48 protein-coding genes, 1 tRNA gene and 1 pseudogene are annotated in these 51868 nt (G+C 56.5%); 26 read left to right on the plus strand and 24 right to left on the minus strand.

Annotated elements, in window-relative coordinates:
* The 5 genes and pseudogenes from V6944_RS21695 to V6944_RS21715 all read right to left on the minus strand — a co-directional run.
* Nucleotides 1-664: retention module-containing protein (locus V6944_RS21695; RefSeq protein ID WP_333500485.1), on the minus strand; the 664-nt coding region annotated here is incomplete at its 3' end.
* 329 nt (nt 665-993) lie between these two features.
* Nucleotides 994-1335, minus strand: a complete 342-nt coding sequence (locus V6944_RS21700; RefSeq protein WP_333500486.1) for a tryptophan synthase subunit beta — start codon at nt 1333-1335, stop codon at nt 994-996.
* 17 nt (nt 1336-1352) lie between these two features.
* Nucleotides 1353-3293: a cyclic di-GMP receptor LapD gene (lapD, locus tag V6944_RS21705; protein WP_333500487.1), complete on the minus strand. Its 1941-nt coding sequence runs from the start codon at nt 3291-3293 to the stop codon at nt 1353-1355.
* Nucleotides 3294-3302: 9 nt separating this feature from the next.
* Complete coding sequence (gene lapG / locus V6944_RS21710) at nt 3303-3989, minus strand: cysteine protease LapG (protein WP_333500488.1); 687 nt, start codon at nt 3987-3989, stop codon at nt 3303-3305.
* 58 nt (nt 3990-4047) lie between these two features.
* A pseudogene (locus V6944_RS21715) lies at nt 4048-5679 on the minus strand (Mur ligase); the annotation flags it as partial.
* Between the two features lie 207 nt (nt 5680-5886).
* Between V6944_RS21715 and V6944_RS21720 the strand changes: the two are divergent.
* On the plus strand, nt 5887-6678 hold the full coding sequence (locus V6944_RS21720) for an alpha/beta hydrolase family protein (protein ID WP_333500490.1): 792 nt from the start codon (nt 5887-5889) through the stop codon (nt 6676-6678).
* A gap of 44 nt (nt 6679-6722) precedes the next feature.
* Nucleotides 6723-10028 carry a CapA family protein gene (locus tag V6944_RS21725; protein WP_333500491.1) on the plus strand — a complete coding sequence of 1102 codons (3306 nt, stop codon included), beginning with the start codon at nt 6723-6725 and terminating at the stop codon, nt 10026-10028.
* 29 nt (nt 10029-10057) lie between these two features.
* Here the strand turns inward: V6944_RS21725 and V6944_RS21730 are convergent, their stop codons facing one another.
* Nucleotides 10058-10987, minus strand: coding sequence for a LysR substrate-binding domain-containing protein (locus V6944_RS21730; protein ID WP_333500492.1), 930 nt, complete (start codon nt 10985-10987; stop codon nt 10058-10060).
* 106 nt (nt 10988-11093) lie between these two features.
* Complete coding sequence (locus tag V6944_RS21735) at nt 11094-11588, minus strand: DUF1097 domain-containing protein (RefSeq protein WP_185669271.1); 495 nt, start codon at nt 11586-11588, stop codon at nt 11094-11096.
* A 243-nt stretch (nt 11589-11831) separates the two neighbouring features.
* Here V6944_RS21735 and V6944_RS21740 point away from each other — a divergent pair, with 243 nt between their 5' ends.
* The 10 genes from V6944_RS21740 to V6944_RS21785 all read left to right on the plus strand — a co-directional run bounded on the left by V6944_RS21740 (nt 11832) and on the right by V6944_RS21785 (nt 21899).
* Complete coding sequence (locus tag V6944_RS21740) at nt 11832-12437, plus strand: ankyrin repeat domain-containing protein (protein WP_333500493.1); 606 nt, start codon at nt 11832-11834, stop codon at nt 12435-12437.
* Between the two features lie 39 nt (nt 12438-12476).
* The gene (locus V6944_RS21745; protein ID WP_333500494.1) at nt 12477-13352 is read left to right on the plus strand and encodes a DUF2877 domain-containing protein; all 876 of its coding nucleotides are present in this window, start codon (nt 12477-12479) and stop codon (nt 13350-13352) included.
* Nucleotides 13330-14877, plus strand: coding sequence for an acyl-CoA synthetase FdrA (gene fdrA / locus V6944_RS21750; RefSeq protein WP_333500495.1), 1548 nt, complete (start codon nt 13330-13332; stop codon nt 14875-14877). The genes V6944_RS21745 and fdrA overlap by 23 nt, the downstream gene beginning before the upstream one ends.
* Nucleotides 14877-16295, plus strand: coding sequence for a DUF1116 domain-containing protein (locus V6944_RS21755; protein ID WP_333500496.1), 1419 nt, complete (start codon nt 14877-14879; stop codon nt 16293-16295). The genes fdrA and V6944_RS21755 overlap by 1 nt, the downstream gene beginning before the upstream one ends.
* A 125-nt stretch (nt 16296-16420) precedes the next feature.
* Nucleotides 16421-17368: a carbamate kinase family protein gene (locus V6944_RS21760; RefSeq protein WP_333500497.1), complete on the plus strand. Its 948-nt coding sequence runs from the start codon at nt 16421-16423 to the stop codon at nt 17366-17368.
* Nucleotides 17369-17380: 12 nt separating this feature from the next.
* Entirely contained in the window at nt 17381-18760 is a 1380-nt protein-coding gene (locus tag V6944_RS21765) for an amidohydrolase family protein (RefSeq protein ID WP_333500498.1), read from the plus strand.
* 140 nt (nt 18761-18900) lie between these two features.
* Complete coding sequence (locus V6944_RS21770) at nt 18901-19452, plus strand: peroxiredoxin (RefSeq protein WP_223883256.1); 552 nt, start codon at nt 18901-18903, stop codon at nt 19450-19452.
* A 20-nt stretch (nt 19453-19472) separates the two neighbouring features.
* Nucleotides 19473-20705 carry a protein-disulfide reductase DsbD family protein gene (locus V6944_RS21775; protein ID WP_333500499.1) on the plus strand — a complete coding sequence of 411 codons (1233 nt, stop codon included), beginning with the start codon at nt 19473-19475 and terminating at the stop codon, nt 20703-20705.
* Between the two features lie 20 nt (nt 20706-20725).
* A complete protein-coding gene (locus tag V6944_RS21780; RefSeq protein WP_333500500.1) occupies nt 20726-21283 on the plus strand; it encodes a sigma-70 family RNA polymerase sigma factor in 558 nt (185 codons plus the stop codon).
* Nucleotides 21270-21899, plus strand: coding sequence for a DUF1109 domain-containing protein (locus V6944_RS21785; protein WP_333500501.1), 630 nt, complete (start codon nt 21270-21272; stop codon nt 21897-21899). The genes V6944_RS21780 and V6944_RS21785 overlap by 14 nt, the downstream gene beginning before the upstream one ends.
* A 78-nt stretch (nt 21900-21977) precedes the next feature.
* Here V6944_RS21785 and V6944_RS21790 read toward each other — a convergent pair whose 3' ends face one another.
* Complete coding sequence (locus tag V6944_RS21790; protein WP_333500502.1) at nt 21978-22481, minus strand: DUF523 domain-containing protein; 504 nt, start codon at nt 22479-22481, stop codon at nt 21978-21980.
* Nucleotides 22482-22831: 350 nt separating this feature from the next.
* Between V6944_RS21790 and V6944_RS21795 the strand changes: the two genes are divergently transcribed.
* Both V6944_RS21795 and V6944_RS21800 read left to right on the plus strand, forming a co-directional pair.
* Entirely contained in the window at nt 22832-22966 is a 135-nt protein-coding gene (locus V6944_RS21795) for an ash family protein (protein WP_223883257.1), read from the plus strand.
* Nucleotides 22967-23017: 51 nt separating this feature from the next.
* Nucleotides 23018-23317, plus strand: a complete 300-nt coding sequence (locus V6944_RS21800) for a SymE family type I addiction module toxin (protein WP_333500503.1) — start codon at nt 23018-23020, stop codon at nt 23315-23317.
* Between the two features lie 48 nt (nt 23318-23365).
* Here the strand turns inward: V6944_RS21800 and V6944_RS21805 are convergent.
* Nucleotides 23366-23441, minus strand: a tRNA-Phe gene (locus tag V6944_RS21805).
* Between the two features lie 169 nt (nt 23442-23610).
* Here V6944_RS21805 and V6944_RS21810 point away from each other — a divergent pair.
* Nucleotides 23611-24459 (plus strand): AraC family transcriptional regulator, encoded by an 849-nt coding sequence (locus V6944_RS21810; RefSeq protein WP_220439661.1) that lies wholly within the window; start codon nt 23611-23613, stop codon nt 24457-24459.
* A gap of 36 nt (nt 24460-24495) precedes the next feature.
* Nucleotides 24496-25086 carry a LysE family translocator gene (locus V6944_RS21815; RefSeq protein ID WP_333500504.1) on the plus strand — a complete coding sequence of 197 codons (591 nt, stop codon included), beginning with the start codon at nt 24496-24498 and terminating at the stop codon, nt 25084-25086.
* Here V6944_RS21815 and V6944_RS21820 read toward each other — a convergent pair.
* From V6944_RS21820 to aspA, 5 genes are all read right to left on the minus strand, one after another.
* The gene (locus tag V6944_RS21820; RefSeq protein WP_185669286.1) at nt 25083-25658 is read right to left on the minus strand and encodes a transcriptional regulator; all 576 of its coding nucleotides are present in this window, start codon (nt 25656-25658) and stop codon (nt 25083-25085) included. The genes V6944_RS21815 and V6944_RS21820 overlap by 4 nt on opposite strands.
* 42 nt (nt 25659-25700) lie before the next feature.
* Nucleotides 25701-27395 carry a protein-disulfide reductase DsbD gene (locus tag V6944_RS21825; RefSeq protein WP_333500505.1) on the minus strand — a complete coding sequence of 565 codons (1695 nt, stop codon included), beginning with the start codon at nt 27393-27395 and terminating at the stop codon, nt 25701-25703.
* A complete protein-coding gene (gene cutA / locus V6944_RS21830) occupies nt 27371-27694 on the minus strand; it encodes a divalent cation tolerance protein CutA (protein WP_185669288.1) in 324 nt (107 codons plus the stop codon). The genes V6944_RS21825 and cutA overlap by 25 nt, the downstream gene beginning before the upstream one ends.
* Before the next feature lie 113 nt (nt 27695-27807).
* The gene (locus V6944_RS21835) at nt 27808-29109 is read right to left on the minus strand and encodes an anaerobic C4-dicarboxylate transporter (protein WP_333500506.1); all 1302 of its coding nucleotides are present in this window, start codon (nt 29107-29109) and stop codon (nt 27808-27810) included.
* Nucleotides 29110-29219: 110 nt separating this feature from the next.
* On the minus strand, nt 29220-30656 hold the full coding sequence (gene aspA, locus V6944_RS21840) for an aspartate ammonia-lyase (protein ID WP_035894237.1): 1437 nt from the start codon (nt 30654-30656) through the stop codon (nt 29220-29222).
* Nucleotides 30657-30993: 337 nt separating this feature from the next.
* Here aspA and V6944_RS21845 point away from each other — a divergent pair, with 337 nt between their 5' ends.
* Nucleotides 30994-31470, plus strand: a complete 477-nt coding sequence (locus tag V6944_RS21845; protein ID WP_185669291.1) for an FxsA family protein — start codon at nt 30994-30996, stop codon at nt 31468-31470.
* A gap of 139 nt (nt 31471-31609) precedes the next feature.
* Here the strand turns inward: V6944_RS21845 and yjeH are convergent, their stop codons facing one another.
* Nucleotides 31610-32845: an L-methionine/branched-chain amino acid transporter gene (gene yjeH, locus V6944_RS21850; protein ID WP_333500507.1), complete on the minus strand. Its 1236-nt coding sequence runs from the start codon at nt 32843-32845 to the stop codon at nt 31610-31612.
* Between the two features lie 254 nt (nt 32846-33099).
* Between yjeH and V6944_RS21855 the strand changes: the two genes are divergently transcribed.
* The 3 genes from V6944_RS21855 to V6944_RS21865 all read left to right on the plus strand — a co-directional run bounded on the left by V6944_RS21855 (nt 33100) and on the right by V6944_RS21865 (nt 35560).
* Nucleotides 33100-33393 carry a co-chaperone GroES gene (locus tag V6944_RS21855; protein WP_003855929.1) on the plus strand — a complete coding sequence of 98 codons (294 nt, stop codon included), beginning with the start codon at nt 33100-33102 and terminating at the stop codon, nt 33391-33393.
* 33 nt (nt 33394-33426) lie between these two features.
* On the plus strand, nt 33427-35073 hold the full coding sequence (gene groL / locus V6944_RS21860) for a chaperonin GroEL (RefSeq protein WP_333500508.1): 1647 nt from the start codon (nt 33427-33429) through the stop codon (nt 35071-35073).
* Between the two features lie 133 nt (nt 35074-35206).
* Complete coding sequence (locus V6944_RS21865; RefSeq protein ID WP_333500509.1) at nt 35207-35560, plus strand: DUF4156 domain-containing protein; 354 nt, start codon at nt 35207-35209, stop codon at nt 35558-35560.
* A gap of 43 nt (nt 35561-35603) precedes the next feature.
* Here V6944_RS21865 and yjeJ read toward each other — a convergent pair whose 3' ends face one another.
* Together yjeJ and epmB are read right to left on the minus strand one after the other, a co-directional pair.
* Nucleotides 35604-36467 (minus strand): YjeJ family protein, encoded by an 864-nt coding sequence (yjeJ, locus tag V6944_RS21870; protein WP_333500510.1) that lies wholly within the window; start codon nt 36465-36467, stop codon nt 35604-35606.
* Nucleotides 36468-36617: 150 nt separating this feature from the next.
* The gene (gene epmB, locus V6944_RS21875; RefSeq protein ID WP_333500511.1) at nt 36618-37646 is read right to left on the minus strand and encodes an EF-P beta-lysylation protein EpmB; all 1029 of its coding nucleotides are present in this window, start codon (nt 37644-37646) and stop codon (nt 36618-36620) included.
* 40 nt (nt 37647-37686) lie between these two features.
* Between epmB and efp the strand changes: the two genes are divergently transcribed.
* The 3 genes from efp (at nt 37687) to sugE (ending at nt 39040) form a co-directional block, all read left to right on the plus strand.
* Nucleotides 37687-38253 (plus strand): elongation factor P, encoded by a 567-nt coding sequence (gene efp, locus V6944_RS21880; protein ID WP_185669299.1) that lies wholly within the window; start codon nt 37687-37689, stop codon nt 38251-38253.
* 182 nt (nt 38254-38435) lie between these two features.
* The gene (gene ecnB / locus V6944_RS21885) at nt 38436-38582 is read left to right on the plus strand and encodes a lipoprotein toxin entericidin B (RefSeq protein ID WP_185669300.1); all 147 of its coding nucleotides are present in this window, start codon (nt 38436-38438) and stop codon (nt 38580-38582) included.
* 140 nt (nt 38583-38722) lie between these two features.
* Nucleotides 38723-39040, plus strand: a complete 318-nt coding sequence (gene sugE, locus V6944_RS21890; protein ID WP_185669301.1) for a quaternary ammonium compound efflux SMR transporter SugE — start codon at nt 38723-38725, stop codon at nt 39038-39040.
* A 70-nt stretch (nt 39041-39110) separates the two neighbouring features.
* Here sugE and frdD read toward each other — a convergent pair whose 3' ends face one another.
* Genes frdD through frdA form a run of 4 tightly spaced genes read right to left on the minus strand, consistent with a single transcriptional unit; the run spans nt 39111 to nt 42404 of the window.
* Nucleotides 39111-39470: a fumarate reductase subunit FrdD gene (gene frdD / locus V6944_RS21895; RefSeq protein ID WP_035894225.1), complete on the minus strand. Its 360-nt coding sequence runs from the start codon at nt 39468-39470 to the stop codon at nt 39111-39113.
* A gap of 10 nt (nt 39471-39480) precedes the next feature.
* Nucleotides 39481-39876: a fumarate reductase subunit FrdC gene (gene frdC / locus V6944_RS21900; protein ID WP_333012446.1), complete on the minus strand. Its 396-nt coding sequence runs from the start codon at nt 39874-39876 to the stop codon at nt 39481-39483.
* 10 nt (nt 39877-39886) lie between these two features.
* Nucleotides 39887-40621 carry a fumarate reductase iron-sulfur protein gene (gene frdB / locus V6944_RS21905; RefSeq protein WP_333500512.1) on the minus strand — a complete coding sequence of 245 codons (735 nt, stop codon included), beginning with the start codon at nt 40619-40621 and terminating at the stop codon, nt 39887-39889.
* Entirely contained in the window at nt 40614-42404 is a 1791-nt protein-coding gene (gene frdA / locus V6944_RS21910; RefSeq protein ID WP_333500513.1) for a fumarate reductase (quinol) flavoprotein subunit, read from the minus strand. Before frdA ends, frdB begins: the two co-directional genes overlap by 8 nt.
* Nucleotides 42405-42714: 310 nt before the next feature.
* Here frdA and epmA point away from each other — a divergent pair, with 310 nt between their 5' ends.
* Together epmA and yjeM are read left to right on the plus strand one after the other, a co-directional pair.
* Complete coding sequence (gene epmA / locus V6944_RS21915) at nt 42715-43692, plus strand: elongation factor P--(R)-beta-lysine ligase (RefSeq protein WP_185669303.1); 978 nt, start codon at nt 42715-42717, stop codon at nt 43690-43692.
* A gap of 213 nt (nt 43693-43905) precedes the next feature.
* Complete coding sequence (yjeM, locus tag V6944_RS21920; RefSeq protein WP_333500514.1) at nt 43906-45408, plus strand: glutamate/gamma-aminobutyrate family transporter YjeM; 1503 nt, start codon at nt 43906-43908, stop codon at nt 45406-45408.
* A gap of 54 nt (nt 45409-45462) precedes the next feature.
* Here the strand turns inward: yjeM and mscM are convergent, their stop codons facing one another.
* The 3 genes from mscM to rsgA form a co-directional block, all read right to left on the minus strand.
* On the minus strand, nt 45463-48780 hold the full coding sequence (gene mscM, locus V6944_RS21925; protein WP_333500515.1) for a miniconductance mechanosensitive channel MscM: 3318 nt from the start codon (nt 48778-48780) through the stop codon (nt 45463-45465).
* Between the two features lie 20 nt (nt 48781-48800).
* On the minus strand, nt 48801-49805 hold the full coding sequence (gene asd, locus V6944_RS21930) for an archaetidylserine decarboxylase (RefSeq protein WP_333500516.1): 1005 nt from the start codon (nt 49803-49805) through the stop codon (nt 48801-48803).
* A 120-nt stretch (nt 49806-49925) separates the two neighbouring features.
* Nucleotides 49926-50981, minus strand: coding sequence for a small ribosomal subunit biogenesis GTPase RsgA (gene rsgA, locus V6944_RS21935; RefSeq protein WP_185669306.1), 1056 nt, complete (start codon nt 50979-50981; stop codon nt 49926-49928).
* A gap of 107 nt (nt 50982-51088) precedes the next feature.
* Between rsgA and orn the strand changes: the two genes are divergently transcribed.
* The gene (gene orn / locus V6944_RS21940) at nt 51089-51634 is read left to right on the plus strand and encodes an oligoribonuclease (RefSeq protein ID WP_185669307.1); all 546 of its coding nucleotides are present in this window, start codon (nt 51089-51091) and stop codon (nt 51632-51634) included.
* Nucleotides 51635-51868: the final 234 nt, after the last annotated feature.

Below are 51868 nucleotides of genomic sequence, written 5' to 3' on the forward strand. Positions count from 1 at the left end.
CATCAGCGTCCGCATCGGAATCTGCATCGGCATCAGCATCGGCATCAGCATCGGCGTCTGCATCGGCATCTGCATCCGCATCGGCGTCAGAATCGGCATCAGCGTCCGCATCGGAATCTGCATCGGCATCAGCATCAGCATCAGCATCGGCATCAGAATCAGTGTCCCCACCTACCTCATCAGATCGATCAAGAACCGTGAGTTCTTCTTCTATTGGCGTATGGGGGAAGTCGATACCCTCGGTGGGGTATCCGGCAGTGGGGTCGATTCTTTCTCCAGTCAGATCGAGAATGACGTGCGTGTGCGCGCCGCCGGCACCGGGTTCACCGCTACCGGAAGGGGATTGCGGGCCAGCAGCAGTGGCTTCAAGTATTTGCGTGGGGTCCTGGCCGTCAGCAATGGCTTGCTGGATGGCGGCGATGTCTGTTTGATCGGTCGCTTCCGGGGATAAACTATTCTGTGTGCTGTCCCAGTGGCTATCGCGACCGAGATCGAGGTTTTTTCCATTTGGGAGAGCAATGGTAACGGCACCGGTTGCGCCAGTTTCTATTTGCTCGCCAGCCAGGATTCGATCGCCTTCAGTCAGCAGTCGTCTGCTGCCATCTGGCGAAATAGCGAAAACCTGACCAATGATTGTTTTGATGGTTCCGGCTAGACCGTTCATCCACGCTCTCCTTCATTCCTACGGGTAATCCATTGACCACGCAAATATTGATTGAATACGGACAACTCGCCTTTACGCGCTACGCCGTTTGGCTTATATAATTAATATTGCTTATCTTTCATCGTTGTAATAACAACATTACGGATAGTTCGCGTTATTCTTATTTGAGAATAAAGTTGGCGGAAAGAATATTCTTTGATTTTAATGTTGTTTCAATGGAAATGTCTTGTAAAGAATTGGTAGGTGTAGACAAGGTTTGTGATGGTTTGAAGGCTAATTATATTTCAGGCACAAAATCATGTGCCTGAAATAGTGAGAATAAATGAGCGTTAAATCAATCTTTCATCGTCATCGCCGATGAGGCCTTCCAGTCCGCTCAGCGTTTGACGTGCCTGAGCACGGTTAAGCAGTTTGCTCTGCGCGGCAGGCGGCAGGTCGGTAATGCTGATGATTCCCTTGCTCATCAGCACTTCGATAAGGTCTTCCAGCACGCGGATCATGTTGAGGTCGCTCTGCTGCAACTGCTGTATTGTTGCTGCTCGAATGCTTTCCACTTTACGCCATTCGCTGATTTCCGCGGTGGTCTCTTCGCTCTGTTCGGTCATTTCGGCGAAGGCAACGGTCTCAACACGAACGATCCGTCCTTCACCATCACGTTCAATAAAGTGCATGGCTTCTCTCCTGAGAGTTAATGTAATGTGCTGGCATCGCTAAAGTAGCGGCCCATTGCGCCGTAGAGGCCGATTTTCTCCAGCACCGCCAGCTCACCTTCCGTTTCGACACGCTCGGCGATGAGCGGCAGATTAATCTGCCGCGTTGCCCAATAAATGGCCTCAATAAACAGTTTCTTATCTTCTTCTTCGTTGATGTGATGGATGTAGCCACCATCAACCTTGATCCAGGCAAGCCCCCATTGTGGCAGGTTGCCAATCAGATGGAAGCGGCCGCCAAAGTGCTGGATGCCCAGACCGCAGCCGAGATCCTGCAATTTTTTCACCAGAATGCTGACGCGATCTGGCTCTGGCAGTTCGTTTTCATCCAGCTCCAGCGTGAGCCGTGGTGCCAGGTGACGCGCGGTTTTCAACGGCTGGAGTAGCGCGTTCAGACTGGCGTCGTCTGCCACGCTCTCTCCGCTGATGCTGAGGGCAAACGCATCGGTGCTGTTTTCCATCGCGCGTAAGGTCTGTTTGAGCATCACGACGTCCATTCGACGGCCCAGGGCCAGGCGACGAACCCAGGGAATAAAGCGGCCCGCGGGGATAATCTCACCTTCTTCATCTTTGATACGTGCAAGTATTTTTCTATGTAGAACAATGTGTTGATTGTTGCATTGATATACCGGCTGTGAATAAAGTTCGAAAGCTTCTTTATCCAGAATAGCGCTCAGGCGTTTGTGCCAGTCGTGGTGATTTTCATCCGGCTCTTGTTGTGCCGCGAGATCTGGGTCGGCAAACGTGCGCATATCCGCTTCTGCCGCAACCAGAATCTGATCGGCCTGGCGCAGCAGCGTTTGTGGGGAATCACCGTAGTGGAAGGCCACTGCAGCGAAGTGGGCTACCGGGTTGACGTCGCTCAGTCCGGTGTCATACAGCGCTTTGAGCTGGGTATTGAGTGAGCTGGCGAAGCTATCCATCTCTTTGGGCAGAACCGGTGCGGTGATAAGGGCGAATTCACCGCCGCGTACGCGGGCGACAAAGCCTTCGCTGTGGAAAAAGCGCTGCTGAAGCGTGTCGAGGATCCCGGCGACGGCCTGCAGTAGTTTATCGGTATTGGCTCCGCCGAGGCGCTGGTTCAAGCCCATTAGATCCTGAACGCGCAGCACAATCAGATTGCCGTCGGCGCGTTCTTCATCGCTCAGGCGCGTCTGGAATTTAATATCAAACGACCGGCGGTTGTTCAGGCCGGTCAGGCTGTCGTTGTAGGCTTCCTGGCGTAGGGCTTCCGTGCGTTGCGCCTGCTCGCTGAACAGGGCTTTAAGTTGGGTGACCATCATGTTAGTGGCTTCTACCACCCGGCGCAGCTCCGGCGTTTTGGGCAGCGCAGGCAGGCTCAGGAATTCGCGACGGCTGATGGCCATCGCCTGTTCGACGATGTAGTTCAGTGGACGCAGGCGGTTACGTAGCAGGAACATCGCGCCGAGAATGCACAGCACGCTACAGCCCGTCAGCCATAGGAAACTCGCGACCAGCGTGCCCCACAGGCGTGCCAGGGCAAACATGGGGTGACTGATGACTTCAACGCGTGCGGCCTGCGTCCAGCCGCGCATGACCACGGCTTCGCCCTGACCTGGATTCAGGTGCACCAGACGAACAAACCAGCCCGGTACATTGGCGCTGGGTGGGATATTCTGGCGTTCAATAATCGGTTTGCCGGTTTTGATATCCACGACCTGGATGCGGTAGAAGTAACCGCTATCAAAAATCGAGTTCACCATCAGTTCTGTCATGACTGGGTCGTCGATATGCGCGGTCAACGAGAGGCCCAGCGCCGTGGCGGCATCCTGAGCATGTGCGCTTAACTGGTTGTGGTATTGCTCGCGCGAGCTTTCCAGTGTGGCGAAAAAGTTGCCGCAGAAGATCGTCAACGTAAACAAGCAGATGCCAATCAGTAGCTGTTTATAGAGGGACATGACCGCTTCCTATTCATTAATTACAAACCCTTCTGCACGCATCCTGGTGAGAAGATCCTGCCAACGAGAGAGCTTTGTACTGTCGCCGACGCGCTTGCTGCCGCTTGCCTGTGGGATCCACAAACCCTCACCGTTAAATGAATATACGGGGAGCAGGTCGCTACGGGCGGAGGCGGGCAATATGGCGGGCTTGAGGTTATCGAGAACCAGCGGAATTGCATCCGGGGTCGAATACCAGGTGACGACCATATGTGCCTGATTTAATTGTAATGCTTTAACGTAGGTAATTCTTAATTGACTGGCGGGAACGCCTAATTCACGTAGGGTGAAATATTTCGCCAGCGCGTAGTCTTCACAATCTCCCGCGCCTTTACGCAGGGCTTCTACCGGCGTTGCCCAATAATCTTCCTGGCCCCATACCGTCATATCATCAACAAAGCGGATCCGCGAATTAAAAAACTGGTTTACGCGGTTCAGTGTTGCATGAATATCGCCGGAAGGCGGTTGCTTTAATAACACTTCCCAGGCGTCGATATTACGCTGCGCGGTGGGCGTTGCCGGGCCGTAAAGCTGCCGGGTGCGGGAATTAATGGTATTAAAGTCCCAACCCGCACCGAGCTGCAGCGGAACGAACAACAGCAGCGTCAGGCATAACGATAGCCATCGCTTCCAGCAGAATACGCCAGGAAGCCTCATTTAAGGGATGCTCAGCTTCACGACGTTACGCCTTAATGCCGTGCTGACTACGCCAGCGCTTGCGGTAAGCAACATAGCCGGAAAGGTAATGCTCGACGTCATCGATACGCACCCGGAAGCTGTGGTGGCGAATAAAAAAGCTCCCCGCGATACGGGATGGGTTTTTGAAGAACATCGCCAGTTCGGGCCAGAAGAAGCCGTTTGCGAGATAGCGCGCTCGCGTCTCCAGCGCCAGATTAAATTTCTCCATATCGAACCCCTCCAGTAATTGGCGGTGCTCTGACTCGGCCAGGCGCGCCAGCATACGCGAGGCCGCCATCATCAATTCCAGCAGTGTGGGGTAGGTGGTGACTCGCTGAAGCACGAAATCCAGGTAATCACGAACGTTGTCCAGACCGAACTGATAGTAGCGCGCAAGCGGGCGGTACAGTGTGAGTTCGTTTACACAGTAGCTTAGCCAGTGGTCGTGGGCCTGCCAGTGTTTCTGTTCGATAAAGTGATCCATGGCGCGCTCAACGATGGCCAGCCAGCGGGGGGCTTTTGTCAGGCCATACAGACGCATTAATGCGAAAGTGGCTTCGCCATCGTAATAGATGATGCGGTGCTCGGCCTTCAGCGACAGGTCGGCGGCGTGCAAAACGTGGTTAAAACCACCGGTATCCGGCTTCTGCATAAAGCCGATACCATTAGCCAGGCGCTGCATCTGCGGGAGGTAACGCTCATCGCCGGTTAGCTCGGTGTACTTGACCATCGCCAGAATACAGACCGCATTACCACCCAGCTTAATCTCGCCGCCCGTGTCAATCAGGAAGTCAGCCTCGCTGCCGTCCGGGAGCGTGCGGGTGGCGATAAGCTCGGCCGACAGATCATGCAGCGCGCGTTCAATGGCCGCAAACTGGGTTTTATCCTGCGTGACTTCCCAGCCTTCGAGCAGCGCGTAGGTTGAGCTGGCATGGCGCAGGGCGTTATAGGTTGGGATCGCGCGGTCGAAGCACGGGAACCAGCCGTAATGGTAGCGGCCCGATTTTTTTACCTGGCGCGCCAGATAGTCGGTGGCGGAGAAAATCATCGGCTCCAGCGCCTCTTCCTGCCAGTGCGGCAGTTGGCGATAGCCGGAATTACGGCCGTTAGATTCGATGGGATAGACCTTTTCGCCATCACAGAACACGCTGCGGGTGTTGAAGCGCCAGATAAGCTGTTCCGGTTTATCCGGCCAGCGCAGCGCGTGACCGAAACGCCAGCGTGCGTAGTGCGCCAGATTGGCTGCATTAGGCGTCGCCACCCCTTCGCTACCGTGATACAGCAGCGCGTTGGCGTTAATTTCTTGCTCAAGAATGGGCTGCGTAAAATCAGGTGTGAAGCTCAGGCCAAAGCGGAAGTAGTTACGTTTGGTCTTACTGAGTTTATCCTGCAGTTCATCCCATCGCAGGGTCTGAATTTTATTGACCAGATCGGCACGCAGCCAGATCAATGGCCGCGACTGTTCGCTCTCCCAACGCTGTAAATCGTCTACCGCGCGCAGCCAGGCTTCCTCCAGCGAATGACCGCAGGCATAAGCAGTGTAGGCGCGTTCCTCGCCATTGCTGGCGCTGAGAAAGAGGATGTAGCCGGGGAATGGCGATGGTTGTACGGCAATATCCAGTTTGTCGACCAGAGGCCGGGTTTGCGCAAGTAAATAGCCGAGTGACATTTATTCTCCTTGTTGCCCTCGTCAGTCCCTGTACATAATTCTTTGGCGTCAGAATAACATTATGTTAGACAATTTGTGTATTCTGACAAAAATGTTTATTTGTTACTTGAGGGGGGGATAAAAGTGCGCAGATGGGGAGCCTGGTTTGTATTATTTCTCAGTATCTCCTTACCCATATGGGCATCGACTCCACTTTTCTGGAATCAATTGGCGGTAGAGCGTAATTGTCCGCTGAATCAACAAGCCGTGTGGGTCAATTACGATGGTGGGCATGATTGTATTCGCTACTTTCCAGCAGGGGATCTGCAGGGGGCTGCCAACGTGCTGGTGGTGCTTTATGGCGACCGTGACTCTCTTATGCGGCGTGACCCGGCCACGATTGCTGATAACACGTTAGAAGCGCAAAACCAAAAAGCACAGCAACTGTCGAAAAGAGTCCGGCTGCCGGTGATTATTCTGGCGCGGCCTGGTACCTATGGTTCCAGCGGTAATCATGCCCAGAGACGCCAGCGCGCCGAATTTTTGGCAATTGATGCGGCGCTCACGCGGTTACGTGAACAGTATGGCATTCAAAAATTTATTTTGTCAGGTCATAGCGGCGGCGCGACTGCTGCTGCCGCGGTCATGACGTTGGGCCGCCAGGATATCAGCTGTGCAATTCTTAGCTCCGGGGCTTATGGGTTATTGGAACGAGCGGCACGTTTACGTGCATTGCGTGGTGAACCTGGTCAGCCGAATAAAGATCTTACCGGGTTCGCAAATCCATATGACCCTCTCGATTATATTATGAATATCACCAAAGACGCTAAGCGTCATATATTAGTGATAGGTAATTTGCAGGATCACGTTACACCATTTGATTTACAGGTTAAATTTGCTGCTGCTTTACGTACCCAAGGTCATTGGGTGTCCTTAATAGAATGGCCTGCTATCGCCCCCCAATTTCATAACCTTAAATCAAATATGTTGCTGCATAATTTACAGCAATGCACGTTATGATACCGCGATAAATGGATGAGCCTTGCGATTATAAGGGAGCTAAAATGCAACATAATAAAGTACAGGGATGGCAAGCAGAGGAATTAGCCCAGCTGTTAAATGGACGCTGGACAGTCATGCCATCTGACGATTGGTTTGCTGATGATATCGCGCTCAGAACCTTTGATCTTAAGCAGCCGGGCCACCGCTATTTGTTGGTGGCGATCGACTCCGACACCTGGCATAAAGGTTCGGGCAATATGGGGATTTACGCTGGCTGGAAAGATACCCACGAGATTTTACAGCACCACCATGAAAAGTTCTGTGGCGCTATTGTGCAGCGATTTGTCCCCGAACTGCCTCCTGAATTTCCCCAACTGGTCGTCGATAACTCCTATAACGTGCTGAACGTGCTGGCTGATGAAGCTCGCCGCCGAATGCACGGAAAAGTGGTGGCGGTGACCGGCACTGTAGGGAAATCATCGACCAAAGATTTACTGAATATGTTGCTCAGCGAAGAGGGAAATACCATCTCCACGCGCGGTAACCATAATACGCGTACCGGGACTGCGGTGAGTCTGGCTCGCTGCATTACCGACCCGGATTATGTGGCGTTAGAGGTGGCTATTTCTGCGCTGTGGATTGAGTCGCTTGGGATCGGCGCGCGGATTAAGGCCGATGTGGCGATCATTACAGAAATTGGCTTAACGCAGGTGAGCCACTATGTAAAAGGGGTTCGAGATACCGCCCGCCACAAGGCCCGCTTGTGTCAGGGCATGAAGGCTGGCGGCTATGCGGTTCTGAACCGGGATATGGATGACTTTGATTATGTTCGCCAGACGGTGATGGAATACGGTGCTCGGGTAGTGACTTATGGTTTTCTCCCGCAGGCAGATATTCCGATTGTCAGTTATCAGCCAGATACGTTAGGTTCGGATATCACGATCCTCATCAATAATCAGCCCATATCTTACCGCTTGAACGTGCCAGGGCGCGGTATGGCTGGCAATTCAGCGGCTGTTTTAGCTGCGGTATCTCTGCTGGGCGTAGATGTGCACGCTGCGGCCAAAAGAGTTTCCTGGTTCCGCAATGTCGCTAAGAAGCTTCAGGCCGAATCCCTCCGTCTGCCCAAAGGCGGCATGGTGACGTTGATTGACGATAACTACAATGCGGCGCTGATCTCAATGAAGAATGGCCTTGAGGTGGCGGCACTCTATCCGCGCGGTGAAAACCAGCGACGCATTGCGGTGCTTGGTCGCCTGGCGACGTTAGGTGAACTTGCAAAGGTGAGCCATGAGGCGCTGGCAGCACCGCTTCTCGAATCTGGATTTGATAAAGTTTATATGCACGGCGAAGAGATGCTGGCGCTGAAAGAGAAATTGCCAACGCAGATGATTGGCGGCTACTTCACCGATGTCGACAGCATGGCTGATAAAGTACTTGCTGAATTACGTGATGGCGACGTGGTGTTGGTGAAAGGAAGCGTCAGCGATTCTGACTTCCATTTGATCATCGGCAAAATGAAAGCCCGCCTGCAGGCATCTGTTGTGCCATTGGGCAACGACACCGCAACGTTGTTGGTGAATCTGAGCGACGGTACCGCTCGGTGTGCTCAGAATAACTATAAAACGTTCAACCCTCGCCATTTAAGCCATTTGCTACTGACCACGGCGCTCGCCGAGGGCGTGGTGGCAAAAAGGTATCGGCTGGGCGATGCGGTGCAGACGAAGGCCATTGCAGATACTGTTCTTCAGCAGGGGCCTGCGCTGGGCGTAAAAGAGGGTCAGCAAATGAGCGTGAAGTCGCTGCTGCAGGGGATGCTGATTGCTAATGCGCGCGATGCTGCAGTCAACCTTGCTGAACATCTGGCAGGCAGCGCCGCCGACTCTCTGGCGACGCTTCCTGCCTTAATGGCACGGGCGGGAATGCAGAAAAGTACGCTCAATAACGTTGCAGGCCGAACCAGCCAGGGGCAGCGGACGACGCTGGACGATCTCGTCTCGTTGGTGAGTTATTTTTATCGTACCTTTCCGCATTTTATGCACTGGTTCTCGGACGTTGAGGCCGATATCGGCGGTTCTCTCTACAAGAAGAATAATAATATCCAGGCCGAAGGCCGCGCGAGCTACAGTTTTGCCTCAGGCGGTTCACCGTGCTGGGGTTTTGCTATTCGGCGTCGCGATAACGACCTCTGGCTCGCTTGCGCTGCTGGGGCGAAAGATGCCTTCCATCTGGATTATCTGTTGGATGGCCTACTGGCGGGCGATGCAGAAAAACCAACACCGGCGGAGGTTACGCTACCGCCTATAGCGTCGCCGGCGACGATTACCTTGGTAGGCGATACCTATTTTGGCGAGTGGTACAGCGCTCAGCGCGCGAAACGCGGAGTGGATGATGCGCTACAGCACTATGGTTACGACTATTCGTTTCAGGGGATTGCGCCTCTGCTGCAAGGCAGCGACTACACCATTGCGAACTTTGAAGCTGCACTGGCTTATGAAAGCGACGATGGTCTGCAGGGGCGTAAACCCTTCTGCCTGCTGGGCGATCCACTACGTACGGTTGCGGCACTTAAAAAGGCGGGCATTGATGCGGTGGCATTAGGCAATAATCACGTCATGGATGCTGGCGTGGCGGGGGTGAAAAGTACGCTGAATGCACTGCATGAAGGCGGTATCGTCAGCTTTGGCGCCGGTATGAATGCGCAGCAGGCGGAAGCACCGTTGACCTTAAAGGTTGGGGGGCGGACGTTTAAATTTTACAGCGCCTATTGGTATCGCCGCTATATGGAGCAGGACTGTGCGTTCTATGCACTGCCGCGTCGTGCGGGAGCCGCTTGCCTGAGTGGCGGTCTGCTGGAGCAACTGCGTCAGGATAAATCTGGTGATGAACCGGTCACGACGGTCGTAATGGCCCACTGGGGACAGGATTATCGCTGGACGCTGCCGCTGCAAAAACAGCTGGCGAAACGGCTGGTGCAGGCTGGGGCGGATCTGATTATCGGTAGCGGTCCGCATATGCTGGGTGAATTTGAGCGACTTGAAAACTGCTGGGTGGCTTATAGCATCGGCAACGGTGTATTTAACAGCAACGGCGAATACCGGCAGCGTGGCGTTCCAGCGTTTGGCTTTATCACCCGTTTATGCATTGGCGGGCCGCAGCCGCAGCTGCAGCTGCATCCTATCTTCACCAATAACCCGGAAACCTTCTGGCAGCCTCGACCCGTAACGGATGATGAGTTTGAACAGGTGATTACGGTGCTGAAAGCGCAGGGCGTAGCGTTTAGTGAGGATGGCGCGCGGGTTGAAATGCTCGCCGAAGGACGTCAGGCGATTATTTTGCCGCTGGGCGGGAATTTTGCGGCGGCTTAGCCAGGATCGTGCGAGGGAAGGTGCGGCGCTTAATCCCGATGCAGCAGATCCTGATAAATCCCGGTTAACACCCCATGAGGGCCAAACTCCCGTTTGATCCACTGCGTGACCTGGCCGTTGGCTGAGTGCTGGGTCGCCAGCAGCATGCGGGAGTCCTGGCGCGGGTTGTTGATTTTCCGGGTGACCAGCAGCGACTGGGCTTCCGCGTCGCGCACCATGTAATCTGGCAGAAAACCAATCCCTTCGCCGAGGATCTGGCACTCGCACTTGGTGTTGAAGTCCGGCACCAGAATCGACTCCTGCCCGTGCAGCAGCCAGCCAACCTTTTTATTAATAGTGTGCGCGGTGTCCTCCACCATGATGTTGGGGTAGAGGCGCAGCTGGCTTTCGGCAATGGGCTCCGGCATAAACGCCAGCGGGTGGGACGGGGCGATGGCAAAGGCCCAGCGGATCGCGCCAATTTCGGTGTAATCAATACCGCCGCCGTCGAGCAGGGTATCCGGCGCGCCTATGGCGATGCTGGCCTGATTATTGATAATCGAATCCCAGACGCCGTTGTAGACCTCGGTGGTGACGGTTATCTGGCAGGTGGGGAACTGCTTTTTCAGTACCTGCAGCAGGCGGGCGGTGTGCTTTGGCGTGTAGAGTAGCTGATTGATACAGATACGCACCCGCGCTTCAATGCCCTGGGAAATGGTGTCGATGCTGCGCTTGATGGCGTGAAAGTCATTGAGTAAGTCGCTGGCTTTGCGAAAGAAGTAGCGCCCGGACTCGGTCAGCTCAATGCTGCGGGTGCTGCGGGTAAACAGCACCACGTCGAGGCCCGTCTCCATACGTTTGATGGTATAGCTGATAGCGGAGGTGGTGAGGCCCAGCTCCTCCGCCGCCTTGCTGAAGCTGCCAAACCGCGCGGCGGTGGTGAATGCCAGCAGATTCTCTTCCGTAAAAATTGAGTTCATTCACCTGCTCCTCGGTTCAGCTATTTATCGGACCTCTTTAATGAATTGAATGTATTGGTTGAAGTGATTGTTGGGCAACTATTTTTGAATAACTTTTAAAACCCGCCTACGCGGCCTCTTTCGAGGTGGCCTCGCTCAGCTTGCGTCCGGTATATTCGGAGATAATCCCGACGCAATTTCCCGCCAGAAAGCCCAGCAAGGTGACCCACCAGTTCATCCCGGTGGCGAAAAACAGCGTCATGCCGAGAAAGCCGCCGGGGATAAACGAGGTGAGCCAGAATCGCCCCTGCCAGACCACCACGGCAGAAAACGGCACCGTCATGACCACACCCGCCCAGAAGGGCGACAGGCCGCTCACCGACGCTAGCCAGCCGGAGGCCGCCGCCGCGAGAAACGCCCAAACGGCGCCGGAGTAATTGACAAAAAGGCTCTTCACAAAACCTGCCTTGCCGCCGCCCGCCGCATAAAAACTGCAGAACGCCACAAAGCCAATCGTACCTAATAATTCCCAGCCCGGGGCCAGCCCAACCTGCGAGGACACCATCTGCCAGAGACCTGCACACACTCCAACGGTAATGCCCGTAGCGGTGAGTCCGTTCATCGTTGTTTCCTCTCATCTAGTGGTTACGCACTGAAACTATATAGAAAGAAAACCCGATTGAGTTAAGGGGCATAGCGACAAACAAATAAACGGTGCACTACCGCACAGTCTGTATCGATTATTAAATTAAATTCACTAATCAAGCAGGTTATGGCGAATAAAATTTAAGCGGGTTCTTTTCCGGTTATTTCGTTGCTATTCTCATTTCATCGAAAACAGCCACAAAAAATCAGGGGATTTGACATGACCAACAACAATCTGATTGCTGACTATCTATTGGCTGCGCAACAAGGCGAACTAACGAAATTAAAATCCTGCCTGCATCAGGGCGTCGATATTAATGCCTGTAATCGTCAGGGGCAAACCGCCATTACGCTGGCGAGCCTGAATAAAAAATATGATTGCGTGGTGGCTTTGCTGGATGCCAGTGCAGATATTAATAAACAGGACCAGACCTGCTTAAACCCTTTTTTAATTAGCTGTCTGAATAATGATTTAACGCTGCTGCGTTTACTGTTACCGGCCCGCCCGGATTTAAATCGCTTAACCCGTTTTGGCGGTGTGGGGCTGACGCCCGCCTGCGAAAAAGGGCACCTTGAAATCGTCAAAGAGCTATTGCATCGCACCCACATCAACGTCAACCACACCAACTTTGTTGGCTGGACGCCACTGCTGGAGGCCATCGTGCTCAACGACGGCGGTGAAACTCAGCAGACGATTGTCGGCCTGCTGCTGGAACACGGCGCTAGCCCGCACATGACCGACAAATACGGCAAAACCCCGCTGGAACTGGCGCGGGAGAAGGGTTACGAAGAAATTGCCCAGCTGCTGATAGCCGCCGGCGCGTAACAGAGGAGACGCGCTATCGACACCCCAATACGGCGGTGTGTGCAAGCGCTAACTGCGGATGAACACTTTCTCTCGGAGCGTGGCTCTGGTCGGGTCGAACAGGTCTTTTCCCGGGCGGTAAACCTTTATCTCCCGGCGCAGCAGCGGCTGCTGACGCTGTTGTGCGACGCGTACGACAACGCCCCGAACAGTTGTAGGTTAGCACTTGCTCACTTTGATGGCCTGTTCCGGCCCGGTGAGACGGTTCAGTTTCACCCAACAGGGATAACGGTTGGCGAGGATAAATGGCTGGAGACCGCCTCTTGCCAGCGCTGGCAGCCAACGATACCGCAGCTTAACGCCGAACAATTCCGCCAGATTCCCTGGCTGCGGTGGCACGACGAGATTCATCAACAATTACAGGATAACCAGACGCTGTTTCTCTGGCGCGGCGATAACCCGTTTTATCAGGCTATCTCCGAGGCATTACAGCAGCGACGACAGACATTATTTAATGCGTTATTACAGGGCCGGGAAATAACGTCGGCAGTCGCCAATATGGTGGGTTTAGGTATTGGCCTGACGCCGTCAGCGGACGATTATTTAGTGGGGTTAAGCACCGTTTTATTTATCGACGGCCACCCGGCAAATAAATATCGTGATGCATTTTATTCTGCACTCGCGGTGGCGCGTGACAATACCACTTTATTAAGCGCCATTACGCTGGAAGCGGCTTTTTCCCAGCGCTATCGCGAAACGATTTTCGGGTTTATTAACGGCATGGTTAATGAACCGCAACATATTTCTACCCAGACTATCGCCAGTATTAAAAATATTGGCTCCAGTTCCGGCTGCGACATGCTTTATGGCATGGCGGATGCCTGCGCGCTGAGCCAAGCCTATGGAGGGAGTTATGTCAGTCAAAATAGTGATTAAGAAGAATACGTATTTTGATTCGGTCTCACTGATGTCGATTTCCACGCGCGCCAATAAGATCGACGGCGTTGAGCAGGCGTTCGTGGCCATGGCCACCGAGATGAACAAAGGCGTGCTGAAAAACCTCGGACTGTTAACCGCCGAGCTGGATGAAGCAAAAAACGGCGACCTGATGATCGTCATCAACGGCAAAGACGGCGCGGACAACGAGCAGACGCTGGCGGCCATTGAAGAGTTGTTCACTAAAAAAGCGGAAAGCGGCTCGCACGAAGCGCACTACGCCACGCTTGCCAGCGCCAAAAAGCACGTGGCGGACAGCAACCTGGCGGTGATTTCGGTCAACGGTCTGTTTGCCGCCCGCGAAGCGCGTCAGGCGCTGCAAAACGACCTCAACGTGATGCTGTTCTCCGACAACGTCACCATTGAAGACGAACTGGCGCTGAAACAGCTGGCGCACGAAAAAGGGCTGCTGATGATGGGGCCGGACTGCGGCACCGCGATTATCAACGGCGCGGCGCTGTGCTTTGGCAACGCAGTACGCCGCGGCAACATCGGTATTGTTGGTGCATCCGGTACCGGCAGCCAGGAGTTGAGCGTGCGTATTCATGACTTTGGCGGCGGTATTTCGCAGCTGATCGGTACCGGCGGGCGCGACCTCAGCGAGAAGATTGGCGGGCTGATGATGCTTGATGCCATCGGCATGCTGGAAAACGACCCGGAAACCGAAATCATCGCGCTGGTCTCTAAGCCACCGGCGCCGGCCGTGGCGCGCAAAGTGCTGGAACGTGCTCGCGCCTGCCGTAAACCGGTGGTGGTCTGCTTCCTCGGCCGCGCTGAGTCACCGGCTGACGAGCAGGGCTTACAGTTCGCTCGCGGCACCAAAGAGGCGGCGCTGAAAGCGGTGCTGCTAAGCGGCGTAAAGCAAGAGTCGTTAGACCTGCATCCGCTGAACGACGCGCTGATTGCTGATGTGCGTTCACGCCTGACCTCGCAGCAGAAGTACATTCGCGGCCTGTTCTGCGGCGGCACGCTGTGCGATGAAACCATGTTCGCAGTGATGGAAAAACACGGCGACGTCTACAGCAACATTCAGCCTGACCCGGCCTTCCGCCTGGCGGACATCAACCGCAGCGTGAAGCACACCTTCCTCGACTTCGGCGATGACGACTTCACCAACGGCAAGCCGCACCCGATGATCGACCCGACCAACCGCATCAGCCGCCTGATTCAGGAAGCGCGCGATCCAGAGGTGGGTGTGATCGTGATGGATTTCGTGCTGGGCTTTGGGTCGCATGAAGATCCGGTAGGTTCAACGATCGAGGCGATCAACGAGGCGAAAGCGATCGCCGCCGCCGATGGCCGTGAACTGGTGATCCTCGCCTACGTGCTGGGGACCGATCTCGACACGCCGTCGCTGGAAAAACAGCGCCAGATGCTGACCGACGCGGGCGTGGTCCTCGCCAGCAGCAGCACCAATACCGGCTTGCTGGCGCGTGAATTTATCTGCAAAGGGGAGGAAGCCTGATGAGCCAGTCACTGTTTACCCAACCGCTGAACGTCATTAACGTCGGTATCGCCATGTTCAGCGATGACCTGAAAAAGCAGCACGTCGCCGTCACCCAACTCGACTGGACGCCGCCGGGGCAGGGCAATATGCAGGTGGTGAAGGCGCTGGACAGCATCGCCGATTCCCCGCTGGCGGAGAAAATCGCCGCCGCCAACCAGCAGGCGCTGGAGCGCATTATTCAGTCTCATCCGGTGCTGATTGGCTTTGACCAGGCCATCAACGTGGTGCCGGGCATGACGCCGAAAACTATCCTCCACGCGGGCCCGCCGGTCACCTGGGCGAAAATGTGTGGTGCGATGAAAGGCGCGGTCACCGGGGCGCTGGTGTTTGAAGGGCTGGCGAAGGATATCGATGAAGCGGCGGTGCTCGCGGCTTCCGGCGAAATCACCTTCTCGCCGTGCCACGAGCACGACTGCGTCGGTTCGATGGCGGGCGTCACCTCAGCCTCGATGTTTATGCATATCGTTGAGAACAAAACCTACGGCAACATCGCTTATACCAACATGAGCGAGCAGATGGCGAAGATCCTGCGCATGGGGGCCAACGACCAGAGCGTGATCGACCGTCTGAACTGGATGCGCGACGTGCAAGGCCCGATGCTGCGTGATGCAATGAAGGTAATCGGCGAAATCGACCTTCGCTTAATGCTGGCTCAGGCGCTGCACATGGGCGACGAGTGCCACAACCGCAACAACGCGGGCACCACGCTGCTGATTCAGGCGCTGACGCCGGGGATTATTCAGGCGGGTTACTCCGTTGAGCAGCAGCGCGAAGTGTTTGAGTTTGTCGCCAGCAGTGACTACTTCTCCGGCCCGACGTGGATGGCGATGTGTAAAGCGGCGATGGACGCGGCGCACGGCATTGAATACAGCACCGTGGTCACCACCATGGCGCGTAACGGCGTTGAGTTCGGCCTGCGGGTCAGCGGCCTGCCGGGGCAGTGGTTCACCGGCCCGGCGCAGCAGGTTATCGGCCCGATGTTCGCCGGTTACAAGCCGGAAGATTCAGGTCTGGATATCGGCGACAGCGCGATTACCGAAACCTACGGCATCGGCGGTTTTGCGATGGCAACGGCCCCGGCGATTGTGGCGCTGGTGGGCGGCACGGTGGAAGAGGCTATCGACTTCTCCCGCCAGATGCGCGAAATCACCCTCGGCGAGAACCCGAACGTCACCATTCCGCTGCTCGGCTTTATGGGCGTGCCAACGGCTATCGACATTACCCGCGTTGGCAGTAGCGGCATTCTGCCGGTGATCAACACCGCCATTGCCCATAAAGATGCGGGCATCGGCATGATTGGCGCCGGGATCGTTCACCCGCCGTTCGCCTGCTTCGAAAAAGCGATTCTGAGCTGGTGCGAACGTTACTGCGCCTGACGTTGTAGCCCGGGCGAGGCGTTTACGCCGACCCCGGGTTTCTCCCGGCGGCGCTTCGCTTGGCGGGCTACAACGGCCACCCCAACAACAATAATCACATCACCTTCTGCACTGGAACCTACACGATGAAAGAACTTGTGGTCGTTGCCATTGGCGGCAACAGCATAATCAAAGACAACGCCAGCCAGTCGATTGAACATCAGGCAGAGGCGGTGAAAGCGGTCGCGGACACGGTGCTGGAGATGCTGGCATCGGATTACAACATCGTACTGACCCACGGCAACGGCCCGCAGGTGGGGCTGGATCTGCGTCGTGCGGAGATTGCCCATGAGCGCGAAGGGCTGCCGCTGACCCCGCTCGCCAACTGCGTTGCCGACACCCAGGGCGGTATCGGCTACCTTATTCAACAGGCGCTGAATAACCGGCTGGCGAAACGCGGTGAGCAAAAAGCGGTGACGGTGGTAACCCAGGTGGAAGTCGACAAAAACGATCCCGGCTTCGCCAACCCGACCAAACCCATTGGCGCGTTCTTCAGCGCCGAACAGCGTGACGAACTGTTAAAAGCCAATCCAACCTGGCGCTTCATCGAAGATTCCGGCCGCGGCTATCGTCGCGTGGTCGCCTCGCCGGAGCCGAAACGCATCGTTGAGTCTGAAGCCATTCAGGCGCTGGCGCAAAAAGGTTTCCTGGTGATTGGCGCGGGCGGCGGCGGCATTCCGGTGGTGCTGGGGGAAGAGGGCGATTATCACAGCGTCGACGCGGTGATCGACAAAGATCTCTCCACCGCCTTGCTGGCGCGCGAGATCGCCGCCGATATTCTGGTGATCACCACCGGCGTTGAGAAGGTCTGCATTCACTTCGGTAAACCGGAGCAGCAGGCGCTGGGGCAGGTGGATATCGCCACCATGACCCGCTACCTGCACGAAGGCCACTTCCCGGCGGGCAGTATGCTGCCGAAGATTGTCGCCAGCCTGCAATTTTTACAACACGGCGGTAAACGGGTGATTATCACCACGCCGGAATGTCTGCCTGCCGCCCTGCGCGGCGAAACGGGCACCCATATCGTCCATTGATAAGGAACGACGATGAAAGAGAATAACAGTCGCCGTGCGTTTTTAAGCAACAGCGGCAAAATGGTCACCGCCGCCGCGCTGTTTGGCGCAACCGCGCCGATGGCCTATGCCGCTACTTCCGGCGCTGCCGTCTGCGAGACGAAGGGAACCATGAACATTACCGACCGCCATTACTATCTGGATAACGTGCTGCTTGAAACGGGCTTTGAGTACGAGGGCGCGGTCGCCGTGCATACCCGTACCGCACTGCAGACCGTGGAAATTCAGGACGGCAAAATCGTGGCCCTGCGCGACAACAAAAGCCACCCGGACGCCACGTTGCCGCACTACGACGCGGGCGGCATGCTGATGTTGCCGACCACCCGTGATATGCATATCCACCTTGATAAAACCTTCTACGGTGGCCCGTGGCGCTCGCTCAACCGCCCGGCGGGCACCACGATTCAGGATATGATCAAGCTGGAGCAAAAGCTGCTGCCTGAACTCCAGCCCTACACCCAGGAGCGCGCGGAAAAGCTGATTGACCTGCTGCAATCAAAAGGCACCACCATCGCCCGCAGCCACTGCAACATCGAGCCGGTTTCCGGGCTGAAAAACCTCGAAAATTTACAGGCGGTGCTGGCACGGCGCAAAGCCGGTTTTGACTGCGAAATCGTCGCCTTCCCGCAGCACGGTCTGCTGTTATCGAAATCTGAACCGCTGATGCGCGAAGCGATGCAGGCCGGGGCGCACTACGTCGGCGGGCTGGATCCGACCAACGTCGACGGTGCGATGGAGAAGTCTCTCGACACCATGTTCCAGATTGCCATCGACTACCACAAAGGGGTGGATATTCACCTGCACGAAACCAGCCCGGCGGGCGTGGCGGCGGTGAAATATATGGTGGAAACCGTGGAGAACACGCCGGAGCTGAAGGGCAAGCTGACCATCAGCCACGCCTTCGCGCTGGCGACCATGAACGAAGGGCAGGTGGATGAGATTGCCACCCGCATGGCCGCGCAGCAGATCTCCATCGCTTCAACGGTACCTATTGGCACGCTGCATATGCCGCTGAAACAGCTGCGCGATAAAGGCGTGACGCTGATGACCGGCACCGACAGCGTGATTGACCACTGGTCGCCGTACGGCCTTGGCGATATGTTCGAAAAAGCCAACCTCTACGCCCAGCTCTATATCCGCCCGAACGAGCAGAACCTCTCCCGCTCGCTGTTCCTCGCTACCGGCGACGTGCTGCCGCTGAACGACAAAGGCGAGCGCGTGTGGCCGAAGGCGCAGGATGACGCCAGCTTTGTGCTGGTGGACGCCTCGTGCTCGGCGGAAGCCGTGGCGCGGATCTCTCCGCGTGCCGCAACGTTCCATAAAGGACGGCTGGTATGGGGCAGCGTGGCATAACCCCGTAGCCCGGACGAGGCGCATCGCGCCGACTCCGGGGCCGCTCGAACCAAAATTTTTTTACCCCGACCGAAACCTTCAGGCCTTAGCGTGCGAACTATTATGTACAGAGCACCTTTATCCCCCTGATGGAGTCGACCATGAATCGTTTGAAAGCCTTATCAGCCGCCGCCGTACTCAGCCTCTCTCTCTTCGCCGTGAATGCGAACGCCGCCCTTGAACCAGGTGCAAAAGCCCCGGACTTCAGCCTGCAAGGCGCGCTCGGCGGTAAGCCGCTGACCTTCTCCCTGCAACAGGCATTGCAGAAAGGGCCGGTGGTGCTCTATTTCTTCCCGGCCGCGTTCACCAAAGGCTGTACCCTCGAGGCGCACGCCTTTGCTGAAGCCACCGATGATTTCAAAAAGCTGGGTGCGACCGTGGTGGGCGTGACCGCCGGGAACGTTGACCAGGTGGATGAGTTCTCGAAGCTGGAGTGCCGGGATAAATTTGCCGTGGCGGCAGACCCGGGCGCGAAAGTGGCGGCGCAGTACCAGACGCTGATGCAGATGAACGGCAAAACGCTGTCCGACCGTACCTCGTTTGTGATCGCCCCGGACGGCAAAATCCTGATGAGCTACACCGACCGTAACCCTGATGAGCACATCCAGAAAGCGATGGATGCCGTGAAGCAGTACGCGCAATCGCACTCGTAATTTAGCCGCCGGGGTACGCTATGTTAACTGCCATTCTGGCCGCCTTTGTCGGCGGCATTATCCTCAACCTAATGCCCTGCGTGTTCCCGGTCATTTCACTGAAGGCGCTGGGTATTCTGCGCCATGAGGGCGATGCCAAAAGTGCGCGCACCGAAGGGTTGGGCTTTTTGCTCGGCGTGATTTTTACCATGCTGGTGCTGGCGGGCATTCTGCTGGCACTGCGCGCCGGCGGCACCGCCGTCGGCTGGGGCTTCCAGCTTCAGTCGCCGATGGTGATTGCCATACTGGCGCTGATTATTCTGGGCGCGGCGCTGAACCTGCTTGGCGTGTTTGAAGTGGGCTTGTCGTTGCAGAGAGCCGGGGAAATTTCGGTAGGCAGCGGGGCCTTTGTACGCTCGGCGCTAACCGGCGCACTGGCGATTGTGGTGGCGACACCCTGCTCGGCACCCTTTATGGCGGGCGCGGTAGGCTACGCGCTAGTGCAGCCGCCGGTGGCCTCGCTGGCGATTTTCCTGTCGCTGGCAATAGGCTTTGCTGCGCCGTTTACGCTGGTCTCGTTATTCCCGGCTATCGCCAAACGTCTACCTCGACCGGGCGCATGGATGGATATCCTTAAGCGCGGCCTGGCGTTCCCGATGCTCGGGGCGTTTGCCTGGCTGGTGTGGGTGCTGACGCAGCAGGCGGGGACCACCGCGCTGTTAGCGATGCTGATTTGCGCGGTGGTGGTGAGCTTTGCCGCGTGGCTGTACGGTATGGCCCAGCGCCGACGCTATATCGGGCAATCCTATAAAGCGCTGCTGGCGGTGACTGTGGTGCTGTTTATCGCTGCGGTCAGCCCGCTGCCCGGCGTGATGCACGTCCAGCCGTCGCAGCCGGAACTCGCGCGTGTGGAAAACATCACCCACGTGAAGTGGTCGCCGCAGACGGTGGCGGAAATGCGCGGGCATGGCAAAGCCATCTTTGTTGATTTCACTGCCTCCTGGTGCATTACCTGCCAGGTGAACGAGCGCACGTCGCTCTCAACAGTGGCGGTGAAGCAGGCGCTGGCGAGCACGAATACCATCTACATGGTGGCGGACTCCACCAAATTTAACGCCGATATTGATGACGCGATGACCGCGTTCGGGCAGGGTGGTTTGCCGCTCTACGTGGTCTACCCGGCGGACGGCAGCGCGCCGAAAGTGCTGCCGCAGGTGCTGACCCCGACGATTGTGGTCGACGCCCTGAATCAGGCATCCGGTAAAAAAGCATGAGGTAACGGGCATGGCGGAATATGGATAACGGTTTAGCACCGCGTGAAGCATGGCCTGCGCTGATGTCAAGTGCGCAGGCGGGGGATCGCGATGCCTATACCCAACTGCTGCGGGCCATTGTGCCGGTGATTCGGGCGATGGTCCGCAAGCAGATTGCCGACAGCGTGCTGGTTGACGACGTTATCCAGGACGTTCTGCTGGCTGTCCATCGGGTGCGCCACACCTACGATCCCGCCTGTCCGTTTTTACCCTGGCTGATGGCCATCACCCAGGCCCGCACCGTTGATGCGCTGCGCAAACGTGGTCGCCACTGGCTTCGTGAAGCCGAGGAGGAAGAGGCCATTGAGCCTGCTGCTGAACACATCCCGGAAGAGGATGAACGAGAAGAAACGCTGGCGCTGATCCTCGACCAGCTTCCCTCGCGCCAACGGCAAATTGTGGAGCATATCCACCTGCAGGAGATGAGCCTCGCCGAGGCCGCTGCCCGCCATAATTTAAGCGTTTCGGCGGTGAAATCGCTATTACACAGAGCACTAACCAACCTTCGCCGGATGGGAGCGAACCATGACCGATCATGATCTTTTTATTGCGAAGCTAAGCCGCGACGCCGGGCCGATACGCCGCCCCTGGGCTAGCAACCGCCGGGTCGCCGCGTGGCTACTGATGGCGCTGCCGTGCGGCTGGCTCAGCAGCCTGGTGTTTCACCGAGTGGCAACCGACTGGACGCAGTCCGGCGCGCTGCTGGCGGTGCTACAGCTGACCGTGGCTTTTGTGATGGGCATACTGGCGATACGCAACGCCTTCCTGCTGAGCATCGCCGGACGTAAACCGCTGGGCTGGCGCTGGTTTGCACCGCTGATTGCGCTCTGGCTGAGCGGCGTTATCTTTAGCCTCGGCACGGTACACGCGCCGGAAAGTCATCCCGACGAAGTCAACTGCTACGCGTTTATGATGGCGGTGAGTACGCCGATGATGGTCATTATGATCGGCTACCTGCGCCGCACACGGGCGCTGTACCCGCTGCGCACGCTGGCAACGTCAGGAGTGGGCATCGCCTGTATGGCGCTGACGATGCTGTCGTTTTGCCACCCGGTGGAGGTGCATCCGCTGGATTTCCTGCTGCATATGGCGGCGGGGGTGACGATTGTACTGGTGATGATGGCGGCCGGGTGGCGGTGGGTGAGGATTGGGTGATAAGCGCCATGTATCGATGCGTTTATCTGACTCGTAGCCCGGCCGAGGCGCAACGCGCCGACGCCGGGGCGGCTCTTTCTAAAACCCTTCAACCTCATCCAACCGCCGCTTCAACGCCGCCAACTGAAACTCGCTAAACACCTCAACCCCATGCTGGCGCAACAACGCCGCCGCGACCCCTTCGCCCGGCACCTTCACTCCGCTAAACGTTCCGTCATACACGTTCTGGCTGCCGCAGGTTGGGCTACCGTCGGTCAAAATCGCAAACCGACAGCCGTGGCTCTGCGCGGTTTTTAACGCCAGCCACGCCGCCAGCACGTACGGCTGCGTCACATCTCGCCCATCGCTTTCGACTACCTGCGCGCGCCCGCTCAACACTTCGATACCCTGACCGTTAACCATCTCCGCCGACAATCGCGGCGTCTCAAGCCCCGCCGCCAGCTCCGGGCAGTGGGTGACCAGACGACCTTCATCGCGCCACTGTTGCAGCAGATTTGCGGTAAAGGATTTATCGGTGCCGTTGTAGCGCACTGGATGCCCGGCGAGGCAGGCGCTGAGGAGGATTTTGTGTTTGGTGGTCATGGGGAACCTTGAGGATGCGTGGCAAGGCGGTTGTCGCGATGCCTGCGGTTATAGGGTAACAGATAATCAGTCGCGGGGGCGGTCAGACCTTCGGGGGGACTAGATAAGTACAAGGATTTACGCACCTTAAAACAGACGTTAACTATATTTTGCCTGTTTTAAGGTGCGTAAATAATGTTAACCGAACAATCATCCGTGTGGTTTTGCGAGGCGGATTCCAGAATAACCATCGTGTTTTCAGGAAGTCCGGGAGCGGATTGCGGCGCGTTAATGATAGCGGTATTTTCTACACGCACCTGCAAAATCAGGTGTCGGGATTGACCTCTCTGATAAAATGTTACGGGCGACATATGACGTGCCAACGTCGTAAAATATGTCGTACGCACGGCTACACCTCAATGGTGGGCCAGGCGGGGGCGTCGCAAGACGCGCCGGTTCCCTGTAACGCCGGTAAGGTCAACCCCGTCTGGTTCCGCCACCCGTGAGATTGACCTCTCCTGCGGCGGACGTTTAACCCGTTACAGGAGGATGCCCACATGGCAACGATCCCTACCCAGACTCACCCATCATCCGAAAAACCGGCCAAAACCGAGCGCCGCTATACCGTCAGCTACGTTCCTCAGCAAGGCAATACCAGCACGCCCTCTCTGAATCTCAGTGGAAAATGGCTAAAAGAGGTCGGTTTCGACACGGGAACAGGCGTCACGGTGAAGATTGCCGGAGGCTGCATTGTATTGATTCCGGATAACGACGAAATGAAAGCGCTGCGTGAAGAGATTAAACAGATGAAGAAAACGGTAAAAGCGGTGAAGGAAGGGGTATTGAGCGCGTTTTGATATGTCTGAAAAGCAAAAACCCAGCCATAGGCTGGGTTCTTTAAATAGTGGTGCCCGGACTCGGAATCGAACCAAGGACACGGGGATTTTCAATCCCCTGCTCTACCGACTGAGCTATCCGGGCAACGGGGCGCATTAAACCGTAGTCGCTCCCTCACGTCAACCAAATTCACCGAAAAGCTGTTCAACTGCTTACTATTGCGGCAATCTACGCGTTTGCGCCGGGTGATTGCACAAATCTTCCAGACATCGGCGCGGCAATCGGGCAATGCTGGCGGTGAGAGGGGGGCGGTATGGCAACGAAAGACTGGCTAGAGCTGCGACAGCATGCCGATACGGGCATTGAGACAATCAAAGCGCACTTTGAAGGGTATGCGTTTGACCCGCACTGGCATGATAGCTATCTGGTGGGGATCACGCTGTCTGGCACCCAGCAGTTTCACTGCCGTCGCGAGCGTCACCATAGCGTGCCGGGCGATGCCTTTCTGCTGGAGCCGGGGGAGATTCACGACGGTGAAGCGCCGGTGGCCGGTGGTTTTACCTATCTCACCTTTTACCTCGATGAACGCTGGCTGACCAACACCCTGCGCGGGCTGTATGACGCCACACCGGACAGCTACTCGCTGCACTTTAACCAAACGCTCACCCGCGAACCGCAGCTGGTGCGGGCGATTGGCGAGACGTTCAGTACGCTGCATACCGATGAGATGCGCATTGTGCAGCAGAGCAGCATGGACGGCCTGCTGGCGCAGCTGACCGCGCACTGCCAGTGGCGCAAGCGGCTGCCGTCGGCCATTCAAAGTTCGGCAATTGCCCATCGGGCGCGGGACTATCTGCATGCGCATATGGGCGATAATATTGGGTTGTCTGATTTAGCGCGGGAGACGGGCACCGACCGTTTTACCCTGACGCGCAGCTTTAAACGCGAGTTCAACCTGGCCCCACACGCGTGGCTGATTCAGCTGCGGCTGGCGAAAGCGCGTCAGCTGCTGTCGCTGGGCGAGCAGCCGGTGGACGTGGCGGCGACGCTCGGCTTTGCAGACCAGAGCCACCTCGGACGCTGGTTCCAGCGGGCGTACCGTATCTCGCCAGCCCACTACCGTCGGTTGTGCACAAACCTTCCAGACGTTTCCAATAAATAACGGCACAGTCGGGACTCTAATAATAAGGAGTCACCTGTGAATATCATGCCGTTCCTGCTGTTTGCCTTCGTTGCGTCGATTACGCCGGGGCCGACCAATATCCTCATTCTCAACAACAGCCAACACTTTGGCGTACGGGCGACCATCCCGGCACTGGTCAGCGGCTGCGTGGCGGCAAGTTTGATTGTGCTGGTTTCCGGTGCGGGTGCGGGGGAAGTGCTGCGTCAGTATCCGCTGGTGCGGCTGGTGATGAGTTGGGCGGGTGTGCTGTGGCTGACCTGGATGAGCTGGCAGCTGTTCTGCGCGCCAGCGGCGAATATCGCCGGAAAGGAGAGGCAGCGCTTTACCGCCAAAGCGGCGGCACTGTTGCAGGTGATCAACCCGAAAACCTGGATGATGGCGCTGGCGGTTGTCAGCCTGTTTGCTCCGGCGGGCGAGCATGCGCTGCGTGAAGTGGCGTTGATGGCGCTATGGTTTTTACTGATCTCGGTGGCGTGTCTGATGTGCTGGGCGTGGCTGGGGAAAGCGGTGAATCGGGTGTTCCGCACCACCGTGGCGATGGTGCGGTTTCAGCGGCTGATGGCGCTGTGCCTGCTGGTCTCCGCGTGGGCGGGGATGCTGGCTTAGGTCAGCGCGCCGTTCTGGCGGCACTGGGCAAAGCGCAGAATGTCTTCGGCAAGACGGTGCGCGGTGTCCACGTCGGCCTGGCTGCGGCTGACCAGCATGCGGCTCAGGCAGCCTTCCAGCACCAGTTGCATCTGCTTAGCGACCATTGCCGGGTCGTCCACTTCCAACTGGGTCAGCAGCTCATGGCTGTACGCATAGGCGGCCTGCTTCTGCTGCTCGGCGAGCTGGTGAATCGGGTGGTCTGCCTCCGGGTAGAAGGTGCAGGCGGCGATAAACAGGCAGCCGGGGTAGCGATTTTTCGTCACACACTCGGTCAGCGCGGTGTAGCGGGCCAGCAGTTTTTGCTCGGGGGTCAGCTCTTCGTTAAGCATCAACTGGCGACGCCAGGTCTCCACCTGCTGGCTCAGGTAGCGCAGCGCGTCATACAGCAGCGCTTCGCTGTCCGGCCAGAAACGGCGCAGTTCGTCCAGCGGGCGGTCTACGCGTTCGGCAACCATCTCCAGCGTGGTGCTCGCAATCCCTTCTTGCTCAAGGAGCTGTAGGGCTTCTCCTAGTACGTCTTCGCGTTGCACGTGTCTCTCCTCCGTTGACGGCTATCCGTCTAAAAGTGTTGTCTACGGTTGGCGATCGCGCAAATGTGCGCGAAACGCGGCGGCATCTTTGAAGCCGGTGACCCGTAGTGCGGGCTGCTCGTTGCCGTTCTCATCAAAGAAGAGAATGGTCGGCAGGCCCAGAACCTGTAAATGTTTTAGCAGCGCCACGTCCTCGGCGCTGTTGGCGGTCACGTCTGCCTGGAGCAGTACGGTGTTTTGCAGCGCCTGCTGTACCTGCGGGTCGCTGAAGGTGTACTTCTCAAACTCTTTGCAGGCCACGCACCAGTCGGCGTAAAGGTCGAGCATCACCGGCTTGCCCTGAGCGCTGGCGAGCGCCGCGTTCAGCGTCTCAACGTTGCTGATGCGGGTAAAGTTGAGGTGCGATTGGCTCTGCGCCACGGAGGTACCAAAGGCCCAGTCCTGCAGCGGGCGCACGCTGATCAGCGCGGCGGCCAGCAGAAGAATTTGTCCAATGCGCTGCCACGGTTTTTGCAAACCCAGGCTGGTGATAAACGCCCAGCCGAAGAACGCCACGCCGAGCATCGACCACAGCCGTAGCCCCCAGACGTCACCAATAATACGTTCCAGCAGGAACACCGGCAGGGCGAGGATCACAAAGCCAAATGCGGTTTTGACGTGCGCCATCCACGGCCCGCTTTTCGGCAGCAGGCGGTTGCCGAATACCGTCACTAGAATCAGCGGCAGCCCCATGCCCAGCGCGTAAAGGTACAGCGTACCGCCGCCGAGCCACAGATTACCGCTTTGGGCGATGTACAGCAGAATGGCGCTGAGCGGCGCGGTGGTGCACGGCGAGCAGATAAGCCCAGCAATGGCGCCCATCGCAAATACGCCGCCCATCGAGCCGCCCTGCTGGCGGTTGCTCATCAGGGTGAGGCGTGTCTGTAACGACGACGGCAGTTGCAGCGAGAAGGCACCAAACATCGACAGCGCCAGCAGGATAAACACCGCCGACAGGCCAATCAGCACGTACGGGTGTTGCAGGGCTGCCTGGAACTGCATTCCAGCGGCGGCGACCACCAGGCCGAGCGCGGTGTAGGTAAGCGCCATGCCCTGCACGTAGATAAAGGCCAGCAGCAGCGCGCGGGCGGTGGAGAGGCGCTGTTTGCCGCCGAGGACGATGCCGGAGATCAGCGGGTACATCGGTAACACGCAGGGGGTGAAGGCGATGCCGATGCCGATTAATAGGGCCCAGAGGGCGCTAAAAGGGAGGTCGGCGCTGGGGTTGTCCCTCACCCCGGCCCTCTCCCCGGAGGGGAGAGGGGGAAGGGCAGAGACTGCGCTCAATGGTACGGTTTTGGTCTCTGGCGGGTAGCAGAAGCCCGCGTCGGCGCAGCCCTGGTAGGTGACGGTGAGCGTCGCACCTGCGTTGGCCTGGGTTAGCGTCACCGGCACGGTCAGGCTGTGGCGATAGATCTCGCTTTTGCCGTAGAACTCGTCGCTATGCCACTCGCCGTTGGGCAACTGGAGTGGAGCGATGCTGGCGTTAGCCGGGGTCACCTGCACCTGCTTGCGGTAGAGGTAGTAGCCGTCTTTCACCTGCCAGGTGAGGTTCACATCGTGCTGGTTTTGCTGAAAATCGAAGGCGAAGGCCTGATCGGCAGGAACAAAATTGGTGCGGCCGGGCGCGTCGAACAGCCCGGCAAAGGCCGAGGTGCTGCACAGCAGCAGAATCAGCGTAAGGAAGCGTTGAGCCATGAGAGGTAATCAGTATCTGCGTGAGTAACGGGTAAAACCAGAAGTTCGGGCGTTTGATACGGGTGGTGAGCCTTCAGGCAGTCGAGCAGCGCCTGCTGGTGGGCGTGGTCGGTTTTCAGCAGCATCTGCACTTCATATTCCTGTTCAAGTTTCCCCTCCCAATAGTAGAGCGAGGTAGCGCCTGGCAATAGGGTGGCGCAGGCCGCCAGCTTTTCCGCCAGCACTTTCGCCGCCAGGTCCTGGGCGGTAGCTTCATCAGGAGCAGTACAGAGAACCACAACAGCGTCGGGAATACTCATTGCATACCTCGTATCGATGAAAAGAGGCACTATAGCACGGTGGGAAAAAGGGGTTGAGTGAATCGGGCCGCAGAGCGGCCCGACTTTAACGATTTTTACATGGCGTCACAGGGCTAGAGCATCAGCCCGCCGAAGATGAAACCGAGGATCACGCACAGGGCGATGGCAATCACGCCCGGCACCAGGAACGCGTGGTTAAACACATATTTGCCGATACGGGTGGAGCCGGTGTCATCCATCTCTACCGCGGCCAGCAGCGTTGGGTAGGTTGGCAGCACGAATAGCGCGGAAACCGCAGCAAAGGACGCAATCGCCGTCAACGGGGTGACGCCCAGCATCAGCGCCGCAGGCATCAGTGCTTTAGTGGTTGCCGCCTGGGAGTACAGTAGGGTCGCAGCAAAGAACAGCACCACCGCCAGCAGCCACGGGTAGTTGTGCAGCAGGTCGCCCGCCACCGCCTGAATGTCGGCAATGTGCGCTTTGACGAAGGTATCACCCAGCCACGCGACGCCCAGTACGCACACGCAGGCGCTCATGCCGGACTTAAAGGTGCTGGCGTTGAGGATCTCGCCGGTGTCGACTTTACAGGTGATGCAAATCAGCGTGGCGATGGTCAACATGAACACCACAATCGCTTCGTTACGCGGCAGTACCGGGTTCTGAATCAACCCGACGGTGTCGCTGATGGCGGTGGCGTAGAACATCACCGCCACGATACCAATCAGGAACAGCAGGACGGAGCGCTTCGCATGGGGTTTCAGCTCAAACACTTTGCTGCCGCGCAGGCGCACTTCGCCTTTGGCCAGGCGTTCCTGATACACCGGGTCGTCTTTCAGCTCGCAGCCGAGGAAGTTACAGACGATGGAGGTCAGCAGTACGGCAATCAACGTGACCGGAATACAGATGGAGAGCAGCGTCAGGTAGCTCACGCCCATCGGTTCCAGAATACCGGCGAAGAAGACCACCGCGGCGGAAATCGGCGAGGCGGTAATCGCAATCTGTGAGGCGACCACGGCGATAGAGAGCGGACGAGAAGGGCGGATACCCTGCTCTTTAGCCACTTCGGTAATCACCGGCAGCGTGGAGAACGCGGTGTGCCCGGTGCCCGCCAGAATGGTCATAAACCAGGTCACCAGCGGTGCTAAGAAGGTGATGTATTTAGGGTGGCGACGGAGAAGTCGCTCGGCCAGGCTGACGAGATAATCCATCCCGCCAGCGATTTGCATCGCTGCAATCGCGGCGATAACCGCCATGATAATTTCAATAACGTCAAAGGGTATCGCGCCGGGTTTAATTTGAAAGATGAGCGTCAGCACCAGCACGCCGAAACCACCGGCGAAGCCAATACCGATACCGCCAAGTCTTGCCCCCAGATAAATGGCAAGAAGCACAATGACCAGTTCTGCTCCAAACATAGTAGCCTTCCTTGTTTAACAAGTTGATATGTAATTGTTGTGTTTTCGTGAATTATAGAAACAAAAAAGGCATGTCATCATGACATGCCTCAGTTTATTAGTCAGAAAGACTACTGTTCGCTTTCATCGGTATAGCGCTTCGCTTTATACGCCGGATGCATCAGGTTCTGCGGGGAGAAGATATCGTCCAGCTCCGCTTCCGTCAGCAGGCCGCGCTCCAGCACCACTTCACGTACGCTCTTACCGGTTTCGGCACAAATTTTACCGACGATGTCGCCGTTGTGGTGGCCGATGAACGGGTTGAGGTAGGTGACGATACCGATGGAGTTATAGACGTAGCTTTCGCACACTTCTTTGTTCGCGGTGATGCCGTCGATGCATTTTTCCAGCAGGTTGTAGCAGGCGTTGGTCAGGATGTGGATAGACTCAAACAGCGCCTGGCCAATCACCGGCTCCATCACGTTCAGCTGCAGCTGACCGGCTTCAGAAGCCATGGTGACGGTGGTGTCGTTGCCGATGACTTTGAAGCACACCTGGTTTACCACTTCTGGCACGACCGGGTTCACTTTGGCTGGCATGATGGATGAGCCCGCCTGCAGTTCCGGCAGGTTGATTTCGTTCAGGCCAGCGCGTGGGCCGGAGGAGAGCAGGCGAAGGTCGTTACAGATCTTCGACATTTTCACCGCCAGGCGTTTCAGCGAGCTGTGTACCATGACGTAGGCGCCGCAGTCGGAGGTCGCTTCAATCAGGTCTTCCGCCGGGACAACCGCCAGATTACTGACTTCCGCCAGCTTCTGTACCGCCAACTGTTGGTAGCCGTCCGGGGTGTTCAGGCGGGTACCGATAGCGGTCGCACCGAGGTTCACTTCCAGCAGCAGTTCTGCGGTGCGCAGCAGGTTTTTGGTCTCTTCGGTCAGCAGCACGTTGAACGCGTGGAACTCCTGACCCAGGGTCATCGGTACCGCATCCTGCAGCTGGGTACGACCCATCTTCAGGATGTCCTGGAATTCCGCTGCTTTGCGCTGGAAGCCTTCGCCCAACTGATTAATCGCATCAATCAGCTTCAGAATAGAGGTGTACACCGCGATGCGGAAGCCGGTTGGGTAGGCATCGTTGGTGGACTGGCATTTGTTGACGTGGTCGTTCGGGTTCAGGTACTGGTATTCCCCTTTCTGGTGGCCCATCAGTTCGAGACCGATGTTTGCCAGTACCTCGTTGGTGTTCATGTTAACGGAGGTGCCTGCACCGCCCTGGTAAACGTCTACCGGGAACTGGTCCATGCATTTGCCGTTATTCAGGACTTCATCACAGGCAGCAATAATGGCATTTGCCACGCCTTTAGGGATCGTCTGAAGCTCTTTATTCGCCAGGGCCGCTGCTTTTTTCACCATCACCATCCCACGAACAAATTCCGGGATGTCGCTGATTTTGCTATTGCTGATGTAAAAGTTTTCAATCGCTCTCAGAGTATGGACGCCGTAGTAAGCGTCAGCCGGAACTTCCCTGGTACCCAACAGATCTTCTTCGATACGAATGTTGTTTAGCATGTGAACCTTCTATTTGCGAGCTGCCAATGATTTCACCAAATACGCATAATCTGAATGGTTATGCGTTTTATGACCGCAGATTATTTCCTTAATCGGCCCAGTGTCTATGATCATATGCTGATAATAGCGGATTGCAGTAATCTGGATCACTTATTATCAGACGGAACGGATAAGAATTATTGATTTGTGAAATGAGTCACCGCTTGACCATTGTTGACAAAAATATGGATGCGCGCTGATTGAAATGCGGCGAATCACCACCATTTAAAAGTAGTGCAGCGGGCCGTGAATCGCTGCAAACGCGCGAACCGCGTGATTTTTCGAACAGGAGATGCCAGTGCGCTGGATACCGTTAATTGCCATTTTTCTCTATGTTTACATTGAGATATCGATTTTTATCCAGGTCGCCCATGTGTTTGGCGTCCTGCTGACGTTAGTGCTGGTCATTTTTACCTCCGTTATCGGCATGTCGCTGGTGCGCAATCAGGGCTTCAAAAACCTGATGCTGATGCAGGAAAAAATGCAGGCGGGCGAAAGCCCGGCGGCCGAGATGATCAAAAGCGTGTCGCTGATCCTCGCCGGTTTGCTGTTGCTGTTGCCAGGGTTCTTCACCGACTTCTTAGGTCTGGTGCTGTTGCTGCCGCCGGTGCAGAAACACCTCACCGTGAAGCTGATGCCATACCTGCACTTTAATCGGATGCCGGGCGGCGGGTTTGCGGGGGGGACTACCAGCGGGCAGACCTTCGACGGTGAGTATCAGCGTAAGGACGAGCGTCCTGACCAGTTGGATCATAAAGACGATAATCGCCCATAAGTCGTGGCGATGATAAAAAGCCGGAGCGCGTTGCGTTTCCGGCTTTTTTTATGGCGTTGGTGCGGTCCCGGCGTCGCTGCGCTCGGCCGGGCTACAATTTGACACGTAGCCCGGCCGAGCAAAGCGACGCCGGGAATGCTCAGGCCTTCCTTTTCGGCAACAACACCCACAGCGCCGCCAGCATCACGATCGCGTACAGGCTCTTCCATCCCACCATCGACAGCAACAGCACGCACAGCGCCACGCCCACGACGGATAAGGCGCGGTAGCGCCCGCTTAACAACCGGCACCCTGCCAGCATGCACAGCAGATAAATCATAATAAAGATGCCGTTGGCATAGACAATCAGCGCATCGAGGTTGATGTTCAGCCAGTAGCTGGCAAGCGTGCTCACCATGCAACTGCCAATCACCACGCTCAGTGCATTGCGCGGCACCAGCCCCGGCGAGAGGCGCGCCAGATAGCTATCCGGCTTCGACTGCGCCTGCGACCACACCAGCCGGGCGAAGCTCTGGATGTAGATATTGAGGCTGGCGAAGCAGGCGAGAAAGCCGACGACACTCGCCACCCACAGTGCCTTCACGCCGAACAACTGCACCACGATAGTCGGCAGCGAAGCCGCGGCAGTATTGGCAGCACCGTAGGCGTGGAAGTGCAGCACCAGTACGGTACAGGCCCAGTAGACCACGCCTGCCAGCAGTAGGCCGATAATCAGCGCGCGCGGGAAGTCGCGCTCCGGGTTGCGGAACTCCGAAGCCATATGGGCAAACGCCTCCAGGCCGACGAAGCACCAGAACATCACCGACAGTGCGGCGAAAAGCTGCGCGCTGTCGACATCGGGCAGGGCCGGGAAGGGGATCTCTCTTACTGAGATATCGCCGTAGACCCAAATAGCGGCCAACAGGGCAACAATCAAAATGGCGACCAGCGTCTGCAAATTAGCGCTGGAGCTGGCGCCGCGTGAGCCCAGCCACCAGACGATCGCCAGCGTGGCGACCTCCGCCATCAGCAGCTGCCAACCGTGCCAGCCGAACAGTGCCTGGGTAAAGCCGGAGGCAATATGCAGCGCGGCGGGCAGGCCGACCGGGATAACCGAGAGGAACAGCCAGCCGGTAACGCGGGCGAGGCGAGGACCAAAGGCCATTTCGACGAAATGTGCTACGCCGCCCGCGCTGGGAAAGTGTCGACCGAGGAGGGCAAAAACGATAGCGACCGGAAAGACCAGCACGATTAACGCGGGCCAGGCCCACAGGCTGTTGTCACCGGCAACCAGTGCGCCCAGCGCCGGCACGGCAAAGACCCCGGTGCCGAGCAGCGACGTCGATAGTAATCCTACTCCCTGAGCTAACCCGAGCTCCTGTTTAAGTCCCGCCATGTCCCTCGTCCACACCTTTACAAAAAGAGCAAAATGTTACCACATCCCCTCTCCCGACGGCCCCGCGTCATTGTGCTGTTCTACGCTGGCAATACAGCGATTTATCGCGATTGCGCCGCCGGATGAAATTTTTTTTAGGGTGCCCCCTTGAAGGGCAAAATAACCATCCCCATCTCTCAGGCACTAGCCGGAAAACCGCTTACGGCCCGGCATCACCCATAACTGATAATGACTTTCTCAAAGGAGAGCTATCAATGAGTATTCGTCCGTTACATGATCGTGTGATCGTCAAACGCAAAGAAGTTGAAACCAAATCTGCTGGCGGCATCGTTCTGACCGGTTCTGCGGCAGCAAAATCAACTCGTGGCGAAATCATCGCTGTCGGTAAGGGCCGCATCCTGGAAAACGGGACCGTGCAGCCGCTGGACGTTAAAGTTGGTGACATCGTGATTTTCAACGATGGCTACGGCGTGAAATCTGAGAAGATCGACAATGAAGAAGTGTTGATCATGTCTGAAAGCGACATCCTGGCAATTGTTGAAGCGTAAGCAACGCGCGAACGAATTTGAGGAATAGAAGAAATGGCAGCTAAAGACGTAAAATTTGGTAACGACGCTCGTGTAAAAATGCTGCGCGGCGTTAACGTACTGGCAGATGCAGTTAAAGTAACCCTGGGCCCGAAAGGCCGTAACGTGGTTCTGGACAAATCCTTCGGCGCACCAACCATCACCAAAGATGGTGTTTCTGTAGCGCGTGAAATCGAACTGGAAGACAAGTTCGAAAACATGGGTGCTCAGATGGTGAAAGAAGTTGCCTCTAAAGCGAACGACGCTGCAGGCGACGGTACCACCACCGCAACCGTACTGGCACAGGCTATCATCACCGAAGGTCTGAAAGCCGTTGCTGCGGGCATGAACCCGATGGACCTGAAACGTGGTATCGACAAAGCCGTTCTGGCTGCTGTTGAAGAGCTGAAAGCGCTGTCCGTTCCTTGCTCCGACTCTAAAGCGATTGCTCAGGTTGGTACTATCTCCGCTAACTCCGACGAAACCGTAGGTAAACTGATCGCAGAAGCGATGGATAAAGTCGGTAAAGAAGGCGTGATCACCGTTGAAGACGGTACCGGTCTGGAAGACGAGCTGGACGTGGTTGAAGGTATGCAGTTCGACCGTGGCTACCTGTCCCCATACTTCATCAACAAACCAGAAACGGGTGCTGTTGAGCTGGAAAGCCCGTTCATCCTGCTGGCTGACAAAAAAATCTCCAACATCCGCGAAATGCTGCCAGTTCTGGAAGCCGTTGCGAAAGCAGGCAAGCCACTGGTTATCATCGCTGAAGACGTTGAAGGCGAAGCGCTGGCTACCCTGGTGGTTAACACCATGCGCGGTATCGTGAAAGTCGCTGCTGTTAAAGCACCTGGCTTCGGCGACCGTCGTAAAGCGATGCTGCAGGATATCGCAACCCTGACCGGCGGTACCGTTATCTCTGAAGAGATCGGTATGGAGCTGGAAAAAGCAACCCTGGAAGACCTGGGTCAGGCTAAACGCGTTGTGATCAACAAAGACACCACCACCATCATCGATGGCGTGGGTGAAGAAGCGGCAATCCAGGGTCGTGTGGCTCAGATCCGCAAACAGATTGAAGAAGCAACTTCTGACTACGACCGTGAAAAACTGCAGGAACGCGTAGCGAAACTGGCTGGCGGCGTTGCGGTAATCAAAGTCGGTGCGGCTACCGAAGTTGAAATGAAAGAGAAAAAAGCACGCGTTGACGATGCCCTGCACGCGACCCGTGCTGCGGTAGAAGAAGGCGTGGTTGCTGGTGGCGGCGTGGCGCTGGTACGCGTTGCGGCTAAACTGGCTGGCCTGACTGCTCAGAACGAAGATCAGAACGTCGGTATCAAAGTTGCGCTGCGCGCAATGGAAGCACCGCTGCGTCAGATCGTTTCCAACGCCGGTGAAGAGCCGTCTGTTGTGACTAACAACGTGAAAGCAGGCGAAGGTAACTACGGTTACAACGCCGCAACTGAAGAATACGGCAACATGATCGACTTCGGTATCCTGGACCCAACTAAGGTAACTCGTTCTGCTCTGCAGTACGCGGCATCCGTTGCGGGCCTGATGATCACCACCGAGTGCATGGTGACCGACCTGCCAAAAGGCGATGCTCCTGATTTAGGCGCAGCTGGCGGCATGGGTGGCATGGGCGGTATGGGCGGCATGATGTAATCGTGCGCTATACCCCATAGCCTCAAGAAACCCCCGAGCAGAAATGCTCGGGGGTTTTTCTTTTGGTCATCTTTTAGGTATAAGGTTTACACACGGACGACATGCGTCCAGCTCATTGATTATGGGGAATAACATGCAGGTAAAATATTTGGCAGGGATCGTTGGCGCGGCGCTGCTGCTGGCCGGCTGTAGCTCAACCACGGAACTGACCTCTGGCGGCCAGAACGTGCGCTTTGTAGAAGATAAGCCGAGCGCGGAGTGCCAGCTGCTGGGAACGGCGACCGGGACGCAGGGTAACTGGCTGTCAGGCCAGCAGGGCGCGGAAGGCGGTTCTATGCGCGGTGCCGCAAATGCGCTGCGTAACCATGCCGCTGAAATGGGCGGTAACGTGATTTATGGCGTGAGCAGCCCAACGCAAGGCATGCTCTCCAGCTTCGTCCCGACCGACAGCGAAATGAACGGCCAGGTCTATAAGTGCCCGAACTGATTCATGCGTAACGCCCCCGCCGCTATTCCGGGGGCGTAGTGCATCAGGCTTTTTCGGCGTTTTGTTCTGCGCTTTGCTGTAGCTGATACAGCGCCTGCATATAGGCATCCGCCGTGAAGGTTTTACGTTTGTCAGAAGAGAGCGCTCTGACAAAAACCTGGCACGGTAAACCCGCTATTTTCTTCAGCCTTGGGCTGCAATCTAACAGTCGACGGGTGACGGCCTCGACGTCTTTGGTTCCCGGCTTGCTGCGCGTTTTAATTACCGTCCCACTACACTGCGTTTTCCCTTCGCTATCGGTATAACGATAGACAACAGCCAGATGGTGAACGAACAGGTTTCGTTTCCAGGCCGGATGGTCATAAGAGTCATATTCCAGATTACCGCCGGCCTTGCAGTCCACGTCGTACAGCGGCAGGAAATCCAGCATAGATGAGATACGCAGCGACAGTTCGTTCATCCCCGCGTTATTGATGGCATGGACCATCACGGTCACCATCAGTTCGATTTGCAGTAGATCAACGACCAGCTCGACCTTTTTACCGGAGTGCAGCGTCAGGGTGAACGTCTGGCTTTCATTGTCATCGTGCGTGAGCGAGATGGCGTTGACGCGCAGATTCACGTCGGCATGCTCTAGCGCTTCACGCTGAAGGGCCGGGATATTCTGGTGCATTTTCTGGGCGGCTTTATCGCGCGCTTTTTCGTAGCGGCTGCGCTCGTCCGCGCTGAGCTGTGGGAGCTGCGCCAGGCGGTATTCGAGGGCGATAAACAGGTCTTTCAGGACGATAGCGGGCAGGAAAAAGAGCGACTCTTTGTTACGCGGCTCTTTAATTTTCAGGGCCAGCGCAATGAAATTATTTTCCTGACGAATGACGCCTGCGTTAATGCCTTTGATGGAAATAGACAAACGGTTCTCCTTAACCATTTTTAGGTTAAATGTATTTATGTAACTTATTGATTTGGTTTATTTTTAATAAGGTTCTGAATAGGTAAAATACCACAGACCATTATGATGTCCAAAAAAAGAGGCAGACCGAAGTCTGCCTCTTTATCTCGTTTATCGCTGGCGTAGCTGGAGATCAAGCGGTGTTTTACTTGGCTCACCGCCAATTTCGCGCGCTAGCTTTGGCACCATATAACCGGAGATTAGCGTCAACAGTTCGCGCATAATTTCGCGCGCTTCATCATCGCTGACGAGGAAGTGGGCCGCGCCCTGAACTTTATCCAGCACGTGCAGGTAGTACGGCATCACGCCAGCATCAAACAGCGCATTGCTGAGGTCTGCCAGGGTTTGTGCATTATCGTTCACACCACGCAGCAGCACGCTCTGGTTCAGCAGCGTTACGCCCACGCGGCGCAGTTGCCCCATCGCGTGGCGGAAAGCATCGTCAATCTCGTTGGCGTGGTTGATATGGTTCACCAGCAGGATCTGCAACGATGAATTCGCAAAGCGGCTAACCAGCGTGTCGGTAATGCGAGCCGGAATGACGATCGGCAAGCGGCTATGAATACGCAGGCGTTTGATGTGCGGGATGGCTTCCAGTTGGGTAAGCAGCCAGTCCAGCTCGTGATCTTTTGCCATCAGTGGATCGCCGCCGGAGAAAATGATCTCATCGAGTTCCGGATGCGCACTGACGTAGTCCAGCGCGGCCTGCCAGTTCCGCTTATTACCCTGATTTTCGGCGTACGGGAAGTGACGACGGAAGCAATAACGGCAATTTACCGCGCAGCCGCCTTTTACCAGCAATAACGCACGGTTATGGTACTTATGCAGCAGGCCAGGCACGACGCTGTGCTGTTCTTCCAGCGGATCGGTGGAAAAACCGGGGGCGGCGATAAACTCTTCCTGCGAGGTAAGTACTTGACGTAAAAGCGGATCGTTCGGGTTGCCTTTCTCCATGCGCGCCACAAATGCGCGCGGAACGCGCAGGGCAAACAGGCGCTTAGCCTCACGGCCAGCGAGCAGATTTTCATCAGCGTCTATATTCAGAAGACGTAATAGTTCATCCGGATCGGTGAGAACATCGGCAAGTTGCATCAACCAATCTTCTCTGGATGGGGTATTTAGGGTTACAATATGCGCCATTTTGTGGCTTAGCTACCATTTAACAATTTCAGAGGGCCTTATGGCGACTTACTATAGCAACGATTTTCGTGCTGGTCTTAAAATCATGATGGACGGCGAACCGTACGCGGTTGAAGCCAGTGAATTCGTTAAGCCGGGTAAAGGTCAGGCATTCGCACGCGTTAAGCTGCGCCGCCTGCTGACCGGTACTCGCGTAGAGAAAACCTTCAAGTCTACCGACTCCGCTGAAGGCGCAGATGTTGCCGACATGAACCTCACCTTCCTGTACACCGACGGTGAATTCTGGCACTTCATGAACAACGAAACCTTCGAGCAGCTGGCTGCCGATGAGAAAGCGGTTGGCGAAAACGCTAAATGGCTGCTGGATCAGGCTGAGTGCATCGTGACCCTGTGGAACGGCCAGCCTATCTCCGTGACCCCGCCGAACTTCGTTGAACTGGAAATCATTGAAACCGATCCAGGTCTGAAAGGCGATACCGCAGGTACCGGCGGCAAACCAGCTACCCTGTCCACTGGCGCAGTGGTTAAAGTTCCACTGTTCGTCCAGATTGGCGAAGTGATCAAAGTGGATACCCGCTCCGGCGAATACGTATCTCGCGTGAAGTAATTCATGCTTTGATCGCCCGGCGCAGCAGTGATGCTGCGCCAGCCTTTTCCCCGTTCGATCCAATCTTCTGTCTTTCCCGCTTCGTCTTCTTCCGAAAAAAAACGCTTACATCCAACATCCTGAGTGAAGTTGTCTATGCTTATGAAGCAAGATAACGATAACTGGCTCTTAAGGATGACATTATGGTGAAAAAAGCGATCGCAGCATTTTTTACGGTTTTGGTTCTCTCCTCTGTGCTCACGGCCTGTAACACCACGCGAGGACTTGGCGAGGATATTTCCGACGGTGGTAGCGCTATTTCTGGGGCCGCAACCAAGGCGCAGCAATAAATCGAGTCTGACGGTACGACGCGCGGTTGTACCGTCGTTTTTCAACCCCTATAATCCCCCCGTTAGACTTTCCAACACCTTGCGGGACGACCCGTAAGCGTATCTCACCCGGGGACGGCCCCATCGTTATGGAGCCTGATATGTCCTGGTTAATTCTCTTTATTGCTGGCCTGCTCGAAGTCGTTTGGGCCGTTGGCCTGAAATACACTCATGGTTTTAGCCGCCTGGTGCCAAGCGTGATTACCATTGTGGCGATGATTGCCAGCATGGCGCTGCTGTCGTGGGCGATGAAAAGCCTGCCGGTGGGGACGGCCTATGCGGTATGGACGGGGATTGGCGCGGTTGGCGCGGCGATTACCGGCATTCTGCTGCTGGGCGAGTCGGCAAGCCCGATGCGCATCGCCAGCCTGGCGCTGATTGTGATGGGAATTATTGGCTTAAAAATGAGCGCGCATTAATGGCCTTGGGCGGGCTACGTGTGATGTCGTAGCCCGCCCAAGCGTAGCGCTGCCGGGAAGCGGCACGGCGTTAAATAAACAGCACGCCGACCAGCGTCACCACCGTCAGAATTGCTGCCAGACCGTAGAACACCCATTTCCCGTTCGGGACGTGGATCTTCAGATCATGCATCGCATGGTGAATACGGTGCAGACCACACCACAGCGGCAGAACGATCATCAGGAAGATAAACGCGCGGCCAATCAGGCTGTGGGCAAAGCCCAGCACGCGTTCGTAGCTGAAAGCATCGGCCGGTGCCAGGCCTAACGGCAGCAGCACGCCAACCAGCAGCACGATGACTGGCGCAATAATCGCGCCCCACATGCCGCCTGCACCAAACAGACCCCAGAATACCGGTTCATCGGAACGTTTTGGGTTCGGGTTAATCATACCAGTCTCCTTACCAGAACAGCGCGACAAACAGAATCACCACGCTGACTACCGCGGTAACCACCCAAAGCCCTTTGATAATCGGCTCTGGCCCCATTTTTTCGCTTTTAACGATGATGTTGGCAGCCTTCGGCGCCAGCTCAAACCAGGTTTTGGTATGCAGCAGCGCGGCGGCCAGGGTAATCAGGTTCAGCACCACTACTACGGGGTTTTGCAGGAAACCGACGTAGCCCGCCCAGCTTTCCGCGCCGTGTTTAAGCGCGAACAGGCCGTAAATCAGCACGATACTGAACCACACCGTCGGCACCGCCGTTCCTTCACGCAGCATATAGAAGCGATAAAACGGCAGCTTTCTCCACCAGGTGGACGGCATTGGCCGTACATAGGGTTTGCGTTTAGTCGTCATCATGCACTCCTTAGCGTGGTTTCAGGGTGGCGATAAGAAAGTCTTTCGAGCTTTCCACTTTACCCTGCTGAATGGCGGCTGCCGGGTCGACGTGTTTCGGACACACTTCGGAGCAGTAGCCCACAAACGTACAGGTCCAGACGCCGTTCTGGCCGTTCAGCTGCGCCATGCGTTCTTTCTTACCGTGGTCGCGGCTGTCTTCGTTATAGCGATGCGCCAGGGTAATCGCCGCCGGGCCGATGAACTCTGGGTTCAGGCCAAACTGCGGACAGGCGGCATAGCACAGGCCGCAGTTGATGCAGCCGGAGAACTGGTGGTACTTCGCCATCTGCGCTGGCGTCTGGGTATTAGGCCCCTGATCCGGCGTGCGCGGATTGCCGATGATATACGGCTTAATCGCTTCCAGACTTTCGATAAAGTGGGTCATATCGACCACCAGATCGCGCTCGATAGGGAAGTTTGCCAGCGCCTCGACCTTCATTCCTTTGGTGTATTCACGCAGGAAGGTTTTACAGGCCAGCTTCGGCACCTTGTTGACCATCATGCCGCAGGAGCCGCAGATAGCCATACGGCAGGACCAGCGGTAGCTCAGGTCCGGTGCGAGGTTATCTTTGATGTAGCCCAGGGCATCCAGCAGTGAGGTCTGCTCATCGTAAGGCACCTCATAGAAGGCGCTGTGCGGTGCGCTGTCCACTTCCGGGTTGTAGCGCACAATCTCAATTTTTAAATTCTGCATCTCAGCCATTCGCCGTCTCCTTCTTCTCGGCCGCTTCGGCTTCTGCGCCATAGACGCGTTTTGCCGGTGGCAGGGTCGTTATCTTCACATCGCTGTAGTCGAGGCGCGTAGTGCCGTCGGCGTCGCGGAAGGCGAGGGTATGTTTGAGGAAGTTGACGTCGTCACGTTCGGTACAGCCTTCGTCCAGACGCTGGTGTGCGCCGCGAGACTCTTTACGCGCCATGGCGGAGTGCGCCATACATTCAGCCACGTTCAGACCATGGCCCAGCTCGATGGTATAGAGCAGGTCGGTGTTGAAGACGCTTGAGGTATCGGTAATGCGGACGCGCTTGAAGCGCTCCTGCAGTTCCGCCAGCTTATCGATGGTTTTCTGCATCAGCTCCGGCGTACGGTAAATACCGCAGCCTTCTTCCATCGACAGACCCATTTCGTCGCGGATCTTCGACCAGCTTTCGCTGCCTTCCTGATTCACCAGCGCTTTCAGGCGGTTTTCGATGTCGTTGACCTGCGCGTCCAGCGCGCTGCCGTTGGCTTCACCGGCGGTTGCCGCGCGAGCCATCGCCTGCTCACCGGCCATGCGGCCAAAGACCACCAGTTCTGCCAGCGAGTTGGAGCCCAGACGGTTGGCGCCGTGCAGGCCGACGGAAGAACATTCGCCGACGGCAAACAGCCCTTTAATGCGGGTTTCACACTGCTGGTCGGTTTCGATACCGCCCATGGTGTAGTGCGCGGTTGGGCGCACCGGAATCGGCTCTTTCACCGGGTCGACGCCAACGTAGGCTTTCGCCAGTTCGCAGATGAACGGCAGACGTTCCAGCAGTTTTTTCTCGCCGAGATGGCGCAGGTCGAGGTAGACCACGTCGCCGCGCGGCGTAGGCACGGTGTTGCCTTTGCGCCATTCGTGCCAGAAGGCCTGGGAGACTTTGTCGCGTGGACCCAGTTCCATATATTTGTTTTTCGGCTCGCCCAGCGGGGTTTCCGGGCCCATGCCGTAATCCTGCAGGTAGCGATAGCCGTTTTTGTTGACCAGAATACCGCCTTCACCGCGGCAGCCTTCGGTCATCAGGATGCCCGAACCCGGCAGGCCGGTCGGATGATACTGGACGAACTCCATGTCGCGCAGCGGAACGCCGTGGCCCAGCGCCATGCCCATGCCGTCACCGGTGACGATGCCGCCGTTGGTGTTATAGCGATAGACGCGGCCTGCGCCGCCGGTGGCCATCACCACCGCGTTGGCGCGAATTTGCACCATCGTGCCTTCCATCATGTTCATCGCCACCAGGCCGCGAGCCTGACCATCATCGACCAGAATGTCGAGGACGAAGTGCTCATCAAAGCGTTGGATTTGCGGGAACTGAAGGGAGGTCTGGAACAGGGTATGCAGCATGTGGAAGCCGGTCTTATCGGCGGCAAACCAGGTGCGTTCAATCTTCATTCCGCCGAAGCGGCGAACGTTGACGCTGCCGTCAGGACGGCGGCTCCACGGGCAACCCCACTGTTCGAGCTGGGTCATTTCGGTTGGGCAATGATGGACGAAGTAATCGACGACATCCTGCTCGCAAAGCCAGTCGCCACCGGCGACGGTGTCGTGAAAATGGTATTCGAAGCTATCATGGTCCTGTGCGACGGCGGCGGAGCCACCTTCAGCGGCCACGGTGTGGCTGCGCATAGGATAAACTTTTGAGATCAATGCGATTTTGGCTTTTGGATTGGCCTGAGCGGCTGCGATAGCAGCACGTAATCCGGCCCCGCCTGCGCCAATAATGGCTAGATCGGCTTGAAAGGTTTGCACGACATTCCTCCAGATTTTTGTTATTTCACAACAGGCTGCGTGGGGGGATATCACGTGGCCTGCGCAAAAACGTTTCCACTGCTCCTTTATGGGTAAAGCAGTATACCCGTAGGGTTGTGGGGGAAATTTGATGTGTTCGATTTTTTTGTCGTTATGTGCGGCTATTTATCACTGTAGCTGATGAATTACATTGCGGAATTAATTAGGGAAATGTTGCTCTCGGCCATAGGGGAAATGGTTGAGCAATATTTGTGTCGTGTATCACTTGCGGGTAGACTTCGTGCCCTTGTCTGAAATCGGAGAAAAAAACATGAGCGAGACGGCAACCTGGCAGCCGAGCGCATCCATCCCTAACCTGTTAAAGCGTGCGGCACTGATGGCGGAAATTCGCCGTTTCTTCGCCGACCGTGGAGTACTGGAGGTGGAGACGCCTTGTATGAGCCAGGCAACGGTAACTGACATTCATCTGGTTCCGTTTGAGACTCGCTTTGTTGGCCCAGGTCATTCTCAGGGAATGAACCTGTATCTGATGACCAGCCCGGAATACCACATGAAGCGCCTGCTGGCAGCAGGGTGTGGCCCGGTGTTCCAGCTTTGCCGTAGCTTCCGCAACGAAGAGATGGGTCGCCACCATAACCCGGAATTCACCATGCTGGAGTGGTATCGCCCGCACTTTGATATGTATCGTCTGATCAATGAGGTAGACGATCTGCTGCAGCAGGTGCTGGAAACCCAGCCGGCGGAGAGCCTCTCCTATCAGCAGGCGTTCCAGCGTCATCTGGAAATTGATCCGCTGTCTGCCGACAAAACGCAGCTGCGCGAAGTCGCAGCGAAGCTCGACCTGAGCAACGTGGCGGATACCGAAGAAGACCGTGATACGCTGCTGCAGCTGCTGTTTGCTTTCGGCGTCGAGCCGCATATCGGTAAAGACCGCCCAACCTTCGTTTATCACTTCCCGGCAAGCCAGGCGTCGCTGGCGCAGATCAGCGCTGAAGACCATCGCGTGGCCGAACGCTTTGAGGTTTACTTCAAGGGGATTGAGCTGGCGAACGGCTTCCACGAGCTGACCGATGCGCGCGAACAACAGCAGCGCTTTGAGCAGGACAACCGTAAACGTGCGGCGCGCGGATTGCCGCAGCAGCCTATCGATCAAAATCTGCTGGATGCGCTGGCCGCTGGCCTGCCGGACTGTTCCGGCGTGGCGCTGGGCGTTGACCGCCTGATCATGCTGGCGCTGGGGACGGAAACGCTGGCTGAGGTGCTGGCCTTTAGCGTTGATCGCGCGTAACCCTCTCTTCGTTAAGATAAAATGGCGCTTTATGCGCCATTTTTAGTCATATATTTCCAAATTCCCTCTTAAGGTCACAAGATTTGTCTGGTTATTTGCTATTATCCAGCCAGCAATTTCTCGCGTCGATTTTCCGTTGCCTTGCTCTCGCAAGCATGCAGCGCGGTGCCCTGTCGATGTGTAAAAAAATGTTCTGAAATAAGGGATGGTCATATGACCCAATCAATTAAAAAGATGAGCCTGATAGGACTCATCCTAATGATATTTACGTCAGTATTTGGCTTTGCCAATAGCCCCTCTGCCTTTTATTTGATGGGCTATAGTGCAATCACCTGGTATATATTCTCCGCGCTTTTATTCTTTATCCCCTTCGCCTTAATGATGGCTGAAATGGGCTCGGCGTATCGTAAAGAAGAGGGCGGGATCTATTCCTGGATGAATAATAGCGTGGGTCCACGCTATGCGTTTATCGGCACCTTTATGTGGTTCTCTTCTTATGTGGTCTGGATGGTGAGTACCTCCGCCAAGGTGTGGGTGCCGTTCTCTACCTTCCTGTTTGGCTCTGATATGACGCAGCACTGGAGCGTGGCAGGGTTGCAGTCGACGCAGGTTGTGGGGCTGCTGGCCGTCGTCTGGATGGTGCTGGTCACCACGGTAGCCTCGAAAGGTATTAATAAGATTGCCCGCATTACCGCCGTTGGTGGTATTTCCGTAATGTGTCTGAATTTAGTTTTATTGTTAGTGAGTATTGCCATTTTGTTATTAAATGGCGGCCACTTCGCACAACCACTTAATTTCACTATCTCGCCTAACCCTGGTTATCAGTCCGGTCTGGCGGTATTATCGTTTGTGGTATTCGCTATTTTTGCTTACGGCGGTATTGAAGCCGTTGGCGGTCTGGTGGATAAAACCGAGAAGCCGGAAAAGAACTTTGCGAAAGGAATTGTGTTTGCGGCGATTGTTATTTCTATCGGTTATTCGCTGGCGATCTTCCTGTGGGGCGTGAGCACCAACTGGCAGCAGATTCTGAGCGACCGTTCGGTGAACCTCGGCAACATTACCTATGTGCTGATGACCAGCCTGGGCTCAACGCTTGGCAACGCCATGCACCTGTCGCCGGACGTGGCGGCAACCGTGGGCGTGTGGTTTGCGCGTATCACCGGTCTGTCGATGTTCCTCGCCTACACCGGGGCATTCTTCACCCTGAGCTACTCGCCGCTGAAGGCGATTATTCAGGGGACGCCAAAAGCGCTGTGGCCGGCGTCGATGACCCGCCTGAACGCCAACGGCATGCCGTCCACCGCGATGTGGATGCAGTGCCTGCTGGTGAGCGCATTTATTCTGCTGGTGTCGTTTGGTGGCGATACCGCGTCGGCGTTCTACAACAAGCTGACGCTGATGGCGAACGTGTCGATGACCCTGCCGTACCTGTTCCTGGCGCTAGCCTTCCCGTTCTTTAAGGCCAAAATGGATCTTGAACGTCCGTTTGTGATTTTCAAAAACAAAGGCTCGACCCTGCTGGCAACCAGCGTGGTGGTGCTGGTCGTGACCTTCGCGAACATCTTCACCATTATTCAGCCGGTGATTGAGGCAGGGGACTGGAGCAGTGCAATGTGGATGGTTGGCGGGCCAATCTTCTTCTCGCTGCTGGCGATGGCGATTTATGAGAACTACCATCGCCGTATTAACCGTCAGCCGGTTCTGGTGGCAGAGTAAATCAGTGGTAGCCCGGCGTCGGTGCTTACGCGCCTCGTCCGGGCTACCTATGTATTACAGACTTCCCGGCTGACGTTTGCCTGCGGAGGTCAGCGTTCTTCCCGTTTTCCGGCCATCCAGGGTTTCCAGACGCATCTGGAACGGTGGGAACGGCATATCGATACCGTGCTGGCGGAAACCGGCCAGAATCAGCTGGTGCAGCTCGTGACGCAGCGGCATACGGTGGCCCATCTCGGCGGCGTAGATACGCAGTTCGAAAATTTGAATCCCCTGCTGTAAATCCACAAGAAACGCTTCTGGTGCCGGATTATCAATCACCAGCGAACAGCGGTGCGCGGCGGTCAGCAGGATCTGCGCCACCTCTTCGCTGTTGGCGTCCGACGGCGCCGGAATGCTTAATACCACGCGGGTAACCGAATCCGATAGCGACCAGTTGATGAACTGCTCGGTGATAAACGCCTTATTCGGCACGATAATCTCTTTGCGGTCCCAGTCGCTGATGGTCGTCGCACGCGTGTTAATGCGCGTGACGCTACCGGTCAGGTCGCGGATGGTAACCGTATCGCCGATGCGAATCGGCTTCTCAAACAGAATAATCAGGCCGGAGATGAAGTTGGCGAAAATCTCCTGCAAACCAAAGCCGAGGCCGACACCGAGTGCGGCGACCAGCCATTGCAGCTTCGACCACTCAATCCCCAGCAGTGAGAAGCCCATCAGGCCACCAATCATCATCAGGATGTACTTGGTGATGGTGGTGATGGCATAGCCAGTGCCCGGCGTTAAATCCAGGTGTTGCAGAATGGCCAACTCAAGCAGTGCCGGAAGGTTACGTACCAACTGGGTGGTGATGATTAGCACCAGAATGGCAATCAGCACTGCACCAAGCGTGATCGGTTCCAGGCTCTCTACGCCCTGTACGGTGGAGGTGACGTCCCACAGCGAAATGTTCTCAAGGAAGCCGAACGCCGAGTGGATTTCTGACCACAGGATAATCACCGACACGAGCGCAATCAGCATTAGGATGGAGCGGACCAGACGCAGCGACTGCTCGCTGATGGTGTCGAGGTCGACTTCGCTCATCTCCATCTCCGCCGAGCCTTCCAGGCTGGTGGCATGCGGCTCTTCTTCCCCACGGGCGCGGTGCGCCAGCATCTCGGCGCGCTTATGTTTGGCGCGATCGAACGCCAGACGGCGGCGCTGAATCAACATCCAGCGGCGGATGACGTGGTAAATCACCAGCAACAAGAACCAAATAGCAACCGAGGTTTCCAGACGCGCCAGCAGCGCCTGCGAGGTGGCGAGGTAGCCCACCGCCGCGGTGAAAATCGCCAGCAGAGGCGCGCCAATCATCAGGTTCCACAGCAGCAGGTTGATACGGTTCTCGCCGCTGCCGCTTTTATCGAGATACAGCGGGATACCGGCGCGTTTCAGGCTCAGCGTCACCATTGCCAGCGCCCCGCAAATCAGGATGAAGCAGAGCCTGCCGAGCGACGCGGAGAATTCCCGATCGTTGAGATTATCGAACATGATTAGCGCCATAATCAGCGGCACGATAAGCCCGATGCTCATCAGGTAGTAGCGCATAGCGCGGGCCACGCGGTGCTGCGGCCAGCCAAAGTGGACGATAAACAGGCCGTTGCTGCGGGCAAACGCCGCACAGATCATCACCACCCATAGCAGCGGTACGGTAGCGGTGACGCCATCGCCCACGGCGACCGCGAGCGGGAAGGGCCACGCCTCCTGTAGGCCATAGCCGAGCGTTGCCCATAGCACGGGTAACGGCGAGGCTACCAGAATTGACCAGAAGACCGTGCGCAGGGTCAGCCAGAAGTGATCCTGGGTGACTTTACCGACGCGGGCGCTGGAACGTTCCAGAAAACGGGTGAAGTGCTTGCGTGAGCTAATGCTGAAGCCGACCAGTAGCAGTGCCCCGAACAGCGGGAACAGCGTCTGGCGGCTGGTGAGCATCATCATGCTGGCTTTGCCAAGCTGGCTAAAGGTGTCGAGCGAGATCAGGCGGCGCAGGTCCTGCACAATCTCGATCGGCCAACTGAAGTCGATAGGCCGCACGTCGGAGGTCCAGAACAGGTAGCGGTGGGTCGCTTCGTTGACCTCTTTTAGCGCGTCTTCCAGCTGGCTGTTGGAGACTTTGAGCTTGGTCAGCTCGAGAATTAGCGTGTCGCCGCCCTGCAGCAGGGAGTTGAGTAATTCGCGCTGGGTGCGCAGCTGGGCTTCAAGAATGCGGTTCTCTTCGCTGGTCAACGGCTGGCCGTCGGCCTGACGAATCTGGCGCAGCTGCGGCTGCTTGTTCAGCAAGTCTTCATAGCGCAGACGATGCACGCGCAGCTGGGCCATTTCGGTATCAAGCTGCTGAGGTTTTGGCATTTCAGGCAGGCGAGCAACCTGCGCACGTAGCGCCTCACCGAGCAGGTTAGACGAGCCCAGCCACTGCGACTGCTCGCGCAGCGTATTCAGGGCCTGACGCACCTGTAGCGTTTGATTGGCAGCCTGACGCTGCTGTGAAGCCACCAGATCCATACGCTGGGCCTGCTGGTTCAGCGCCTGCGAAAGCTCACGGTTAATTTTGAACTGGTCAACGATGCCCGTCGGCAGGTTTTCGCTGTTTTCCGCCAGCAGTTCGGTGCTTTCCAGCGCCCGTTCGGCTTCGCGCTGACGCTGGCTGTTAAGCTGGTTACGCAGGGCTTGCAGATAGGCATCCAACTGCTCGCTTTGCTTCTGTGCCAGCTCAGAGCGCATGCGCGCCAACTCCTGGCGGTTATTGGCGGAGAGCTGCGCCAGCTCGAGTTCATCAACCAGCGCTTTCAGCTTGCTGGAATCGGCTTGTAGATTGAGACTTTGTGCCTGCGCCAGCGGCGTATTAGCGGCCAGCGTCCCGATGCGGCGTTCTACGTCGTTGAGCTGGCGACGCGCATCGGTCTGCTGCTGGGGAAGCTGGTTCAGGGAGTCGGCGATATCGCGGGCGCGCTCCTGCTCCTGTTGGGCAAGGCGGCTTTTTTCCAGTAGCTGGCTGCTGACCTGCAAAATCTCCTGATTCAGCGCATCGGTGCTCATGCCTTCAGGCACCGGGCGCGGATCGTCGCGCAGGTTGTTGAGCTGATTACGTAGCGTCTGGGAGAGTTTGGGGAAGTTGTCGATAACCTGCTGGTACTGCGCGGCGCGCTCAAGAGAGCTTTTCTGCTCCTCGAGCGCGGTCAGGGCATTTTGTAACGCTTCGACGGTTTCAGGCTGGGCGGGCTTTGCCGCCTTTGCCTGTTCCAGTTCCTGGGCAATTTGTCGAGCGTTGGGGGCCGTCGCTGCGTACGCCCCCTGGCTGAGGCACCAGGCCATCAGTAAAGTGATAATCAGGCGCACGTCAGACCCTTATTGTGTGATTAACTTTTTTCTTGCGTGTTGTCTGCCTTCGGGGCGACATCCTGCTCTACAGCAGATTCAACAGTTGGCTCTACGACGGCTTCGGCCGCAGGCTCAACGACAGGTTCAACAACCGGTGCGGCCTCAGCTTCAACCACAGCTTCGGTGGAAATAGCCAGCGGCTCGCCAAGCTTAGTGACGGACAGATTTTTCAGCTGTTCCATCAGCGTGACTTTACCCGGCGCAAACAGGTTGATAACCGTAGAGCCCAGCTTGAAGCGGCCCATCTCCTGGCCTTTCAGCAGCGCCACTGAACCTTCCTGATCGCCCGCTGGGTAGGTCCAGCGCTTAATCACGCCTTCACGCGGTGGCGTTACGGTACCTGCCCAGACGGTTTCGATGCTACCCACGATAGTCGCACCGACCAGAATCTGCGCCATTGGGCCAAATTCAGTATCGAACAGGCAGATAACGCGTTCGTTACGGGCAAACAGATTCGGGACGTTCTGCGCGGTCAGGTGGTTCACGGAGAAGAGATCGCCCGGCACGTAAATCATTTCACGCAGAATACCGTTGCACGGCATATGCACGCGGTGGTAGTCGCGCGGCGACAGGTAGGTGGTCGCGAAGCTGCCGTTACGGAACAGGTCAGCCATGATGTAATTACCCGCGAGCAGCGCTTCCAGCGAGTAGTTATGACCTTTGGCCTGCAGAATTTTGTCGTCTTCGATCGCGCCAAGCTGGCTAATTACGCCATCGGCTGGCATCACCAGCACGCCTGGGTCGGTATTCACCGGGCGGGCATCGTCACGCAGCGGGCGAACGAAGAAATCGTTGAAAGTGCGGTAGCTGGCGGTGTCCGGCTTCTGCGCTTCTTTCATATCGACCTTGTAGAACTTCACGAACAGATCGATAACCAGTTTAGTCAGCCATCCCGCTCGTTTGCTCGCACCCCAGCCTGCGAGACGCGTAAGCCACAGTTTAGGCAGAATGTATTGCAGTGAAAGTTTAAACGAGTTTAACAAGGTAGCCTCCAGGCCATTATGTGTCGATCCTAATCCGACGACGGGCGTCGGATCTTAAAAAGAAAAGCGGCCGATTCTAGCGACTGTTGACGAAAATGTCAGTCGGCAAAATCATAGTTCTCAATTATCTATGTCTGAAAAGTTTTTACGCGTTTTTACCTGCGCCATGGTTTCCAGAATGCGGTGATAATTTTCGAAACGAGTCTCGGCAATCTTCCCTTCCTCTACGGCTGCACGGATAGCACAGCCTGGGTCAGTATCATGTTTACAGTCGCGATACTTACAGTGTCCAAGGTAGTCGTGGAATTCGACAAAACCATTGGTAATTTGTTCCGGCTCAAGGTGCCACAGGCCAAATTCACGCACCCCCGGTGAGTCGATCACATCGCCGCCGTGCGGGAAGTGGTAAAGACGTGCAGCGGTAGTGGTGTGCTGGCCGAGACCAGAGACATCGGAAACGTCGTTGGTCAGAATGCGGTCGTCGTTGAGCCCCAGCAGGGCGTTCAACAGGCTGGATTTACCCACGCCAGACTGTCCGGCAAAGATGCTGATGCGGTTGGTCAGCGCGGCTTCCAGCGGCTTTAAGCCGTCCTGGGTGTGGCTGGAGGCCATCAGAACGGTGTAGCCAATGTTGCGGTAGATATCCATCTGCTCGTTGACGAACGCCATGCCTTCATCGTCCAGCAGGTCGATTTTGTTCAGCACCAGCAGCGGCTCAACGCTCAATGTTTCGCAGGCGACGAGATAACGGTCGATAATATTCAGCGACAGCTCGGGCAAAATGGCAGAAACAATGACTATCTGATCGATGTTGGCGGCAATGGGCTTCACGCCGTCGTAAAAGTCAGGGCGCGTCAGTACCGAGGTGCGCTCGTGCACCGCTTCAACGATACCTTTAACGTTCACCCCTTCGGCGGCGGTTTTACCCGGACGCCACACAACGCGGTCGCCGGTAACCAGCGAACGGATGGTGCGGCGGATGTTGCAGCGGTGGGTTTCACCGTCGGCGGATTCCACGTCGGCATGCATGCCAAAGCGGCTGATGACGACCCCTTCGGCGGCTTCGCCAAACAGGTTGTCGTCGTAATCTGGCTTCTCCGCGGCTGTTGTGAGGCGGCGCTGGTGGTTCGCCTTAACGCGGCGCTGCTGACCTTTGGAGAGTTTATTTTTACTCAATCGTGCTGACTCCTGGTCGCCCATATCGGGCAAAACCTCTATGATACACGCTAATTAATACTAGTTAACCCGCAGCGGCAGGTTAGACAAGAAGGGTGGAAAATAGCATGAGTGCAGATGAAAACAACCTCATTTGGATCGATCTGGAGATGACGGGTCTGGATCCCGAGCGCGATCGCATTATTGAAATCGCCACGCTGGTGACCGATGCACAGCTGAATATTCTGGCGGAAGGGCCGACCATTGCCGTTCACCAATCTGATGCGCAGCTGGCGCTGATGGATGACTGGAACGTGCGTACCCACACCGGCAGCGGCCTGGTGGAACGCGTGAAGGCAAGCACCATGGGCGACCGTGAAGCGGAGCTGGCGACGCTGGAATTCTTAAAGCAATGGGTGCCTGAAGGCAAATCACCAATTTGTGGTAACAGTATCGGTCAGGATCGTCGCTTCCTGTTTAAATACATGCCGGAGCTGGAGTCCTACTTCCACTATCGCTATCTGGATGTCAGCACCCTGAAAGAGCTGGCTCGTCGCTGGAAGCCGGAAATTCTGCCGGGCTTTAAAAAGCAGGGCACTCACCAGGCGATGGACGACATTCGTGAGTCGGTGGCGGAACTGGCCTACTACCGCGAACATTTTATTCAGCTTTAACGTGCTAAAGGGATGAGTTGGCGCTAAAATAGCCAACCTGCCGATTTATCCAGCACTTGAACGGTTTTTTAAAAAAAACGCTTCAAGGGGGGTTGCAGGGGGAAAGAATTCTCGTATAATACGCCTCCCGTAACGAAGCAGAAATGCGAATTACGACAGCAACAAAAATTGCCAGATTTTGCGGGAATAGCTCAGTTGGTAGAGCACGACCTTGCCAAGGTCGGGGTCGCGAGT

This window comes from Kluyvera sp. CHPC 1.2972, from assembly GCF_036759925.1.
Lineage (GTDB): Bacteria > Pseudomonadota > Gammaproteobacteria > Enterobacterales > Enterobacteriaceae > Kluyvera.

Bases quoted from the DNA above. Each gene is read 5' to 3' on its own strand.
- V6944_RS21700 (WP_333500486.1), bottom strand. From the start codon at position 1,335: ATGCACTTTATTGAACGTGATGGTGAAGGACGGATCGTTCGTGTTGAG.
- lapD (WP_333500487.1), bottom strand. From the start codon at position 3,293: ATGTCCCTCTATAAACAGCTACTGATTGGCATCTGCTTGTTTACGTTG.
- lapG (WP_333500488.1), bottom strand. From the start codon at position 3,989: ATGAGGCTTCCTGGCGTATTCTGCTGGAAGCGATGGCTATCGTTATGC.
- V6944_RS21725 (WP_333500491.1), top strand. From the start codon at position 6,723: ATGCAACATAATAAAGTACAGGGATGGCAAGCAGAGGAATTAGCCCAG.
- V6944_RS21730 (WP_333500492.1), bottom strand. From the start codon at position 10,987: ATGAACTCAATTTTTACGGAAGAGAATCTGCTGGCATTCACCACCGCC.
- V6944_RS21735 (WP_185669271.1), bottom strand. From the start codon at position 11,588: ATGAACGGACTCACCGCTACGGGCATTACCGTTGGAGTGTGTGCAGGT.
- V6944_RS21740 (WP_333500493.1), top strand. From the start codon at position 11,832: ATGACCAACAACAATCTGATTGCTGACTATCTATTGGCTGCGCAACAA.
- fdrA (WP_333500495.1), top strand. From the start codon at position 13,330: ATGTCAGTCAAAATAGTGATTAAGAAGAATACGTATTTTGATTCGGTC.
- V6944_RS21755 (WP_333500496.1), top strand. From the start codon at position 14,877: ATGAGCCAGTCACTGTTTACCCAACCGCTGAACGTCATTAACGTCGGT.
- V6944_RS21760 (WP_333500497.1), top strand. From the start codon at position 16,421: ATGAAAGAACTTGTGGTCGTTGCCATTGGCGGCAACAGCATAATCAAA.
- V6944_RS21765 (WP_333500498.1), top strand. From the start codon at position 17,381: ATGAAAGAGAATAACAGTCGCCGTGCGTTTTTAAGCAACAGCGGCAAA.
- V6944_RS21770 (WP_223883256.1), top strand. From the start codon at position 18,901: ATGAATCGTTTGAAAGCCTTATCAGCCGCCGCCGTACTCAGCCTCTCT.
- V6944_RS21775 (WP_333500499.1), top strand. From the start codon at position 19,473: ATGTTAACTGCCATTCTGGCCGCCTTTGTCGGCGGCATTATCCTCAAC.
- V6944_RS21780 (WP_333500500.1), top strand. From the start codon at position 20,726: ATGGATAACGGTTTAGCACCGCGTGAAGCATGGCCTGCGCTGATGTCA.
- V6944_RS21785 (WP_333500501.1), top strand. From the start codon at position 21,270: ATGACCGATCATGATCTTTTTATTGCGAAGCTAAGCCGCGACGCCGGG.
- V6944_RS21790 (WP_333500502.1), bottom strand. From the start codon at position 22,481: ATGACCACCAAACACAAAATCCTCCTCAGCGCCTGCCTCGCCGGGCAT.
- V6944_RS21795 (WP_223883257.1), top strand. From the start codon at position 22,832: ATGACGTGCCAACGTCGTAAAATATGTCGTACGCACGGCTACACCTCA.
- V6944_RS21800 (WP_333500503.1), top strand. From the start codon at position 23,018: ATGGCAACGATCCCTACCCAGACTCACCCATCATCCGAAAAACCGGCC.
- V6944_RS21810 (WP_220439661.1), top strand. From the start codon at position 23,611: ATGGCAACGAAAGACTGGCTAGAGCTGCGACAGCATGCCGATACGGGC.
- V6944_RS21825 (WP_333500505.1), bottom strand. From the start codon at position 27,395: ATGGCTCAACGCTTCCTTACGCTGATTCTGCTGCTGTGCAGCACCTCG.
- cutA (WP_185669288.1), bottom strand. From the start codon at position 27,694: ATGAGTATTCCCGACGCTGTTGTGGTTCTCTGTACTGCTCCTGATGAA.
- V6944_RS21835 (WP_333500506.1), bottom strand. From the start codon at position 29,109: ATGTTTGGAGCAGAACTGGTCATTGTGCTTCTTGCCATTTATCTGGGG.
- aspA (WP_035894237.1), bottom strand. From the start codon at position 30,656: ATGCTAAACAACATTCGTATCGAAGAAGATCTGTTGGGTACCAGGGAA.
- yjeH (WP_333500507.1), bottom strand. From the start codon at position 32,845: ATGGCGGGACTTAAACAGGAGCTCGGGTTAGCTCAGGGAGTAGGATTA.
- V6944_RS21855 (WP_003855929.1), top strand. From the start codon at position 33,100: ATGAGTATTCGTCCGTTACATGATCGTGTGATCGTCAAACGCAAAGAA.
- groL (WP_333500508.1), top strand. From the start codon at position 33,427: ATGGCAGCTAAAGACGTAAAATTTGGTAACGACGCTCGTGTAAAAATG.
- V6944_RS21865 (WP_333500509.1), top strand. From the start codon at position 35,207: ATGCAGGTAAAATATTTGGCAGGGATCGTTGGCGCGGCGCTGCTGCTG.
- epmB (WP_333500511.1), bottom strand. From the start codon at position 37,646: ATGGCGCATATTGTAACCCTAAATACCCCATCCAGAGAAGATTGGTTG.
- efp (WP_185669299.1), top strand. From the start codon at position 37,687: ATGGCGACTTACTATAGCAACGATTTTCGTGCTGGTCTTAAAATCATG.
- ecnB (WP_185669300.1), top strand. From the start codon at position 38,436: ATGGTGAAAAAAGCGATCGCAGCATTTTTTACGGTTTTGGTTCTCTCC.
- sugE (WP_185669301.1), top strand. From the start codon at position 38,723: ATGTCCTGGTTAATTCTCTTTATTGCTGGCCTGCTCGAAGTCGTTTGG.
- frdD (WP_035894225.1), bottom strand. From the start codon at position 39,470: ATGATTAACCCGAACCCAAAACGTTCCGATGAACCGGTATTCTGGGGT.
- frdC (WP_333012446.1), bottom strand. From the start codon at position 39,876: ATGACGACTAAACGCAAACCCTATGTACGGCCAATGCCGTCCACCTGG.
- frdB (WP_333500512.1), bottom strand. From the start codon at position 40,621: ATGGCTGAGATGCAGAATTTAAAAATTGAGATTGTGCGCTACAACCCG.
- epmA (WP_185669303.1), top strand. From the start codon at position 42,715: ATGAGCGAGACGGCAACCTGGCAGCCGAGCGCATCCATCCCTAACCTG.
- yjeM (WP_333500514.1), top strand. From the start codon at position 43,906: ATGACCCAATCAATTAAAAAGATGAGCCTGATAGGACTCATCCTAATG.
- orn (WP_185669307.1), top strand. From the start codon at position 51,089: ATGAGTGCAGATGAAAACAACCTCATTTGGATCGATCTGGAGATGACG.